Raw genomic sequence first — 50,079 nt, 5'->3', positions numbered from 1 at the left:
GACCCCTGCTCAGGGGGCGGGGCCTCCGCCGTGTGGGCTCCGAAGCTCAGGTCACTGAGCCCCGTACTTCTCGCTCATCATGTCGAAGACCTGCTTCGCGCCGCTGCCCAGCTGCGGACCGGCCAGCCAGGTGTTCTCGGCCGGGCCGATGGAGGTGTTGGAGACCAGCTCGGTCTTGCCGTCCACCACCCGGAACCAGCCGCCGCCGGAGGAGCCGCCGGTCATGGTGCAGCCGATGCGGTACATCGTCGGCTGCGCCGGGTCCAGCGAAAGACGGCCGGGCTTGTCAATGCACTTGTGCATGGTGAGGCCGTTGAACGGGGGCGCGGCCGGGTAGCCCCAGGCGCCCATGGAGCCCACGCTCGTCGCCGACGGAGTCGAGAAGTCGACATCCAGCGCGTTGCCGACGGTCTCCTCCAGGGACTTGCTGCCCTGCTGGGGCTTCACGTGCATCACGGCGTAGTCGTACGGAGCCCCGGCGCCGCCCGACGCGGCGCCCTGGTCGATCCACTCGCCGGACGTCGACACCCAGTCCGCCCACCACTGGCCGTACGGAGCGATCTCCTGCGGCGCCGCGTTGCTCAGCTCGGCCTCGGACTTGCCCAGGTCGTTGTACGAGGGCACGAAGGTGATGTTCCGGTACCAGCCGCCCTTGGAGCCGGCGTGCACGCAGTGACCCGCGGTCCACACGAGGTTCGACTTGCCGGGGTTGCGCGGGTCCTTCACCACCGTGCCGGAGCAGACCATCGAGCCCTCGGGGGAGTCGAAGAAGATCTTCCCGACCGGGGCCGCGTTCTCGTGGTACGGGGTCTTCTCCGGCTTGGCCCGGACCGGGCTCGGCTCGGGGTCGGTCGCGCCCTGGTCGGCGGCCGCGTCCTTCGCCGCGATCGTCTTGTTCGGGTCCTTGGCCTTGCGCATGCGCTCGGGCTTCCAGAGGCCGTCGATGACCGGGTTGACGAAGTCCTTGGCCTCGCGGAGCCAGTCGTCCTTGTTCCAGTTCTTCCAGGCGCCGTTCTTCCACTTGTCCGGGTCGATGCCGTGCTCCTTGAGCCGGTCGGCGAGATCGCCCGGCAGGCCGGAACCCGAGTCGGAGCCCTTGTCCGCGCCCTGTGACGTGGTGGCGTCCGGCTTGTCGCTCGCGTTGTCGTCGCTCGGCCCGCAGGCCGTGGCGGTGAGCGCCAGGGCCGCCGCGAGTCCGGTGGCGGCGAGCGCGGCGCGACGGCCGCTGCCGCGCCCGAAGGGCGCACGAATGGAACGCATGGAGCTGTAACCCCCGTAGGAACGTGTATTTGCCATGTGCGTGTCAGGTGCGGGCGTGGCGTCCGCCACCCCGGCCGACGTGACATCCCACTATGCCTGTGGAGTTGAGGACGAACAGGGGCGGGGTCGTGAAGGTTTCGACGACCTCGCCTTCGCGTGTGCACCTATGGCATGCGCACGCGTGACCGGTTGTGTCCGCCCCGCACGCGGAGCGGACACAACCCGTCGCGAGCTATCGACCCGCGAACTTCTTGCTCACCGCGTCGTAGATGCCCTTGGCCTCGTCACCCAGGCGCGGGCCCGCGAGCCACCCAGCCGTCACCGGGCCGATCGAAGTGTTGGACACCAGCGCCGGCTTGCCGTCCTGGCCCGCGGCGACCCAGCCGCCACCGGACGAACCACCGGTCATGGTGCAGCCGATGCGGTACATCGTCGGGTCGGGCTTGCTGAGCGAGAGCCGGCCCGGCTTGTCCGCGCACTGGAACTGCTTCTGGCCGTCGAACGGCGCCGCCGCCGGGTAGCCGGTCGCCGTCATGTCCTTGATCTCCGGCACGGCGGGGGCGTTGAAGTCCACCGGGAGCGCCGCGCCGACCGTCTCCTCGAGGGACTTGGCCTTGCTGCCCTTCTCCGGCGTCACATGGATCACCGCGAAGTCGTACGGAGCGCCCTTGCCGCCGGTCGGGCCGCCCTGCTCGATCCACTGGTCCGAGGTCTGGGCCCAGTCGCCCCACCAGACGCCGTACGGAGCGACCTGCTCCTTCGGCGCGCCCTCCAGCTCCGCGGTGGGCTTGCCGCTGTCGTTGTACGACGGCACGAAGGCGATGTTCCGGTACCAGCCGCCCTTGGCGCCCGCGTGCACGCAGTGGCCCGCGGTCCACACCATGTTGGACTTGCCCGGGTTCTTCGGGTCCTTGACGACCGTCGCCGAGCAGACCATCGAGCCCTCGGGGCCGTCGAAGAAGAGCTTGCCCGCCGCCGGAACCTGGCCGTGGTACGGCGTCTTCACGGCCGCGGCCTCGACGGGCTCCGGAGTCGGGTCCGTCACGCCCTGGTCACCGGAGATGTCGTTGTCGTCGACACCGCGGTCCGGGTTCTTGTCCGCGTCCCGCATGCGGTCCGGGTCCCACAGGCCCTCGATGATCGGGTTGACGAAGTCGCCCGCCTCGCGCAGCCAGTCGTCCTTGTCCCAGTTCCGCCAGGCGCCGTCCTTCCACTTGTCGATGTCGATGCCGTGCTCCTTGAGCCGGTCCTCGATGTCGCCCGGAAGCTTGAACTTGCCGTCGTTGTCGCCGCCCGGCTGTCCGGCGGACGAGTCGTCCTTGCTGTCGTCGCCGGGGCCACAGGCCGTCGCGGTGAGAACGAGCGCCGCGCCGAGCGCGACAGCGGCCGCCACGGGGGAGGTTCTGCCGCGCGCGCTCCGCCGTCGACGAGCGGTGAAAAGCGGGCGTATGGGTCGCATGGTGAGAATCCCCCTGGGCCTCGAATCGTTCCAAAGTGCCGGACATCGCGCTGTCGTGCGCCTCTCGTACGGCGCCGCAGCTGTCGGTGCTCAGGGGTGCTGAACACCTTGGTGCAGACCACCTTGGTGCAGATGAACGGCACCCCACACTATGCCGGTGCCGTGGGGGACGGCCCACGGAACGGCAACGGTTCCGTCACGGCAAGGATCTTCGGCCGACCCGTGATCCCCCGCTCTCGCCGTCGTTGGTACGTACGGGGGACACGCGGCTCGCGTTCAGCCCCCGCGCCAACTCGCCCGTCGCGCCCGGTCGGATGCGGCGGGGCCCTGCCAAGTCCCAGCGGGAGGACCGACAGCCGTGGCCGTGACCGAGCCTGCCCCCGCGGTGGTGTCCGCGGCGCACGAAGGGATCCTGCGCCGCCAGTCGGCGCGCGAGTCGGCCGCGCGCACCTATGCGCGCGCCCTGCCGATCGTGCCGGTCCGCGCGCGCGGGATGACGATCGAGGGCGCCGACGGGCAGCGCTACCTCGACTGCCTGTCCGGCGCCGGCACCCTCGCGCTCGGGCACAACCACCCCGTCGTGCTCGAAGCCATCCGTGCGGTCCTCGACTCCGGAGCGCCGCTGCACGTCCTCGACCTGGCCACTCCGGTCAAGGATGCCTTCACCACCGAGCTCTTCCGCACGCTGCCGCCGAGCTTCGCCGACCACGCGCGCGTCCAGTTCTGCGGCCCCGCGGGCACGGACGCGGTGGAGGCCGCGCTGAAGCTGGTGCGCACCGCCACCGGGCGCCAAGGGCTGCTCGCCTTCACGGGCGCGTATCACGGCATGACCGCGGGGGCGCTCGAAGCATCCGGCGGCGCACGGGATGTACGGGTGGCGCGCCTGCCCTATCCGCAGGACTACCGCTGCCCCTTCGGTGTCGGCGGCACGCGCGGAGCCGAACTCTCGGCCCGCTGGACCGAGTCCCTCCTCGACGACGAGAAGTCCGGTGTGCCCATGCCCGCCGGGATGATCCTCGAGCCGGTGCAGGGGGAGGGCGGCGTGTTCCCCGCCCCCGACGCCTGGCTGTGCCGGATGCGCGACATCACCGCGTCCCGGGGCATCCCGCTCATCGCGGACGAGGTGCAGACCGGGGTCGGGCGCACCGGTGCCTTCTGGGCCGTCGAGCACAGCGGCATCGTGCCCGACGTCCTCGTCCTGTCCAAGGCCATCGGCGGCAGCCTCCCGCTCGCGGTCGTGGTGTACCGCGACGACCTCGACGTCTGGCCGCCCGGCGCCCATGCCGGCACCTTCCGCGGCAACCAGCTCGCCATGGCCGCGGGCGCGGCCACTCTCTCGTACGTACGCGAGAACCGCCTCGCCGACCGTGCCGCCACCCTCGGCACCCGCATGCTCACCGGGCTGCGCTCCCTGGCCTCCGCCCACCCCTGCGTGGGCGAGGTCCGAGGCCGCGGCCTGATGCTCGGCATCGAACTGGTCGACCCGGAGGGCGGGCAAAGGGTGGCAAGGGGTGATGAGTTGGGGCATCGGGCTGATTCTTCTCGATACGCATCCCTGGCGTCGGCGTCCGCGTCTGCGTCGGACTCGGCGTCGGACTCGGCCCAGGTCCCGGCTTCGGCGTCGGACTGGCCGCCCCATGCCGCCCCGGACGTCGCGGCGTACGACACCCCCACCACCCCGGCACGCACGGTGCCCGCCACCCGCTCCGCCGAGCCCAGCGGAGCCTCCCATTCCGGGGTCGCCGGATGCTCCGGCGACCCCGCGCCCGGCCCACACCCGGACGCGCACCAGAGCCCACGCCAGCACCCGCACGACCTGCCGGACACCCGCCCGCACCCACCTGCGCCCGACCTCGCCGCCGCCGTTCAGCGCGAGTGCCTGCGCCGCGGACTCATCGTCGAACTCGGCGGACGGCACTCCAGCGTCGTACGGCTCCTTCCTCCGCTCACGATCACCGACGAACAGGCGACCGCGGTCCTCGACCGCCTCGCCGACGCCCTCACCGCGGCCACCCGCTCCCACCACCGATAGCCCCCTTCCGTCCACCATCCCGTCCACCACGTCCCTCGACCGATGACCTCCACGGGCACGCACTGTCCCGGCGGCACCGCAACACCGCACTCCGCACTCGTCCCGCCCGCCATCGGCCCCTGCCCGTCGCCCTACGGAGCCCGAACACCCCTCAAGGAAGCACTCTTGAACTCCACCCCCGCATCCGACGGTCGTCCCGAACCACACCCGTCAGGCGCCTGCGGCACGCAGTCCCCGCCGGCTGCGGAGTCCGACACCGTCCCCCGGCAGAAGGGCAGGAGCCAGGAAGGCGAGCGTCCGCGCCCCAGCAGCGCCGACCTCCTCGACCACCCTGACCCGCACACCGCCGCGCAGGTCGCCGCTGTCGAGAACCTGCTGCGCTGCTGGGTACGGGAGAACGACATCGCCCCACCCGACCACGGCGCCCTCCGCATCCCCCTCGACGCCAGTGCCACCGCCCTCCTTGTCCCCGTCGACTACTGGTCCCCGACCGGCTGGCACCGCTTCGGCCTCCCCTACCTGGAGGACGGCCCACGGACCGCCCCTCCGACGGACGCCGTCACCATCGCTGCCCTCCTGAGCCGCGAGACGGCCCGCGCCGCGGCACCCGACTCGCCCCGACCGGCCCGCGCCACCGCCGACGACCCGCACGAGACGGCTGCCCGCGCCGCCGACGCCACCGCCGATGCCCCTGACGAGCCCGAGACGCCCGCCCCGGCCGCCGCACGGCCCGCCGCGCCACATGCCCCGGAGTCGGCCACGCCCGAGCCGGAGGCGACCGAGCCGGTCCCGTCGACCACACCCACGACCACACCGACGGCAACGGCACCCGAAGCGACGGCCCCCAAGGACACGGCCCCCAGCGACACACCCTCCAGCGACACACCCCCCAGGGACACGACTCTCACCGACGCGACTCTCTCCGACACGCACTCCAGGGAAACCACCCCCGAAGAAGCGCCACCTGAGGAGTCAGCCGCCCCCCAGGACCCCACCGACGGCGCCGACCTCGTCGCCCGCGTCGCCGACTCCGTACGCCGCACCGCCGACTTCATCACCGACCGCAGGAACAACCCGGAAGACGTCCCCGACCTCTTCCTGGCCGCCGAACAGTCCCTGCTCCTGGGCCACCCCCTGCACCCGACGCCCAAGAGCCGAGAAGGGCTCTCCGACACCGAGTCGCGCCTCTACTCACCGGAACTGCGCGGCGCCTTCCCCCTGCACTGGCTCGCCGTCGACGCCTCCGCCCTGGCCACCGACTCGGCCTGGACCGAGCGCGGCCGCCCCGTCTCGGCCGAGCAGCTCACCTCGCGCCTGGCAGGACCCGACCTGGCGACGCCGGACGGCCACGCCCTGCTGCCCGTGCATCCATGGCAGATGCGCGAGCTCCGGCACCGCCCCGAGGCCGCTGCCCTCCTGGACGCCGGGCTGCTCAAGGACCTCGGTCCTCACGGCGCACCCTGGTGCCCCACCTCCTCCGTGCGCACCCTCTACCGCTCCGGCGCCCCAGCCATGCTGAAGCTGTCGCTCGGCCTGCGCATCACCAACTCCCGTCGAGAGAACCTCCACAAGGAACTCCACCGCGGCGTCGAGGTCCACCGGCTGCTGCGCAGCGGCCTCGCCGAGCAGTGGCAGGCCGCCCACCCCGGGTTCGACGTGATCCGGGACCCGGCCTGGCTCGCCGTCACCGGAGCCGACGGCGCTCCCGTCACCGGGCTCGACGTCATGATCCGGCACAACCCGTTCAGCCCCGCCGACGACGCCACCTGCATCGCCGGTCTGATCTCGCCCAGGCCGGCTGCCCAGCCCGTCGGGCAGGACCGTCCGCCGATGCGCTCACGGCTCGCCGGGATCATCACCCGCCTCGCCGGCCGCACGGGCCGCCCTCGCGGAGCCGTCGCCGCGGAGTGGTTCCTGCGGTACCTCGAAAGCGTCGTACGCCCCGTGCTCTGGCTCGACAGCGAGGCAGGCGTCGCCCTGGAAGCGCACCAGCAGAACACCGTGCTGCTGCTCGACCCCGACGGCTGGCCGAAGGGCGGCCGCTACCGCGACAACCAGGGCTACTACTTCCGCGAGTCCCGCCGCGCCGAACTCGACAAGAGACTCCCCGGCATCGGGCAGCACAGCGACACCTTCGTCTCCGACCCGGTGACCGACGAGCGCTTCGCCTACTACCTCGGCATCAACAACGTCCTCGGCCTCATCGGAGCCTTCGGCGCCCAACGCCTCGCCGACGAAAGGCTGTTGCTGGCCGCGTTCCGCCGATTCCTCGCCGATGTCGCGTCGGGGCCCGGCCGACTGCGCACGCCCCTGCCCTCCCGGCTGCTCGACTCACCGGTGCTGCGCTGCAAGGCCAACCTGCTGACCCGCCTGCACGGCCTCGACGAACTCGTCGGTCCGGTCGACACCCAGTCCGTCTACGTCACCATCGCCAACCCCCTCCGCGCCTGAACTCCCGCCGATTCCCCTGTCCCTGACCCTCTGTCCCTGACCCTCTGTCCCTGACCCCCTTTCCGAGGCCCATGCCCCACCCCTGCTGAACCCGTCCCCTGCCGAGAGGAACGACGCCGTGCCTCCCACCGACGCAAGCACCGACGCGAGCACCGCCGCCGGAACCGAGCCCACCATCGCAGGTGCCACGGACTGTGAAGACACCCTGGACCTGCGACTTCCCGACGAGCTCATCGCGCTGATCGCCGAGAGCGGCGGGCACCCGGATCCCGCGGCGGCCGTCGGCGGAAGCGACGGCGCGGGCACGGCGGCGGACGGCACGACGGACGTGGCGCGGGGGGACCTGCTCGACCACGTGGCCGCCTGGGACCCGGCCGTGACCGAGGCGGGCGTGTTCCGGCTCGTCCCCGTCCGCCTCGAACGCGACCTGCAGCTCATCAGCCGGTGGATGAACGACCCCGCCGTGGCCGCGTTCTGGGAGCTGGCGGGGCCCCCATCCGTGACCGAGGCCCACCTGCGCCCTCAACTCGACGGAGACGGCCGCAGCGTCCCCTGCCTCGGCGTCCTCGACGGCATGCCCATGAGCTACTGGGAGATCTACCGCGCCGACCTCGACCCACTGGCCCGCCATTACCCGGCGCGCCCGCACGACACCGGACTTCACCTCCTCATCGGCGGTGTCGCCGACCGCGGCCGAGGACTCGGCACCACCTTGCTGAGAGCCGTCGCCGATCTGGTACTCGACCACCGCCCCACCTGCGCACGCGTCGTAGCTGAACCAGACCTGCGCAACACCCCCTCCGTCTCCGCATTTCTCAGCGCGGGCTTCCGCTTCGCCGCTGAGGTGGACCTCCCCGACAAACGAGCGGCGCTCATGGTCCACGACCGGGCCCTGCGCGCCCTCCTCTGACCTGCTCGCCCGACCACTCACTGGCCACTCATCTCTGTTACACCGCTCGACCCGATCCGGTTCCCTCCCCGAGGAGTCCCCGTGCCGAATCCCGCAGATCCGCAGCATCACCACGACCCGCAGAGCCGCCACAACCCGCAGAACCATCACGACACCCAGCCTCGCCACGACACCCCGCCTCGCCACGACACACAGCCACGCAGCCAAGCGCCGACACTGGCCGCACCGCCGACGCGGAACACACCGCAGCCCCGCAACGACGTGGAGAAACATCGCGACGCCAAGGCATTCCACGACCAGCTGAGCCCGCACGGCCCGGCCGCGCTCTGCAACCCGCCCGAGCTGACCGGGGAGCGCTGGGAGCAGGCAGGTCGACGGCTACTCGCCAAGATCGTCGGCGAGTTCGCGTACGAAGAGATCATCCAGCCCGTCCCGGAGGAGCGGACAGGGCAGGAGGACGGCGGCGCGGCCGACTATCGCCTCCTCCTCGACGCCCCTGCCGAGGGCGACGGGCCCCGCCCCTGCCTCACCTTCCGCGCACGCCGTGGCGCGTACGACGGCTGGCGCGTGGACCCGGCCAGCCTCACCCTCGCCGAAGGCGCCAGCGCCGCACGGCCGCTGACCGACCCCCTGTGGTTCCTGGCGGCCGCGCGCCGCACCCTGGGCCTCGACGGCGCCACGCTCGGGCACCTCATCCGCGAGCTGACCGTCACTCTCAGCGCCGACACGCGCCTGGACCACGGTGCCCTCACCACCGCCGAGCTCGCCGACCTCGGGTACGCGGAACTCGAAGGACACCAGACGGGCCACCCCTGGCTCGTCCTCAACAAAGGCCGCATCGGCTTCTCCGCGAGCGACGCGCAGTGCTGGGCGCCCGAGGCCCGCACCAGCACGGCCATCCCCTGGATCGCCGTCCACACGAGCCTGGCCACCTACCGCGGCGTGACCGGTCTGGACAGTGCCGACCGGCTGTACGCCCGCGAACTCGCCCCCGCCGTCCGGGAGTCCTATGCCGCCGTACTCCGCGCGCGGGGCGTCGATCCGCAGGAGTACCTGTATCTGCCCGTGCACCCCTGGCAGTGGGACGACGTCGTGCTGCCGCTGTTCGCCCCCTCCGTGGCCGCCGGAAAGATCGTTCCGTTGCCCTCCGACGGTGACTTGCGCCTGCCCCAGCAGTCCATCCGTACGTTCCTGAACACCACGCGTCCGGACCGGCACACCGTCAAGCTGCCGCTGTCGGTCCTGAACACCCTGGTGTGGCGCGGCCTGCCCACCGAGCGCACGCTCACGGCCCCGGCCGTCACCTCCTGGGTGCACGCTCTGCGCGACGGGGACCCCTTCCTGCGCGACGAGTGTCGGGTGATCCTCCTAGGAGAGGTCGCATCCGTGGCCGTCGAGCACCCCGTGTACGACTCCTTGCCGGAAGTGCCCTACCAGTACAAGGAGTTGCTCGGCTCCATCTGGCGCGAGCCGATCACCCGCTATCTCGCCCCCGGGGAGCGCGCCCGCACGCTCGCGTGCCTCCTGCACACCGACCCGGAGGGGCGTGCTTTCGTCGCGGAGCTCGTCGGGCGCTCAGGCCTCACACCCACCACATGGCTGAGCCATTTGTTCGCGGCGCTGCTGCCGCCCCTCCTGCAGTTCCTCTACCGGTACGGCACCGTCTTCTCGCCCCACGGGGAGAACGCCATCGTCGTCTTCGACGACAAGGACGTGCCGACGCGGCTCGCGATGAAGGACTTCGTCGACGACGTCAACGTCAGCGCCGAGCCCGTGCCGGAGCACGGCTCCATGCCCGACGAGGTACGCGACATCCTGCTCACCGAGCCGCCGGCCTTCCTCACGCAGTTCATCCACGCGGGGCTCTTCGTCGGAGTCTTCCGCTACCTGGCGCCTCTGTGCGAGGAGCAGCTCGGCGTCCCCGAGTCCGCATTCTGGTCCCTGGTGCGTGCCGAGATCCTGCGCCACCAGGCCCGGGCCCCGGAGCTCACGGAGCGGTACGAGATGTTCGACCTGCTCACACCGCGTATCGACCGGCTGTGTCTCAACCGCAACAGGCTCCACCTCGACGGCTACCGCGACCGCGCGGAGCGCCCGCACGCCGCCGTCCACGGGACCGTGCCCAACCCCCTCCACGAGCATTGATCGCGGCGTTGTCAGTGGGGCACCGTAGGGTGGTCGGGCTATGACGAAGCCCTCTCTTCCCGAGCTCCTGCACGCCGCCGTCACCGCCGTCGGCGGCACGGAGCGCCCTGGCCAGGTGACCATGGCCGAGACCGTCGCCGAGGCGATCGACGACGGTTCCCACCTGCTGGTCCAGGCCGGCACCGGCACGGGTAAATCCCTCGGCTATCTGGTGCCCGCGCTGGCGCACGGGGAGCGTGTCGTCGTGGCGACGGCCACCCTCGCGCTCCAGCGGCAGCTGGTGGAGCGAGACCTGCCGCGCACGGTGGACTCGCTGCACCCGCTGCTGCGCCGCCGCCCCGAGTTCGCCATGCTCAAGGGCCGGTCGAACTATCTGTGTCTGCACCGCCTCCACGAAGGCGTGCCGCAGGACGAGGAAGAGGGCCTCTTCGACCAGTTCGAGGCGGCCGCGCCGACCAGCAAGCTCGGCCGGGACCTGCTGCGCCTGCGGGACTGGGCGGACGAGACGGAGACCGGTGACCGCGACGACCTCACCCCCGGGGTCTCCGACCGCGCCTGGGCCCAGGTGTCCGTCTCCTCCAGGGAGTGCCTGGGCGCCACCAGGTGCGCGTACGGCCAGGAGTGCTTCGCCGAGGCGGCCCGCGAGCGCGCCAAGCTCTCCGAGGTCGTGGTCACCAACCACGCACTGCTCGCGATCGACGCCATCGAAGGCGCGCCGGTGCTCCCGCAGCACGAGGTGCTGATCGTGGACGAGGCCCACGAGCTGGTCTCCCGCGTCACCGGCGTCGCCACGGGGGAGCTCACTCCGGGCCAGGTCAACCGCGCGGTGCGCCGCGCGGCGAAGCTGGTCAACGAGAAGGCGGCGGATCAGCTCCAGACCGCCGCTGAGGGCTTCGAGCGGCTGATGGAGCTGGCCCTGCCCGGCCGCCTGGAGGAGATCCCCGAGGACCTCGGCTACGCGCTGATGGCCCTCCGTGACGCAGCCCGCACGGTCATCTCGGCGCTCGGTTCCACGCGCGACAAGTCGGTCCAGGACGAGGACGCGGTCCGCAAGCAGGCCCTGGCGTCCGTGGAGACCATCCACGACGTGGCGGAGCGCATCACGAACGGCTCCGAGTACGACGTCGTCTGGTACGAGCGCCACGACCGCTTCGGCGCCTCCCTTCGGGTGGCTCCCATGTCCGTCTCGGGGCTGCTGCGCGAGAAGCTCTTCACGGACCGCTCCGTGATCCTCACGTCCGCCACGCTCAAGCTGGGCGGCGATTTCAACGGCGTGGGGGCCTCGCTCGGCCTCGCCCCGGAGGGCACCAAGTCCGAGGACACCCCGGCCTGGAAGGGGATCGACGTCGGTTCCCCCTTCGACTACCGCAAGCAGGGGATCTTGTACGTCGCGCAGCACCTGGCCCGCCCGGCGCGCGAGGGTACGCGCGGCGACATGCTGGACGAGCTCGCCGAGCTGATCGAGGCGGCGGGCGGGCGCACGCTCGGCCTCTTCTCCTCGATGCGGGCGGCGCAGTCCGCGGCCGAGGAGCTGCGGGGCCGGCTGGACATGCCGATCCTGCTGCAGGGCGAGGAGACCCTGGGCGAGTTGATCAAGGGTTTCGCGGCCGACCCGAAGACCTGTCTGTTCGGCACGCTGTCGCTGTGGCAGGGCGTCGATGTGCCGGGCGCCAGCTGCCAGCTGGTGATCATGGACAAGATTCCGTTCCCGCGCCCCGACGACCCGCTGATGAGCGCCCGCCAGAAGGCCGTGGACGACGCGGGCGGCAACGGCTTCATGGCGGTCGCGGCGACGCACGCGGCGCTCCTGATGGCGCAGGGCGCGGGCCGTCTCGTGCGCGCGTCGGGCGACCGCGGTGTGGTGGCCATCCTCGACCCGCGCCTGGCCACCGCGCGGTACGGCAGCTATCTGCGGGCGTCTCTGCCGGACTTCTGGTACACGACGGACCGCAACCAGGTGCGCCGCTCGCTGGCCGCGATCGATGCGGCGGCGCAGCAGAAGGGCGAGTAACGGCGGCGGGAGGGAGAGGGGCTGGCCGCGGCGCTCAGGCGGCACGCGGCCGACCTCAGCAGGCGTGCGCATGTGCGTACGTATCCATCACTCGGTACGCACGTGATCGGGCGGCACCCACGTGAACAGGGCAGGGCCCCGGAACCGGCGCAGTGGGTCCCGGGGCCCGGTCAGGGGCGCAGGCTCACACGCGCCGCAGTACGGCTACCACCTTGCCGAGGATGGTCGCCTCGTCCCCGGGGATCGGCTGGTACGCGGCGTTGTGCGGCAGCAGCCAGACGTGACCGTCCTCGCGCTTGAAGCGCTTGACCGTGGCCTCTCCGTCGAGCATGGCGGCGACGATGTCGCCGTTCTCCGCGACGGGCTGGCGGCGGACCGTGACCCAGTCGCCGTCGCAGATCGCCGCTTCGATCATGGAGTCGCCGACGACCTTCAGGACGAACAGCTCACCGTCGCCGACGAGCTGCCGGGGGAGGGGGAACACGTCCTCGACCGACTCCTCGGCGAGGATCGGGCCGCCTGCCGCGATACGGCCGACGAGCGGGACGTACGAAGCGGCGGGCTTGCCGGTGGTGTCCGTGGCCTGGGTGCTCGGCTGGTCCGAGCCGCGCACCTCGTACGCGCGCGGGCGGTGGGGGTCGCGACGCAGGAAGCCCTTGCGCTCGAGGGCCATGAGCTGGTGGGCCACCGACGACGTGCTGGAGAGGCCGACCGCCTGTCCGATCTCCCGCATCGACGGCGGGTAGCCACGCCGCTGCACCGAGTCCCTGATGACTTCGATCACTCGGCGCTGGCGATCGGTGAGCCCGGAGCTGTCGGCGCGGATTCCTGGAGGTCGGCCCGGCAGGGAGCGCGTGGGCTTGAGCCCCTCCTGGTTCGTGGCTGCGTCATTCATGGCATGCACCGGCTCGAATCGGCTCTGGGAGCGGTCCTGGGCAGTGATGGTGGCGCTGTCTGCGGTGGTGGTCACGTCGGTCGGCCCCTCTCGAAATGTTCTCCCTAGTTAGCCAACGGTAGTTGCTTTCGAAAGGTTGCGCCAAACACACGTTCGAGTGAAAAATCGCAGATTGCCTGACGTGATCATGTGTCTGGGTGTATGGCTAACGCGCGGACCGAAAGGCAATTCGGTTCATTACGGTACGCTTCACCGCCGGGGTCGTAACCCTGCCGGGTGAGGCTCTCATAGTGCCACTCCAAGCCCCGTCAACCCCGCACCGGCCCCACCGCGGTGGTGTCCGCGTAGGCGCACGCTGCCCGCGCGAGGATGCTCGTCGTCCGCGCGAGGGCTCGGGCGACGCGGCGCGCGAAGGGTGCGGGCGCCGTGCGCCAGGGGCGCCGGGCCCCGTGCGCGCGCGGCGTACCGGCGCGACACGCGAGGCGTCGAAATTTACGGCAAACCCCAGATCTAGTGGTTGGATTGCAACCGCAGCCCAGAAGTTGTGGTCCCTGGTCTTTCGGGGCCGCGGGCATCGCCTATGCTTGGGGCTGCTTCGAGGGCCTCAAGGGCCCGCTGAGGCCTTTGAGTCGTGCCGTGAAGGAGGGTTGGGAGTTCCATGCACTGCCCCTTCTGCAGGCACCCCGACAGCCGCGTAGTCGACAGCCGCACCACCGATGACGGCACGTCGATCCGCAGGCGCCGTCAGTGCCCGGACTGCTCCCGCCGTTTCACGACGGTGGAGACGTGCTCGCTGATGGTGGTCAAGCGCAGTGGCGTGACCGAGCCCTTCAGCAGGACGAAGGTCATCAACGGCGTCCGTAAGGCGTGCCAAGGCCGGCCGGTGACGGAGGACGCGCTGGCCCAGCTCGGCCAGCGGGTCGAAGAGGCGGTGCGAGCCACCGGAAGCGCCGAGCTGACCACCCACGACGTGGGGCTTGCCATACTCGGCCCGCTGCAGGAGCTCGACCTCGTCGCCTATCTGCGCTTCGCGTCCGTGTACCGGGCGTTCGACTCGCTGGAGGACTTCGAGGCCGCGATCGAAGAGCTGCGGGGCCAGCGGGACCAACGGCGCGACGACGCGCCGGACAGCTCCGTTACGGAGCGTGCCGCGACCGGCCGCGGGCCCGGTGGGACTGTCGAAGTCCCGCAGCCTGCCACCGCCGCCGACTGACCGTCCCACCGACGGTTCGGCGGCGAACCAGACCTGTTGTGGGACGGCCCCTGTAGGGGTGCCCGCAACACAAGACACACACCGTGCTGCGGGAAGAACGTGGCACTTCAGGGCGTTTTAGCCTGATACAGGGAGGCGGCATGACCGAGACGACGAGCGGCCCGGCACGAGGTTCCCGCGCCAAGGGATCCAAGGGCGCCAAGGGCCTGCGTATCGAACGCATCCACACGACCCCCGGCGTGCATCCGTACGACGAGGTGACCTGGGAGCGCCGCGACGTCGTCATGACCAACTGGCGCGACGGCTCGGTCAACTTCGAGCAGCGCGGCGTGGAGTTCCCCGACTTCTGGTCGGTGAACGCGGTCAACATCGTCACGAGCAAGTACTTCCGAGGCGCGGTCGGCACCCCGCAGCGCGAGGTGAGCCTGAAGCAGCTCATCGACCGCATCGTGAAGACGTACCGGAAGGCCGGCGAGGACTACAAGTACTTCGCCTCGCCCGCGGACGCCGAGATCTTCGAGCACGAGCTGGCGTACGCCCTCCTGCACCAGATCTTCAGCTTCAACTCGCCGGTGTGGTTCAACGTCGGCACGCCCCAGCCGCAGCAGGTCTCCGCCTGCTTCATCCTGGCCGTCGACGACTCCATGGAGTCGATCCTCGACTGGTACAAGGAAGAGGGCATGATCTTCAAGGGCGGCTCCGGTGCCGGCCTGAACCTCTCCCGCATCCGTTCCTCGAAGGAACTCCTCTCCTCCGGAGGCAACGCCTCGGGCCCGGTCTCCTTCATGCGGGGCGCCGACGCCTCCGCAGGAACGATCAAGTCGGGCGGTGCCACGCGCCGCGCGGCGAAGATGGTCGTCCTCGATGTGGACCACCCGGACATCGAGGACTTCATCGAGACCAAGGTCAAGGAAGAGGAGAAGATCCGCGCCCTGCGTGACGCGGGCTTCGACATGGACCTGGGCGGCGACGACATCACGTCCGTCCAGTACCAGAACGCCAACAACTCGGTCCGCGTGAACGGCGAGTTCATGCGGGCGGTCGAGACCGGCGGCAAGTTCGGCCTGCGTGCCCGCATGACCGGTGAGGTCATCGAGGAGGTCGACGCCAAGGCGCTGTTCCGCAAGATGGCCGAGGCCGCCTGGGCCTGCGCCGACCCCGGCATCCAGTACGACGACACCATCAACCGCTGGCACACCTGCCCCGAGTCCGGCCGGATCACCGCGTCGAACCCGTGCAGCGAGTACATGCACCTGGACAACACGTCCTGCAACCTCGCCTCGCTGAACCTGATGAAGTTCCTCAAGGACGACGGCAAAGGCAACCAGTCCTTCGAGGCCGAGCGCTTCGCCAAGGTCGTCGAGCTGGTCATCACCGCGATGGACATCTCCATCTGCTTCGCGGACTTCCCGACCCAGAAGATCGGCGAGAACACCCGCGCCTTCCGCCAGCTCGGCATCGGCTACGCCAACCTCGGCGCCCTCCTGATGGCCACCGGCCACGCCTACGACTCCGACGGCGGCCGCGCCCTCGCCGGCGCCATCACGTCGCTGATGACCGGCACCTCGTACAAGCGCTCCGCCGAGCTCGCCGCGGTCGTCGGCGCCTACGACGGCTACGCCCGCAACGCCGAGCCGCACCAGCGCGTCATGAAGCAGCACGCCGACGCCAACGCCGTGGCCGTCCGCATGGACGACCTGGACACCCCGATCTGGGCCGCCGCCACGGAGGCCTGGCAGGACGTGATCCGGCTCGGCGAGAAGAACGGTTTCCGTAACTCGCAGGCGTCGGTCATCGCGCCGACCGGCACCATCGGTCTCGCGATGTCCTGCGACACCACCGGCCTGGAGCCGGACCTGGCCCTGGTCAAGTTCAAGAAGCTCGTCGGCGGCGGCTCGATGCAGATCGTCAACGGCACCGTGCCGCAGGCCCTGCGTCGCCTGGGCTACCAGGAGGAGCAGATCGAGGCGATCGTCGCCCACATCGCCGAGAACGGCAATGTGATCGACGCCCCGGGTCTGAAGACCGAGCACTACGAGGTCTTCGACTGCGCCATGGGCGAGCGCTCCATCTCCGCGATGGGCCACGTCCGCATGATGGCCGCCATCCAGCCCTGGATCTCCGGCGCGCTCTCCAAGACGGTCAACCTGCCGGAGACCGCGACCGTCGAGGACGTCGAAGAGGTCTACTTCGAGGCCTGGAAGATGGGCGTCAAGGCGCTCGCGATCTACCGCGACAACTGCAAGGTCGGCCAGCCGCTCTCCGCCAAGAAGAAGGAGGACGAGAAGGCCGAGGTGACCGAGAAGGCCGAGGCGACGATCCGCGAGGCCGTCGAGAAGGTCGTCGAGTACCGCCCGGTCCGCAAGCGTCTGCCCAAGGGTCGCCCCGGCATCACCACCTCCTTCACGGTGGGCGGCGCCGAGGGCTACATGACGGCCAACTCCTACCCGGACGACGGCCTCGGCGAGGTCTTCCTGAAGATGTCCAAGCAGGGCTCCACCCTCGCGGGCATGATGGACGCCTTCTCCATCGCCGTCTCCGTCGGCCTGCAGTACGGCGTGCCCCTGGAGACGTACGTCTCGAAGTTCACGAACATGCGCTTCGAGCCGGCCGGCATGACCGATGACCCGGACGTGCGGATGGCGCAGTCGATCGTCGACTACATCTTCCGCCGCCTGGCCCTGGACTTCCTGCCCTTCGAGACCCGCTCCGCGCTCGGCATCCACTCCGCCGAGGAGCGCCAGCGTCACCTGGAGACCGGTTCGTACGAGCCGGCCGACGAGGACGTCGACGTCGAGGGCCTGGCCCAGTCCGCTCCGCGCCAGACGGAGACCCTGAAGGCGGTCGCCACCCCCAAGGCGCCGGTCGAGGCACCCGCCCCGCAGCAGGCGCACACCAGCGCCGAGCTCGTCGAGATGCAGCTGGGCATCCAGGCGGACGCGCCGCTGTGCTTCTCCTGCGGTACGAAGATGCAGCGCGCCGGCTCGTGCTACATCTGCGAGGGCTGCGGCTCCACCAGCGGTTGCAGCTGATCGCTTGACGCCGTGAGGTGAGGGGCGGCGGGCCTGGACGGCCCGCCGCCCCTCATCGCGTTCTCAGCGGACGCCGCGCGTTCTCAGCTTCTCAGCGGACGCCACCCATGGCGGAGGTGAAGGACGCCAGGTCCGTGTCGAAGCCGTGGAGCAGCTCCCGGAACGACCAGGGGCCGCCGGGCTGGTCCCGGGCGAACTCGGCGACCACGGAGGCCGTGCAGCCAGCCACTTCCGTGAAGTCGTGCTCCGTGAGGTCCGTGTACCCCTCGCGGATCCGGACCGAGGCATTCACTATGTCCCCGAAGACCCTGCCCTCCGGAGGCTGCTGGATGGCCACGCCGACCACCACGCGCACGTACCTCTCGGCAAGCCGCTCCAGCTCCAGGACCATGACCTCGTCGTAGCCGAAACCCTGGCCGGTCCTGCTGTCCCTGCTGAGCGTGATCGTGCCGTCCGGGGAGCGGCTGTCGAAGTGCACGAGGTAGGCCGGGCTGCCGTGGGGGTCGTCGGAGGTGTACGTCGCGGCGACGATGTCCAGGTCGTGGTGCGGCGTGCCGACGGGGCTCGGGTCCCATCTCAGGCCGACCTCGACCTTCCCGAGCCCCTTGCTGATGCTGCTCACCGAACTCCCCCTCACCGTTGGCCGGTTACCACCGCTGATTGCCAGTGCTACGGACACGCTAAGGCCTGCCACTGACATCGGTGTCGCGAACCCCGCAGTTTGCACACGGTGCGACAGCGGCGATCATTGTGCCCATGACATGGCACGGGGAGGAACTGGACGTCGAGGCCTACTTGACCCGGATCGGCTACGGGGGAGAGGCGAAGCCGGATCTGGCGACACTGCGGGCGCTGCACCGGGCGCACGTGACGTCGATCCCGTTCGAAAACCTGGAGATCATGGTCGGCCGCCCGGTCCTGCTGGACCTGGCCGCTCTGCAGGACAAGATGGTGCGCCGTCCGCGCGGGGGTTACTGCTACGAACAGAACCTCCTGTTCGCCGCCGCCCTGGAGCGGATCGGGTTCTCCGTGACGGGCCTCGGCGCCCGCGTCAGAGCGGGGGCGTCCTCCACGCGCGCGGTGACCCACATGCTCCTCAGCGTCGAGGCGGACGGTGAACGGTGGCACTGTGACGTCGGGTTCGGAGGCGACGGGCTGCTCGAGCCGCTGCCGTTGCGTGACGGTGTCGACGTGCGCCAAGGAGAGTGGCGGTTCGGCCTTGGACGCGAGGGGGGCGGCACCTGGGTGCTGCGGACCGAGCGCTCCGACGGCTGGTTCGACCTGTACGCGTACACGCTGGCGGAGTGTCTGCCCGTCGACTACGTAGTGATGAACCACTACACCTCGACCCACCCCAGGTCCGGCTTCGTCCGGCGCCCCGTGGTGCAGCAGGCCACTCCTGACGTACGACGCAGGCTGATCGGCGCACAACTGACCGTCACGCGCCCCGACGGCTCGGCGGACGAACGGGACGTACCCGTAAGCGAGTTGCGTGACGTGCTTGCGCGGGAGTTCGGGGTCGAGCTCGATGACGCGGACCTCGCGGAGCTGATCCGGGTGCACTACCCGGGAGCGTGAACCTGGCCACGCGCCGCGCCGTACGATGGCGCGGTGCTGGTCAAGTGGATTCGCTGCACCGTGGTGGACCGCCGGGGTTTCGAGCGGGCGCAGCGAAAGTGGGCGGGGCTTCTGGGGGAGCCGGGATTCCGGGGGCAGGGCGGAGGGTGGAGCCGTGGTCGGCCCGATGTGGCCCACGTCTTCGCGTTCTGGGAGAGCCGCGCTTTCTACGACTCCTTCATGGCACGCTCGCACGACCGGCTGGCCGCGGCACAGACGGGGACGTACAAGGACATCGACATCAAGCTCTTCGAGCACCGTTTCGACGTGAAGACGGGCTTCGAGCCGCGCTTCACGGACACCGATGTGGTGCGCGTGGCGCACTGCCGGGTGCACGAGGAGCGAGTGGAGCACTTCGCACTGATGCAGGAGAAGGTCTGGAATCCGGCCATGGCCGGCTCTCCGGGGATGGTGCGGGGGCTCTTCGGAGAGGCCCCTGGCCACGAGTTCCTGATCCTTTCGATGTGGCAGTCGGCCGCCGAACACGGGAAGTACCGCGTGGAGCGCGTGGAACGGCTGTCGCTCCGGGCACAGACCGAGGCGGACATCGCGGCGCTCACGGGGGACGTCGTGCAGTTGGAGCCGTCGTGGACCGTGTGAGGCCCGTGGCGCCAGCAGTGTGAGGGCAGGGGGCGGCCGTGGGTGTTGAGCCCCTGGGGACGCGCTGTCAACAGGTCCACTCGGTGAAGTGGTCCGCACGCTGCCTGGTGTGCGTGGGACTGGACGCGCGGCTCACGCGGGATGCGGACTCTCACACGGGATGCGGAATCAGCGCCTGGTGAACGCGCCCGCACGAGTGGCGGCCAGCGCCGCTGCCGCCGACTGGTCCGCGAGCGCGGTGTCGATCGGCTCCCGGGTGATGAACGCGCGCAGCATCAGGGGGGCGGAAACGGCCCGGACCACCGCCGCCGCATCGACGTCCGCGTCCGCCTCGCCGCGTTCCACCGCCCGCGTGACGACGGACTCGCAGCGCGCGAAGCGCTCGGCGTAGAAAGCGCGCAGGGCGTCGGCCGCGCGCGGGGACTGGAATGCGGCGGCGATGAAGGCGGTCGGTGCGGCGGCCTTCGCGGGGTCCGCGAACGCGTCGACGGCCTCACGGGCCAGTTCGCGCAGGTCACCCTCCAGGGTGCCGGTGTCCGGCGGGGTCCAGCTGTCCTCGCCCGCCAGGTCAAGGGCGTCGGCCACCAGCCCTTCCAGGCCGCCCCAGCGCCGGTAGAGGGTGGTCTTGTGGACGCCCGAGTGCTCGGCCACGTACTCGACGGTCAGGCCGGGGTAGCCGTGGTCGCTCAGGCCGCTCAGGACGGCGTCGCGCACGGCCGCGCGGGTGCGGGCGGTGCGGCCGCCGGGGCGGCGGGTGCCGGGTGGGGAGGGTGCGGAGGTCTTGGCGGGCTCCGTGGGGTTGCTGGGCTTGGTGGGTGTGGCGGGCTCAGTGGGATTGGTGCGATTGGTGGGTGTGGCAGGTCCAGTGGGTGTGGTGGGCGTGGCAGGCCTGTTGAGCGGCTCGGTCGCCGCGTTCGTGGCTTGGTTCTCCGCTGCCTGGTCTCTCATCCCTGGGCCTCTGCTTCTTCCTTCTGTGGTCGTGACGGCCGCCCTTCTGCGACCGCGACGGCCGTGCGGCCGTGACAGCCACACTCAATCACAACTTCTGTTGCGTTAACGAGAGGGCTGTGCCAGACTCGACGTAACGCGACAAGTGTTGCGTTAGCTTGTCGGTGGCTGAATCAGGCGTGTACGAAAGCGGGGGTGCCCATGCCTACTCAGATCTCGGTGCGCGGTGTGACCAAGGCTCGTGGTGACCGGCTGCTGTTCGACGGGATCTCCTTCACGGTCCGCCCGGGCGAACGCGTGGGCGTCGTGGGCGAGAACGGGGCGGGGAAGTCCACGCTCCTCCGCTTGCTGACAGGGGCCGAACAGCCCGATGGCGGCGACGTGCGGTCGGTCGCAGAGGGAGGCGCCGGATTCCTCGCGCAGACGCCCCAGCTGTCCGCGGACCGCAGCGTCGGCGACGCGATCGACGGGGCCCTGGCCGAACTGCGTTCCATGGAGCGGCGCTTGCGCGACCTTGAGGGTGGCCTTGCGGACGCGCCCGGGACAGTCCTGGAGGAGTACGGCGATCTGCTCACGGCCTTCGAGCTCCGCGGCGGCTACGAAGCCGACGCGCGGGTCGACAAGGCCATGCATGGACTCGGGCTCGCGCACATAGACCGCGATCGTGAGCTGGGCGGACTGTCCGGCGGCGAGCAGGCGCGCCTCGGCCTTGCCTGCCTGATCGCCGCCTCTCCCGAGGTGATGTTCCTCGACGAGCCGACCAACCATCTCGACGAGGCCGCGCTCGACTGGCTGGAGACCGCCCTGCTCGCGCATCAGGGCACCGTTGTCGCGGTTTCCCACGACCGGACGTTCCTGGAGCGTGTCGCCACCGCGATCCTCGAAGTCGACGAAGCCCGCCGCACAGTCGTGCGCTACGGAGACGGCTATCAGGGCCTGCTCGCCGAGCGTGCGGCGGCCCGGCAGCGCTGGGAGCAGGCCCACGCGGAATGGTGCGAGGAGACGCGCCGCCTGGAGGAGTCCACGGCGACCACAGCGCACGCCGTGGCTGGAGGCCGTGCCATCAAGGACAACAACAAAATGGCGTACGACCGCGCCGGAGGCCGCGTCCAGGCCTCCGTCGCAGGCCGTGTCCGCAACGCTCAGGAGCGGCTGCGCCGCCTGCGCGAACACCCGGTGCCCAAGCCGCCCGAGCCGCTGCGCTTCGCCGCCCGCCCGGCGACCGGAGCGGTCAAGGGAGACCTGGTCGCGCTGAGGAACGTGCGGGTCGGCGACCGGCTCCACGTGGCGGAGCTCACCGTCACGGCCGGCGAGCGACTGCTCATCCACGGCGGCAACGGCGCCGGCAAGTCCACGCTGCTGCGCACCATGGCGGGCGTGATCGCACCGGACGAGGGCTCGGTCGTCCGCCGGGGCCGTATCGGCTACTTGGCTCAGGAGATCCCCGTGCGCCGCCCCACCGAGCGCGTCCTCGAGGTCTTCGGCAGCGGCTTGCCGCTCACCGAGGAGGAGCAGGCCGAACTACTGCTCTCGTACGGACTCTTCCGCCCGCGGGACCTCCATGTCCCCGTCGGATCGCTCTCCGCCGGACAGCGCCGGAGACTCGCTCTCGCCCGGCTGCTCGCGAGGCCCGCGGACCTGCTCCTGCTCGACGAGCCGGCCAACCATCTCGCCCTGACCCTGGTCGAGGAGCTGGAAGAGGCTCTCGACCAGTGGCCCGGCGCTCTCGTGGTCGTCTCCCACGACAGGCTTCTGCGGAGCCGCTTCACCGGGCGAATACGCCGGATGGAGTCCGGACGGCTACCCGGCTGAGCCGGTCGTACGAGAGCCGATCTAGGGTCGACCCATGGCACGACCCCGGCGCATCGTCCTCGTCCGGCACGGCGAGTCGGTCGGCAACGCCGACGACACCGTGTACGAGCGCGAGCCCGACCATGCGCTCGCCCTCACTGAGACGGGGTGGCGCCAGGCAGAGGAGACCGGGAAGCGGCTGCGGGAGGTGTTCGGCCGGGAGCGGATCAGCGTGTACGTCTCGCCGTACCGCCGCACCCACGAGACCTTCCGCGCGCTGCACCTCGACCCTCAGCTGGTGCGGGTACGGGAGGAGCCGCGGCTGCGCGAGCAGGACTGGGGGAACTGGCAGGACCGGGACGACGTCAGGCTGCAGAAGGCGTACCGCGACGCCTATGGGCACTTCTTCTACCGCTTCGCGCAGGGCGAGTCGGGCGCCGATGTCTACGACCGGGTCGGCTCCTTCCTGGAGAGCCTGTACCGCAGCTTCGAGGCTCCCGACCATCCGCCGAACGTGCTGCTGGTCACCCACGGGCTGACCATGCGCCTGTTCTGCATGCGGTGGTTCCACTGGTCGGTGGCCGAGTTCGAGTCGCTGTCCAATCCGGGCAACGGCGAGACGCGGACGCTGCGACTCGGCGAGAACGGCAAGTACACACTCGACCGACCGTTCGAGCGCTGGCGGGAGCCGGAGCCGTACGGAATCACCGGATAGAGTGACAGGGCGATGACCGCTGACCTCTCTCCCGACCGGCGCCTGGACCGCGCGCTGGCCAGCCTGCGCGGCCTGGTGGTGGGAGACGCGCTGGGCTCCCAGTTCTTCACGCCCGCGCACTACCCGCTGCTCAAGCGTCGTGAGCTGCCCGCCGGACCCTGGCCCTGGACCGACGACACCGAGATGGCGTGCTCCGTGCTGGCTGTCCTCGCCCGGCACGGCAGGATCGACCAGGACGCGCTGGCCCTCTCCTTCGCCGAGCACCAGAACGTCGACCGCGGGTACGGCCCCGCCGTGGACCGGCTGCTCGGGCAGATCAGAAACGGCGGAGACTGGCGCGAGCTGGCGTCCGCCCTGTTTAAGGGGCAGGGATCCTGGGGCAACGGCGCGTCCATGCGGATCGCGCCGCTCGGCGCCTGGTACGCCGACGACCCGGAGCAGGCGACCCATCAGGCGGAGATCTCCGCCTACACCACACACCAGCACCGGGAGGCCGTCGTAGGGGCCATGGCGGTCGCCGCCGCGGCTGCACTGGCCGCCGACCCCGCAGGGCCGCCGACCTCCAAGGCGCTGCTCGACGGAGTCATCGCCCTGGTGCCCCGCAGCGCAGTCGGGGCAGGGCTGCGGCGAGCTCGGGACATGCTCGACTACGGCGACGCCGGGACGGTCGCCGCCGTGCTGGGATGCGGGCGCCGCACGACCGCGCACGACACCGTGCCCTTCGCCCTGTGGTCGGCCGCTCGCGCGCTCGGCGACTATGAGCGGGCCTTCTGGGCCACCGCGGCGGTGGGCGGCGACATGGACACGACTTGCGCGATCGTCGGGGGAGTCGTCGCCGCGGCAGGTGGGGCGCCGCCTGCCGTGTGGCTGGAGCGCACCGAGCCGCTGCCCGACTGGGTGCCGACGACGGTGGCCTGACCTCGACCGACGTCAGGTGGCTCCGTGCGTACCGAGCTGACCTCGCGGACCGCTCGGCAGGCACACGCTTCCCTCTGTCAGCCCCCAGCCGGACCCGCCGCGCTCGCCGTACCGGAGAGCGCATCCAGGTCGCTCTTGCGCACCCGGATCACCAGCAAGGCGGTGACCAGGGCGAGCACGGCCATGCCGACCCCCGGGATGAAGGCTGTGGCGATGCCCTCGGACAGCACCTCATGCCCCCACGGCGGTGGCAGCTCGTGGGACTTGGCGAATGCGGCCTTCTGCTCCGGTGAGGCGTGCGCCATGAAGTCCGGTATCTGCTCCTTGGCCTCGTCCCTGCTCGCCGTACCGAAGACCGTGGTCAGGATCGACAGACCGAGCGAACCGCCCACCTGCTGCGTCGCGTTGAGCAGGCCCGAGGCGGCGCCCGCCTCGTGCACGGCGACGCCGGACACCGCCGTCAGGGTCAGCGTCACGAAGTTCAGGCCCATGCCGAAGCCGAAAAGCAGCATCGGGCCGAGCACCCCGCTGACGTACGAGCTGTCCGGAGTGATGAACGTCTGCCAGCCGAGCCCGAGGGCGACGATCGCCGAACCCGTCACCATGAAGGGCTTGGGGCCGAGCACCGGCAGCATCCGCTGCGAGAGACCCGCGCCGAGCACGATCGCGGCGGTGACGGGCAGGAAGGCCAGACCCGCCTCGATGGGGGAGTAGTCCAGGACGTTCTGGACGAAGAGCACGAGGAAGAAGAAGATGCCGAACATCGCCGCGGCCAGACTCAGCATGATCACGTACGTGCCGGAGCGGTTGCGGTCGGCGAACATCTTGAGCGGGGTGATCGGCTCCTTGGCTCGGCTCTCGACGAGCACGAAGGCGAGCAGCAGCACGACCGCCGCGCCGAACGAGCCCAGCGTGAGGCTGTCGCGCCAGCCGTCCTCGGATGCCCTGATGAATCCGTAGACCAAGGAGGCCATGCCCGCGGTCGACGTCAGGGCGCCCACGAAGTCGAACCGTCCGGGATGGCGCTCGGACTCGCTGATGTAGAGGGGTGTCAGGAAGGCGATCAGCACACCGATGGGGACGTTCACGAACAGCACCCAGCGCCAGTCCAGCCACTCCGTGAGCATGCCGCCCGCCAGGAGGCCGATGGCGCCGCCGCCCGCGGATACGGCAGCGAAGACGCCGAACGCGCGGTTCCGCTCCGGCCCTTCGGGGAATGTCGTCGTGATCAGCGCGAGCGACGTGGGCGACGCGATCGCGCCACCGACGCCCTGAAGGGCGCGCGCCGCCAGCAACTGCCAGGGCTCCTGGGCGAAACCACCGAGGAGGGAGGCGAGCGTGAAGAGCAGGATGCCGGCCATGAAGACCCGGCGGCGGCCCAGGATGTCACCCGCGCGCCCGCCGAGGAGCAGCAGGCCGCCGAAAGTGAGCGTGTACGCACTGACGACCCAAGTGAGATCCGTCGTCGAGAACTTGAGCGCATCCTGAATGTGCGGAAGCGCGATGTTCACAATCGTCGCATCCAGGACCACCATGAGTTGGCAGGCGGCGATGATGGTGAGGGCCAGGCCGCGATGTCCTTCGCGACGGGCCGCACCAGGTTTTTGATCTTGCCTTAACTGAGAGGTTGTCACTATGGATCCCCTACAAGTGCGTTAGTGAACGCATCCGTTCACTGGCGCTCCCTACGGTAGTGATCCTCAACAGTGAACGCAAGCGTTCTCTGGCGCTGCCTTGATCGCTCAACGGAGAGATAGAGATGGCTACTTCGCGTTGGACGGCCGCTTCCGCTCAGGTGGTCGCCTCGCGTCGCCGAGGCCCTGTACTGGAACGCGCGATTCTCGAGTCCGCCCTGGAACAGCTCAGCACGGTCGGCTGGAACGGGCTGACGATGGAGGGCGTGGCCGCGGGCGCGCAGACCGGCAAGGCCGCGGTGTACCGTCGCTGGCCCTCCAAGGAGGACCTCGTCATCGACGCCTTGGGGGCAGGCCTGCCCAAGCTCGACGAGGTGCCCGACTGCGGAAATGTCCGCGAGGACCTGTTGCAGTTGTGCCGCCAGATGCGCGCGGCGATGACGTCCCGCCCCGGCTACGCCCTGATGGCGGTGCTTCACGAGTGCGACACGGCAACCGCCGAGCGCTTCCATGGAGTGATCGTCGAGGGTGTCATCGAGCCGAGTGTGGAACTGATCAGACAGGTGATGAGGCGAGGGATCGAGCGTGGAGAGGTGCGTTCCGGAGCGACGGACGCGTTCGTCTGCGATGTGATTCCCGCGATGATGATGTACCGCACCAAGGTGTGCGGGAGCGAATGGACCGATGAGGAATTCATCGGCCTGATCGATCAGGTCATGGTTCCGCTGCTGCGCCGGTGAACCGCGTGAAACCGCGTCCGTGAGCCGCGTGACGCAGTCCCCGAGCCGTATGGGCCGTCCGTGAGTGGTGCGGAATGGCGGCGTCCGTATGCGGCGCGACAGGGCGGCGCGGTGCGTCTGCCCGGGGCTCGGCGAACCGAGGCGTCGCGAGCTGGGCGAACCGGGGTGTCGCGAGTGGTCATCGGCGGCGTACGCTGTCTGGCGCCATGCCGTACGAAGCACCCACCCACACCGTCGAGCGCTCCCTGCGCGCCACCACCGGAGCGAAGATCGTCGCCGGTGTCGACGAAGTCGGTCGCGGGGCGTGGGCGGGGCCGGTCACCGTCTGTGCGGCGGTCACGGGACTCCGCAGGCCCCCCGCAGGGCTCACCGATTCCAAGCTCATCAGCCCCAAGCGGCGGCTCGAACTCGCCGAGGAGCTGGAGGGCTGGGTCACGGCACACGCTCTGGGGCACGCCTCGCCCGAGGAGATCGACGACCTGGGGATGACGGCCGCCCTGCGGCTCGCCGCGGTGCGTGCCCTGGAGGGTCTGCCGGTCCGTCCGGAAGCGATCATTCTCGACGGGAAGCACGACTATCTCGGGGCTCCGTGGCGGGTGCGTACGGTGATCAAGGGGGATCAGTCCTGCGTGGCCGTCGCGGCGGCATCGGTGATCGCCAAGGTTCAGCGCGACAAAATGATGGCCGAACTGGGCATCGAACATGCAGACTTCGGTTTTGCGGCCAACGCCGGTTATCCGTCACCGGTGCACAAGGCCGCGCTGGCGGAACGGGGACCCACCCCGTACCACCGGCTTTCGTGGGCGTATCTTGATGCGCTGCCCCAGTGGCGGCACCTCAAGAAGGCCCGCAGCTGGGCGGAGGGAAACGTTCCGGAAATCGAGGGCCAGCTCGGCTTTGAGTTCTGATGTTTTCCGCAGTTCCGGTCGCACTCATGTGCCACCCGCCGACGCGTGTCGCATCGGCGTTTGATAGATAACTACGCATGCCTCTCATTCCCGAGGAGCCTCAGATTCACGAGAGTGCCCAGGGTCCCCGCGCCACTCCGGCCACCGGCCGTACCGCGCCGACCCCCCGCCCCGTACCCGGTCCGCGTCCCGCGGCTCCGCCGCGGCCCGGCCGCCCGGGTCCCGCACGGCCGATGCCGCCCGCGCAGCGCGCGACGCGGGAATCGGCTGCCAAGCCCGGGCCGCAGGCCCAGGCCGCCAAGCCGGGGCCGTCCGCCCCGGCCGCTCCCGAAGCCACTGCCAACGGTGCTGCCTCGGTTCCGCAGATCCAGCTGATCCCGGCTTCCGCCGAGGGCGCCCTGGACGCCGCCGAGGAAGCCGTCGACCTGCTGCTCGACTCGGGCCGCGCCCCCGGCGACGTCCTGGTGATCACCACGGGCGAACCGCACCCGTGGGCCACGCACGAGCTGTCCTTCGGCGAGGACGCCTACTGGGCCCAGCACGACGCCGGTGACGACGTCTTCTACGCCGACGCCGCTGCCCTGGCACGTGCCGCGACCCGCCCCGTGGTCGTCGTGGCCGTGAACGGCGGAGGCGACGAGGCCGCTGTCACGGCCCTGCCGACGGCGCTCAACCGCGCCGGGACCCTGCTGATCGTCTGTGGTGACCCGCAGCGCATCAACGCCATGCTGGGCGCGAGCGTCTGACGCTCCCGCCCGGCGGGCGTGCCGGCCTCGCCCGGTGGCACGTCACCGCCCGTCCGGCGTCCACGCCACGGGCAGTGCAGTGCCCCGGCTGCGGAACCGCGACCGTGCAATGCCACGGCTGCGGGGCCGCGACGCCGCGTACGCATCGCCGTGCCCGGCAGTGACCGCAGCGCGGTGCTGCGCACTGCGTGACGCATGAGGCTGATGTGGCGTACGCGACGCCGATCGTGGTCGGCCCGCGTCGCCGGGGCGCTGTGGGACTCTGCGTGACCCTGCGGGGCTGCGCGGGGTTTCGGCTCAGCCGGTGGGCGCGTGCTGACACGGAGCCGTCGCCGAGCCCTGGAACCGGACGTCACGGAGCGGCGGTCGCGGTACGTGAGGAGCGCCGCGCTCGGCCTGGGCCGGGCCCGCACCACCCATGACGGCTCCCCTGCCGTACCGGGCTCCGCGTCGTGTGCCGTACGTGGCTCCGCGTCGTGAGCGGAGGCCGTCCGAAGTGTGGGCAACCGCAGCCGAGCCGCAGCGCGGGGGATCCGGACAGGCTCTGCACCTCACCGCGCGGCCACGCGACGTAACATCTCCGACGCCGCACCCCCCACCCGCGGCTGGCGTGGCTCCTCGCCGGCAGTGTCCTCCGGCCGCGACACGGCGCCCGGCTGGCGGCCGCCGCGGCCTTCGCCGAGCACCTGCCAGCCGTCCCGTGTCAGCGTGATGTACGCGCCGCAGCGCAGCCCGTGCAGGGTGCAGGCGTCCCGCAGCCCCCACATCCACGCACCGTCCTCCTGGGTCCAACGCGCGTCCCCCTCACGGCAGTAGAGCAGCACCGCCGTGCGCACCGGCGTGCGGCGCCGCAGATCGTGAGGGATGACCCGACGGAGCTGGGCGAGCAGAGCGTTGCGGAACACCCACCCGTCCGCCGCGCTCGCCCGCCGGGCAAACGACGCGGACGCCCTGACACGTTCCTCCGGATCGAGCACGGCCACGACCGCGGTGGCCGGGGTCGGCCGGTGCCGGTCGTGCAGACCGCTCACGACCTCGCGTGGGTTCCGGAGCAGCGGGATCTCGGCTGCCGACCACTCCGACAACTCGAGCATCCGGGTCAGTTGGTGGTGGGAATCGGGCATCGCGGCAGCGGCGAGGGACTCCGACGTCGATGCCGCAGCGGACGGAGCGAATCCGAAGGTCACGGTCCTCCCTTCGGCTACACGCCCCTACTGAGGGCGGGGTCGGACTGGGGGAGCGCACCGCGGCACAGCCCTACCGGACCACGGGGAGCCGCGCGGGAGCGCTTCCAATTCTTCCCGTCGTACTGGCTTGCGGCAACGAGCAATTGAGGCCGCTGACCGGTATCCGGTGATACGTCTCGCATATCCCTGCCCAGACGGACCCTCGTCAATGCCTACGTCACCCTTGCACGGCGAGGACCAGCGGCAACACCCCCTTGGCGCCGGCTCGGCGGAGCATGCGCGCGGCCACCGCGAGCGTCCAGCCGGTCTCCGTGAAGTCGTCCACCAACAAGACGGGGCCATCGGCCTCCTGGAGCGCCGCGGCCAGCGTGGGAGTCACGGTCAGCGCCCCGTCCAGGGCGCGCAGGCGCTGAGCGCTGTTGCTCCGGGGCACGCGTGTCTCCGCGGCCTCGGCGGCGTACTCGAGTGAGCCGAGCAGGGGGAGGCGGCCGATTTCCGCGATCCGTGTGCCCAAGGACTGGATCAGCTGCGGCTTCGATCGCGAGGCCATGGTCACCACGCCCACGGGACGGGGCCCCGCTTCGGCGGTACCCGAAGCCCAGCCGCCCGGGCCCTTCGCCCAGTCGGCCAGCACTTCCACGACGGCCTTGGTGACATCGTCGGGCACCGGGCCGTCCGGTGCTTGGGGCGTGAGCATCGGACGGAGCCGGTTGCCCCAGCCGATGTCCGAGAGGCGACCCAGGGCTCGTCCCGGCGTGGCCTGCTCTCCGGCGGGAATGCGGCCCTTGAGGGTCATGCCCACGGCCGCGAGACCAGTCGGCCACATCTTCCTGGGCTCGACGTCCACCCCGGGCCGGGCGAGCTCGCCGCGCGCCGTCTCCAGCGCCGTCGGCGACACCGCGGCGTCGAAGCGGCCGCCCGCGCAGTTGTCGCAGCGCCCGCACGGCGCGGCCTCCTCGTCGTCGAGCTGGCGGCGGAGGAACTCCATGCGGCAGGACGTGGTGGTGGCGTAGTCCCGCATGGCCTGCTGTTCCGCCTGTCGCTGCTTGGCGACCCACTGATAGCGCTCGGTGTCGTACACCCAGGGCATACCCGTGGCGATCCAGCCGCCCTGGACGCGCCGGACCGCGCCGTCGACGTCGAGGACCTTGAGCATCGTTTCGAGGCGTGACCTGCGCAGCTCGACGAGCGGCTCCAGGGCGGGGAGCGAGAGGGGGCGGTCCGCCTGCGCCAGGACGTCCAGCGTGCGGCGCACCTGCTCCTCGGGCGGAAAGGCGAGCGAGGCGAAGTAGTCCCAGATCGCTGCGTCCTCCTTGCCGGGCAGGAGCAGGACCTCCGCGTGAGCGACTCCGCGGCCGGCGCGACCCACCTGCTGGTAGTAGGCGATCGGAGAGGAGGGCGAGCCGAGGTGGACCACGAATCCCAGGTCGGGCTTGTCGAAGCCCATGCCCAGAGCGGAGGTGGCGACCAGGGCCTTCACGCGGTTGGCGAGCAGGTCCTCCTCGGCCTGCTGACGGTCCGCGTTCTCCGTCTTCCCGGTGTACGACGTCACGGTGTGCCCGCGCTGTCGTAGGTAGGCGGTGACTTCCTCGGCGGCGGCGACCGTGAGGGTGTAGATGATCCCGGAGCCCGGCAGGTTGTCGAGGTGGTCCGCCAGCCAGGCCAACCGATGCGCCGCGTTGGGAAGTTCGAGCACGCCGAGGCTGAGGCTTTCCCGGTCCAGCGGCCCTCTCAGGACCAGGGCGTCCGATCCGCCACCGGTGCCGAGCTGGTCGGCGACGTCCGCCGTCACGCGCGCGTTGGCCGTCGCCGTCGTGGCCAGGACCGGGACGCCCGGCGGGAGGTCGGCCAGCATCGTGCGCAATCTGCGGTAGTCGGGCCGGAAGTCGTGGCCCCAGTCGGAGATGCAGTGCGCCTCGTCGACCACGAGGAGGCCCGTCGCCGCGGCGAGCTTGGGCAGGACCTGATCGCGGAAGTCCGGGTTGTTGAGCCGCTCCGGACTCACGAGCAGCACGTCCACCTCGCCTGCGGCCACCTCGGCCTGGATGGTGTCCCACTCCTCCGTATTGGACGAGTTGATCGTGCGGGCGCGGATGCCGGCTCGGGCCGCCGACTCCACTTGATTGCGCATGAGCGCGAGGAGCGGAGAGACGATCACGGTCGGGCCGCTGCCTCGCTCCCGCAGCAACGCCGTCGCGACGAAGTACACCGCGGACTTGCCCCAGCCTGTGCGCTGCACGACCAGGGCGCGGCGCTTCTCGGCGACGAGCGCCTCGATCGCGCGCCACTGGTCCTCACGCAGGCGTGGGCCGTCCGGCGAGGGTGTCCCACCGGCCGCGGGGGAGGGGCCGCCGACAAGGCGGGCGAGAACGGCGTCGGCCGCCGTGCGCAGATCTTCGTTGCTCATGGCTCCATGCAACCCGATGGGTCGGACATCCGGCGAACGAGCCCGCCAGACTGTGGATAACTCTTGGCGTGCCCCTGCTCATGGTTATCCACAGGGCAAACCGGAATTGCTTCGTCCGGTGCAGAGTCGACGCATGACGAATCACAGCGAACCAGCCGACGCGGCCCACGAGCCCGTCGTCACCCTCCGCACGCCCGCCGAACTGGCCGACGCTTTGCCGTACTTGCTCGGATTCACGCCCGAGGACAGCATCGTCCTCATCGCTCTGCACGGCACGCGCGGCCGCTTCGGCGGACGCGTACGCATCGGCATTCCGGAGCGCACGGGCGACTGGCAGTCCGTCGCGGAGCAACTGGCGCAGTGCCTCGTGGGCGGCAGCGAGAAGCGCGAGGCCAGGCCCGAAGGTGTCGTCGCCTTCCTCTGTCAGGAGCCGGGAGGGTCCGCGGGGGACACCTCCGGGCGGCAGGTGATGGCGCGTCTCAGGCCGCTGGCCCAGGCGCTGCGGACGGCCTGCGGCAACCTCGACGTCCCGGTGCTCGAGGTCGTGTGCATCTCGGACCACCGCTACTGGACCTACTGCTGTCCGAACCAGCGCTGCTGCCCGCCGGAAGGCGTCCCGCTGCTCCCGGCGGGCACCTCGGTCCTGGCCGCCGCCACCGCGTACGCGGGCTACCAGGTGGGCCCCGCTCAGGGGCAGATCAGGGCGCGGCTCACGCCATGGCGGACCGCCGCCGCGGCGGAGCAGGAGCGCGCACTCCATGCCGCGGGCTGCGCACTCGTGCCCAGGATCCTGACAGAGGACGGCCATGGCGAGGTCGCCGCCGAGACTCTCGACCTGGCGCAACAGGTGATGGCACGCTTCGCCGCGGCGCCGCCGCTCCCCGACAGGCTGGATGCCGACATCCAGGACGACGAACTGATCAGGCACGACGAGGCCGCAGCCTTGATCCTCGGCCTTCAGGACCGCACGACGCGCGACCGGGCGGCGGAGTGGATGGAGGGCGACGAGGCGGTTCTGGCGCTCCGGCTCTGGCGCGCCCTGGCCCGGCGCTGTGTCGGGGCGTTCAGGGAGCACGCCGCCGCACCCCTGACGCTCGCGGGATGGGTGGCCTGGTCGCTCGGCGACCTCGCGGAGGGCCAGGAGGCGCTGACGATGGCGCTGATCGCCGACCCGCACTACGCCTTCGCTCTGCTGCTGCACCCCGCCTGCAGTGCGGACACGGACCCCGAGCCGATTCGCCGCATCCTGCGCGGCGAGCGGACGCAGCGGGACGCGATGGGCGCGCGGGGGCGAGGCCGAGACGGCGACGCTCAGGAAGGGGCGGAGGAACACGGCGGCTCGCAGGCGCAGGGCGGTCGCGAGACGTGGGAGGGCACGCAGGAAGGCTCAGGGGGTACGGGTGCCGGAACCGGCATGGAAGTCGCAGCCGGAACCGAAGTAGAGGTTGAAGTCGGCGTCGGAGCCGGCACCACGCCGCGCGCGCGTCCTCGACCTCCCCGCTCGGCCGGCCGCGGTTCGCGGGCCACCGATGGCGCCGGTACGGGCCCCGGCTCACGGGCCGCCGACAGGGCGGGCACGGGGCCGCAGAACCGGCGGCGCACCATCCGACGCGGCGCGAGGAACAGCCGGTGACCACGCATGCCGGGCACCGGCCGGTTCGGCCGGTCCTGGCTCGTGCGGCGACGGTCGCCGCGGAGGTGCGCCGCCGGATGGGCGGCTTCCTGGAGCGGATGCGTGACTTGGGGCGGTCCGGCGCCGTTCACCTGAGTGGCGGTATCCGCGTCCGGGTCGGGCCGCCGTTCCGCGACCGAGTCTCCGTAGCGCAGACACCGCAGAAGAGGCTGCCCCATGTCCGTTCCCGCCTCGTCTCCCGTCTCCCGCAGGTCCGAGCGAGCCGACAGCACGGAGCCAGACGGCATCCGTCCGCCCGCGTCGGCCTCCAGACGCCCACCCGGCGGTCAGCCCCCGGTGCCCCGGGCGCACCGCCCCGCAGCCTTGCCGCCGGTCCACGCCTCCTTGGTCTGCGTGGCCCTTCCCGCCCTGGCGGTCTCCACGGACCAGGGGCAGCTGAACGGCCACGGACTCGAAGGGTTCTATCGGGGCGGCCGTCGCATGCTCTCCCGGTGCCAGGTGCGGGTTGCCGGGCGGGAGCCCGTCGCCGTGCAGGCACGGATGCTCTCGGCAGACAGCGCACGCTTCGTGGCGACACTCCTTCCCTCAGCGGAGGGGGGACCGGACCCGGATGTCACTGTCGAGCGGACCCGCCACGCCGACGGCACGGAACGGATCACGCTGCACAGTGCGGCAAGCCGCCCTCTGAGGCTGCCCGTCGAAGTGTCCCTGGGGACGGACCTGGCGGAGCTCGGTGCGGTTGCGTCCGGCAGAGCGGGTCCCGAACTGCCCGCCAGCGTCCACGACTCCGGCATGCGGTGGTCCTCCGGAGGCGGCCACTGCGTGGTCACAGCCGTCCCGGCGCCCAAGGACGCGCTGGCCTCGGCGGGGCTGCTGCGCTGGGAAGTGCATCTGCCTCCGGGGGGCAGCCAGAGCGTGGAGCTGCGCGTGCGCCCCGACGGGGGCGGGCCCGTACGGGCGGTGGCGCATGGGGTGGCCAGCCCGCTCTCCTCGGCTCGCGCGACCGGCGACGACCCCGCGATCCAGCGCTTGCTCGACACGTCGGTGGCGGATCTGAGGGCGTTGCTGTTGCGCGATCCCGCGCACCCCGCCGACATGTACGTAGCCGCGGGCGCACCCTGGCGCTGTGGTCTCGCCCCTGCCGAGGCGCTCACCACCGCCCGGATGGTGCTGCCGCTCGGTACCCGGCTCGCCGTCGGCACACTGCGTACGCTCGCCCGAGGCCAGCTCACGGAACCCGGGACACGGGCGGGCATGATCCCGGGACCGATGAGGGACGCCGGTCCCCATCTGCCCCCCGGCTGCACAGGAGTCGAAGCCACCCTGCTGTTCCCCGCGCTCCTCGCCGAGGCGTGGCGCTGGGGGACGCCGGAGAAGGACGTCGAGGAGTTGCTGCCCGCCGCCGAGCGGTGTCTGCGCTGGCTCCTCGGCGCCGCCGGGGACGGCGCGTTCGTGTCGGACCCCTGCCCCGACCGTTCCTCCCATGGGCCCGCGCGCTGCGAGATTCAGGCTCATGCGCACCGGGCGGCGCTGCTCGGCGCCGACCTGCTCGACGCCCACGGGTGCGTCGGCGGCACGGACCTGCGGGAGTGGGCGGATCGGTTGCGTCCCCGGTTCCGCGAGGAGTTCTGGGTGGCGGACCGGGCGGGTGGCAGGCCGGCTGCGGCTCGCCTGGCCGACGGCCGCCCCGTGCCGTTCCTCACCGGGGGCGCGGCCCACCTTCTGGACACCGGACTGCTCGGATCCGGCGAGCTCGCCCCCGGGCTGCTCGACAAGGTGCAGACGGAGCAGCTCGCCAGACTGCTCGGCGGGCCCGCCATGGACTCGGGCTGGGGGCTGCGCAGCCTGGGTGCGAAGGAGGCGGCGTACAACCCCTTCGGACACCGTGGCGGAGCGGTCCGCGTGCATGAGACGGCCGTCGCCGTCTCAGGCCTGGTGGCGGCGGGCTATGAGAAGGAAGCCGCTTCGCTGCTGCGCGGGGTGCTGGCCGCGGCCGCCGCCTTCGGGTGCAGGCTGCCGGAGATGTACGGGGGCGAGCAGCGCCTGGAAGGGAGTGCTCCGTTGCCCCACCCGGCGGCCTGCCGACCCGCGGCCATCAGCGCGGCAGCGGGCGTGCAGCTTCTGTCGGTGCTCGCGGGCATCCGCCCCGACGCACCGGCGGGCACGGTGACGTTGCGACCGGTCCGCAGCGCACCGCTGGGAGAGGTCGGCCTGACGGCGTTGCGTGTAGCGGGCGCGCCGTTCTCGGTACGAGTGAGCAGGCTCGGACTCGCCATGGTCGAGGAGGCAGCCGACGGGCTGCAGTTGGGGGTGTGATGTTGCTGAGCGGTCATGCGGGGGACGCGGCGGGCCGGACCGAGGACTCCCGGGGAACGGGGCCGGAAGCGGATGACGTAGGAGGTGTTTATCGTCAGGCAGACGACTATGATCGCGGCATGTCGCCCTACGACCCGTCGGCCTTCCCGCCCTTTGCTGTCACCGTCGATCTGGTCGTGCTGACCGTGCGCCGCCACGCTCTGTGCGCGCTGGCCGTACGCCGTGGTGAGCCGCCGTTCCAGGGGCGTTGGGCACTGCCCGGCGGGTTCGTGCGGCCCGATGAGGACCTGTCGGCGGCCGCGGCGCGGGAGCTGGGGGAGGAGACGGGGCTCTGCGCCCACGACCCGGACAGTCCGGTTCAGGCCAATGGTGCCCACCTAGAGCAGCTGGCCACGTACGGGGACCCGAAGCGGGACCCGCGGATGCGGGTGGTCAGCGTCGCACACCTCGCGCTCGCCCCCGACCTGCCCGCGCCCCGGGCGGGCGGTGATGCGAACAGCGCGCGCTGGGCTCCGGTCGAGGCTCTGCTCCATCAGGGGGGTTACGGCAGAGAAGGGGAGCAGGCGGCGCCGCTCGCGTTCGATCATGCGCAGATCCTGGCGGACGGGGTGGAGCGCGCCCGGTCGAAGATCGAGTACTCGTCGCTGGCCACGGCGTTCTGTCCGCCCGAGTTCACGGTCGGTGAGCTGCGCCGGGTCTACGAGGCCGTGTGGGGCGTGGCGCTCGATCCGCGCAACTTCCATCGCAAGGTCACCGGCACCCCGGGCTTCCTCGTGCCCACTGGGGGGACGACGACCCGCCAGGGAGGCCGTCCGGCCCAGCTCTTCCGGGCGGGCGGCGCGACGCTCCTCAACCCGCCGATGCTGCGGCCGGACGTCTGATTCGACGACCCACGATTTCCACGCCCACGGTTGCCACGCCCTACAGATCCCACGGCACAGATTCCACGGCCCACGGCTTCCGCGCCTCACCACTTCCAGGCCCCTCGTCCGGGGGCGTCTCACCTTCCTGACCGGGCGCGTGGCCGACGCGTACCCGCACCCGGTCGTCATGCCTCGCGTCCGACTCCGCGGGCGCATCGCTGGACGCCCCGGGGGCGGCCGTTGACACCCGTGACCCATGTCCTGAGCGAAAAGCCAGAAATGTCGCGTTATCTTGCTGCGGTACCCACGGGGCTGGTCCGCCCCGATCCGGTGGACCCGCCCCGGCCGCCGAGCGGTCGCACATCCCGCGAGAGAAGCGATGATCCAGGCCATCGGACTGACCAGCACCCCCCGCCAGGAGCACCCACCCGCCGTCGACGACGTGTCCTTCGAGGCGCGCACGGGCCGTGTCACCGCGCTGCTCGGCGCCTCGGGCGCGGGCAAGACGACGGCGCTCAGACTGATGCTCGAACTTCAACAGGGCCGTGGAGTCACCTACTTCAGGGGCCGCCCGTTGCATCGCATCGCTCATCCCTCCCGCGAGGTGGGCGTCCTGCTCGGTGATGTACCGGGGCACCCGGCCCGCACGGTCCGCGGTCACCTGCGGATGCTGTGTGCCGCCGTCGGGGTGCCGGTGGCGCGTGCCGACGACGTACTTGAGGTCGTGGGGCTCGTCAGCCTCCGGGATCAGCGTCTCGGCGTCCTCTCTCGCGGTATGGACCGTCGCCTCGGCCTCGCTTGCGCCCTGCTCGCCGACCCGCACGCACTCGTCCTGGACGGGCCCACCGAGGGGCTTTCGGCGCGTGAGAGCGGCTGGCTGCACGGCGTCCTGCGGGCGCACGCGGCTCAGGGCGGCACTGTCCTGTTCTCCACGGACGACCCGAAGGAGGCCGCAAGCGTCGCCGACAGGGTGGTCACGCTGGCGGCAGGGAGGCTCGTCGCCGATCAGGACGTGGTGGAGTTCGCCCGTACGCGGCTCAGGCCACGGGTCGCCGTGCGCAGTCCGTACGCGGCGCGGCTCGCCGCGCTGTTGGCCAAGGAGGCCCGTTCGCGCCGTCAGTCCGTCGAGGTGGCGAAGGAGGGCGGCAGCAGGCTCTCGGTGTACGGAAGCACCTGCGCCGACGTGGGGGAGACCGCGTTCCGGCACGGCATCCTCGTCCATCAACTCGCCGATGAAGTCGGGGACGCGGGGCCCCCGGCGGTTGTGGAACGCGCATCGGCGCCCGTGCGGGAAGGTGCATCGGATTCCGAGCCGGAAGCCACGACCGAACTCCCGTGTCCCAGCGGACAGGATGAGGCGCCCGCCACCGCGCCCATCGCCACCACTGCCCCGCAAGCACCGACATCCCCGCGAACATCCACATCCCCACAAACGCCCGCACCCTCGCAGGCACCCGCACTCCCGCTGTCCCCGTTGCCACCTCCCATCACTGTCCGCGCAGTCCCCCGCCCCCTGCGCCCGCTCCGCTATGAGCTGCGCCGCGCCGCGGGCGTCGGCGCCGGATACCTCACGGCAGCCGCCGTCATCGCCGTGTCCGCGCTCCTGTGCGTCTTCCTCGCCCGGACGGGCCACACCCCGCAGCCGCGCCTGCTCGCCGCCTGGCCCGACGAACTCCCCTTGCCGCCCGCGGCCCTTGGCGCGGGGCTGCTCGGCGCGCTCGCCTTCGGTGAGGAGTTCCGCCACCCCGCCCTGGCCACGGATCGCGGCACCGTGCCCCGCCGCATCGGCCTCCTCGCCGCGAAGCTCGTCGTCGCCGCGGTCACCGCGCTGCTGCTGGCCCTGCTGACGGTGGGATGTGACGCCGCACTGCTTCATCTTGTATACGGAGAAGAGCTCACGGAAGTTCCCGCCGACTGGCTGTCCCTGAGCGTGAGTTGGATGTCGCTCATGGCCGCTTGCGCTTGGGCCGGAGTGCTCGCCGCGGGCGTCTTCCGGTCCACGACCGCCGGTCTCGCCGCCGTGGTCGCGGTGCCGGTCCTCGTCGTACCTCTCGTACAGAAGGTCTTGGAAGGGCCGTCCGTGCGATCGGCGGCCGGTCTTCCCGTACGGTTGCGCGAGCTTGCGCTGGTGGAATGGCCGTTCGGAGTGGAGCGCTATCTGGCGGCCGGGCTCCGGATGGTGGCCCAACCCGTCGGCAGCGCACTGATGTTGTCGCTGACCGCCCTGCTCTGCGCGTACCTGCTCACAGCCCTACGCGGCAGGGTCCGCTGAAGCCGCCTGACGCTGTGATTGTGGGCGCCGCTCCCGTACGGCATCCCGCGCGGTCTCCCGTACGGCCCCTGCAGAGTCCTTGTATGGCCTTTCGGTGCCCTCTCTGATGAGCATCCTGTGCGCAACTCTCCCCGGGGCGGCCACTTCTTTCCGATAAGGCGTCAATTGCAGCGAGGTAAGCGATCACCCTTTCGTGTGCTTTTCACCAAAGACCTCAAGGGACTTGGGGACCGGGCCGACAACTGATCCGTGAGTACCCTTGCGCACACCATGATGACCACCGCCCGTTCCGCAGACGCCGGCCTCGCCGGTCCGGCGGGCGAACTCGACCGCTACCCCTACGCCGAGGCGCCCGACCGCGTGGTCGCACCCGCGTGGGACAGCGCCGACCAGGACCTGGGCCGCATGGGCCGGCGGGCAGCCGGCAGCCGCGGCCGTGGACTGCACGGCCAACTGGTCCAGCAGCTGGGCCAGATGATCGTCTCCGGGGACCTGGGCGCCGACCGGCCCCTGGTCCCGGAGGAGATCGGCCAGCGGTTCGAGGTCTCCCGCACCGTCGTCCGTGAATCGCTCCGCGTCCTGGAGGCCAAGGGCCTCGTCAGCGCCCGGCCCAACGTCGGCACGCGCGTGCGTCCGGTCAGCGACTGGAACCTGCTCGACCCGGACATCATCGAGTGGCGGGCCTTCGGACCGCAGCGCGACGACCAGCGCCGCGAGCTCAGCGAGCTGCGCTGGACGATCGAGCCGCTCGCCGCCCGCCTCGCTGCCGGACACGGCCGCGAGGAGGTGCAGCAGCGCCTCAGCGACATGGTCGAGATCATGGGGCACGCGATGGGTCAGGGCGACTCGATCACGTTCTCCCGCGCCGACGCCGAGTTCCACGCGCTGCTCATCCAGGTCGCGGGCAACCGCATGCTGGAGCACCTGTCCGGGATCGTCTCGGCCGCGCTCCAGGTCTCCGGCGGTCCGGTCACCGGCTGTGACCGGCCCACCGAGGCGTCCCTGGCGCACCACTCCCGGATCGTCGAGGCCCTCGCCTCGGGTGACGGAGCCGGCGCCGAGGCCGCGATGCGGCAGCTGCTCACCGTCCACCCGGAGGTGGAGCGCGTAGTGCCCGCTCCCCGCGAGCACTGACCGCGCACCCGCGTCGGCACGACCGCTGTGCCCGCCGCGCAGCATCGTTTCGCTGCCCTGTATCCCGATGACGTTTCCGTGGACGCCTCCCGTGTCGCCGGACTCCCGTGGCCCCTCCGGGCCGGGCGGGCCCGGCGACACGGGCGTAGCGGCCCGGTGACGACGAGGGCGGGACTGGAGGGTGGGGACTGCTGGCGACGGCGTGGCCCCGGTCGTGACGTGGCCCTCCGGTCGGCGGCGCGACTCAACGGTGCGACCGGCGTGTCCGGCGGCGGGGCGTACGCACCGGACGGCAGGGAATATGCGTCTGGTGACGTTGCGGCGTACGTACTCGGGTGGTGGGCGATCGACGTTCCGGCCGACCGGTGGCTCGATCCTGGTTGCTTCTGACCGTGTCTGGACGTTTTTGGACACTTACGGGGTGTGACTCGGGCCACGTAGATTGGGCGTAACGCTCCTACGAACAGCGCGATGACCTAAGAGGTGATAGCCGAGGAGGGAATACAGCCGTCGTTCCAGACGCTGTGCAGCTCCACGGTCCCGCCCGCGCCGTCGGCCCAATTCCCAGCCGTCGGTCGTCGGCTCCGATCCAGGGTGGACGGGGCCGGAAGCCGTTTTCCAACGTTCCGAGAGGTTGTTCGTGTCGGCCAGCACATCCCGTACGCTCCCGCCGGAGATTGCCGAATCCGTCTCTGTGATGGCGCTCATCGAGCGGGGAAAGGCTGATGGGCAGATCGCCGGCGACGACGTGCGTCGTGCCTTCGAAGCTGACCAGATCCCGGCCACTCAGTGGAAGAACGTTCTGCGCAGCCTCAACCAGATCCTCGAGGAAGAGGGTGTGACGCTGATGGTCAGTGCCGCGGAGCCGAAGCGCCCCCGCAAGAGCGTCGCAGCGAAGAGTCCGGCCAAGCGCACCGCGACCAAGACGGTCGCGGCCAAGACCACCACGGCGAAGCAGGCCACCGCCACGGCCGCCCCTACGAGGTCGGCCGCCGAGGCCGCCGAGGACGGCACGGCCGCCAAGAAGGTCGCCGCCAAGAAGACGACGGCCAAGAAGGCCGCCACGAAGAAGACCGCCGTCAAGAAGACGACGGCCAAGAAGACCGCGGGTAAGAAGGACGCCGAGCTCCTCGAGGACGAGGCCACCGAGGAGACGCCCGCCGTCGGCAAGCCCGGCGAGGGCGAGCCCGCGGAGGAGGGCGCCCAGGGCTTCGTGCTCTCCGACGAGGACGAGGACGACGCGCCCGCCCAGCAGGTCGCCGCGGCCGGCGCCACCGCCGACCCGGTCAAGGACTACCTGAAGCAGATCGGCAAGGTCCCCCTGCTCAACGCTGAGCAGGAGGTCGAGCTCGCCAAGCGCATCGAGGCGGGCCTGTTCGCCGAGGACAAGCTGGCCAACGCCGACAAGCTCGCCCCCAAGCTCAAGCGCGAGCTGGAGATCATCGCCGAGGACGGGCGCCGCGCCAAGAACCACCTCCTGGAGGCCAACCTCCGCCTGGTGGTCTCCCTGGCGAAGCGGTACACGGGTCGCGGCATGCTCTTCCTGGACCTCATCCAGGAGGGCAACCTCGGTCTGATCCGCGCGGTCGAGAAGTTCGACTACACCAAGGGCTACAAGTTCTCCACGTACGCCACCTGGTGGATCCGTCAGGCCATCACCCGCGCCATGGCCGACCAGGCCCGCACCATCCGCATCCCGGTGCACATGGTCGAGGTCATCAACAAGCTCGCGCGTGTGCAGCGCCAGATGCTCCAGGACCTGGGCCGCGAGCCCACTCCGGAGGAGCTGGCCAAGGAGCTCGACATGACCCCGGAGAAGGTCATCGAGGTCCAGAAGTACGGTCGCGAGCCCATCTCCCTGCACACGCCCCTGGGTGAGGACGGCGACAGCGAGTTCGGTGACCTCATCGAGGACTCCGAGGCTGTCGTCCCGGCCGACGCGGTCAGCTTCACGCTCCTCCAGGAGCAGCTGCACTCCGTGCTCGACACCCTGTCCGAGCGCGAGGCGGGCGTCGTCTCGATGCGCTTCGGTCTCACCGACGGTCAGCCGAAGACCCTCGACGAGATCGGCAAGGTGTACGGGGTGACGCGTGAGCGCATCCGTCAGATCGAGTCGAAGACGATGTCGAAGCTGCGGCACCCGTCGCGCTCGCAGGTCCTGCGCGACTACCTCGACTAGGTCGTCACTACATAGACGCCCGTAACCTGCGAAGACGTAGGTTACGGGCGTTTTGTTTCCCTAGCGCAGCGCTCCTAGTACAGATAGTGAGCATGGATGAACTCGAATCTTTGCTCGAATCCTGGATCTTGAGTCTGCGGGCTGAGCGCAAGAGCAATCAGACGGTCAAGACGTACGGCGACGGGGTGCGCGCCTTCCTGCGGTACTGTGCCCGTGAGGGTGTCGCGCCCGCTCTCGACAGGCCGACCGTCAACGCCTTCACGGCCGCCCTGCTGGACGGCGGGGCCGAAGCGGCGACCGCGCGCAGCCGTCAGCTCGCCGTGCGTCGCTTCTCCTCATGGCTGGCCGAAGAGGGAGAGATCGACTCCGACCAACTCGCCACCCTGAAGCCTCCGCAGCTCGACACCAAGATCGTTCCCGAGCTGGATGCCGACCAGCTTCGCGCGCTGATCAAGGCGTGCAAGGGCGGCGCCTTCCGCGACCGTCGTGACGAAGCGATCATCCGTTTCATGGCCGAGACCGGGGCCCGCGCGGGTGAGGTCGTCGACATGCTGATCGATGACATCGACCTGAAGCGCGGAGTGGCCGTCGTCCGGCGCGGCAAGGGCGGCCGTGGCCGCACGGTGCCCGTCGGGCCGCAGACCGCCCGCAGCGTCGACCGGTACCTGAGGGCCCGCCGTACGCACCGCCTCGCGGCTCTGCCCGGCCTGTGGCTCGGGGAGCGCAACCGTGGCTTCAGCTACTACGCGTTGCACAAGACCTTGGCCTACCGCGCAGAACTGGCCGCGATCGAAGACTTCCATCCCCATGTCCTCAGGCACACGGCGGCCGGGCGGTGGCTGGCGGCGGGCGGCAGTGAGGGCGGCTTGATGGCCGTCGCCGGGTGGTCGCGGCGGGACATGATCGACAGGTACACCCGCGCGACGTCGGAGCGCAGGGCCGCCGATGAGGCCCGTAGCCTGAACCTGGGGGACCTGTGAGCGCGGTCGTGCTCTGGACGGCGTGGTGTCCCCGGTGCAGCGCTGAGGGGCGGTCCGAGTCGGGCCGCCTTGGGGTCCTGGAGCGCACGAGCAAGGGCTCGCTGCGCTGGGTAGTCGAGGACCGCCGCCGGGGACGGCATCGCCTCGGGGGCCGCAAGTTCCGTCACGGCGTGTACCTGGAGCACTGGACGCGCAGCGCCGTCGACATCCCCGTCAGGCTGCCCGCGCTCTGTGAGTGGCACGGTCATGGATGGGTCTATTCGAACGACGCACTCGAACGCTGTGCTATCGTCCGATTTGAGACTTCCGCCACGTCTTAGTACGGAATCCGTAAGGGCATACGGGCAGCTTGGAGGCTGCCTTGTCCATGGACCCTCTGACTCAACGGACGGGCCTCACCCCCGAGGAGCGCCGCCTTCGCGGTGCCATCGCAGCCAACGCCATGTGGTCCAAGATCGAGGACCGCACGGCCCACACCGCCGCCGCGCGCCGGGCCTTCATGGATCACTTCGAAGCCGAGGTCGACCCCGACGGCGTCCTGAGCCCGCAGGAACGCGCCATACGGGCCGAGAGCGCCCGCCGCGCCCACTTCCAGCGCCTGGCCTTGGCGTCGGCCAAGGCCCGCCGTGCCCGCCGCGCGAAGGGCGGTGCGAGCGATGCAGCCTGAGCACGACGCGGCCCCCGGGGCGGGTATCCCGAGGGCCAATATCAACTGCCACGGCAAGGCGTCGAATGTGTCCAGCGTACGCTGCGACTCCGACAGCGGGGGCCCCTGCGATTTCTGCGGAGGAGCCAAGTCGTCGCACCAGTATGGGTGCGAGAGCTTCGCGCCCAGCATCAACGGACTCGCGAACATCCGCGTGCCGATGATCGGCGACTGGTTCGCCTGCCGTCTGTGCCATGGCTTCATCGAGAAAGACGCGTGGGCGCATCTGCACCGCCGCGTCATGGCCGCCCACCGGAAGCGCTACACGCGCTTGTACGGGCCTCCCACGGCCGCAGAAGTCGCAGCGATGGCCGAGCAATTGCTCGTCGTCTGGTATGGCTTCAGGGCGCACCGCACCGGTCCGGCCGTGCGGATCGGGGGTGCGTCGTGAGCATCTTCACCACTACCGGCGGGGCGGTACCGCCGCAAGACATCGATGACTGGGGTCGCGGTCCGACGTGCCCGCACTGCGGCCGTGGTGAATTCGAGCCGGAAGAGACCCTGCTCGAATTCGATGCCGCCTGGCACTGCGGCTTGTGCAACCTTTTCCGAGTCCCGGCGCCCGGCTCCGACTCGGAGCAGAAGCGGGACGAGATACTCGAATTGATCCGGCGCACCACCCCCGAGGAAGAGTCCGCCTGGTACCTCTGGCGCTTCGAGCAGATCACCGGGGCGCGGAATGAGTGACCCATGGCGCCCGGCACCCAACACGTACGACGCGCAAGTTGTCGACGCGGTACAGCGTCGCCTTGGCGAGATCGGCCCGCACGTTGCGCATGGCCTGCTTTTCGAGCCGACGGACACCACGGCCCAGGAAGACCGCGAGACCGCTGCCGAGAAGGTGGAGGCCCTTTGCCAAGAAGAGGCGGACCGGAAGGCGTTCCGGCGCCTCAAGGGCATTGAGAATGCCGAGCGGCGCATCAGAGAGGAGAAGAACGCCCTCACCTTCGACAAGCTGAACGCGCGTTCCTTCGTCCTCGGAGACTTCCTGGCCGTGCCGGACGAAGGCCCGAAGTACGCCATCGACTCCCTGCTGCCGACCGACGGGAACGCGACCCTGGTCGCGCCGAAGAAGGTCGGGAAGACAACGTTCCTCGGCAACGTGCTGCGTTCCTTCGCGGACGGCGAGCCCTTCCTGAGCCGGCTCGCCACGGCCCCCGCGTCCGTGGCGCTCTGGAATTACGAGATGAGCGACCGCCAGCAAAAGACATGGCTTCGCGATGTCGGCGTCCGGAACACGAGCAGTGCGCACGTCCTCGGACTTCGCGGCATTGCGCTGTCGCTCCGCTTCGAGGCGTACGAGGAATGGGCCGTGCAATGGCTCGCCTCGCGCGGCATTCAGGCGTGGATCATCGACCCCGCGCACCGCGCCATGACGGGCTTCGTCTCCAAGACGGACCCCAACGAAGCCGTCCAGGCGTTCACGGAGACGCTGGACCGCATCAAGGAGCGGTCTGGGGTGCGCAACATCGTCATGGCCGTCCATACCGGGCTCAACGGTGAGCACGCCCGGGGCGCGTCGCGTTGGGGCGACTGGCCCGATGCGATCTGGACGTACGCGAAGGATGAGCACGGCGTCCGATCCCTCAAGGCCGAGGGGCGTGACGTGCTGGTCGACGAGACGCCCCTTGTGTACGACCGCGAGACACGGCGACTGTCCATGCCGGGCGCGGGCTTCGCGCAGCCGTCCGCCTACAAGGTCAGCGACACGGACCGACTCTGCACGTGGCTGAAGAGCAACCCCGGCGAGCACCCGTCCAAGCGGCTCACGGCCGAAGTACTCAGGATCAGGCCCGAGGCCGCCGCGCTCGCCTTCGAGGTGGGTGAGCTGGACAGGCGGCTCACGATCCGACCAGGCGCGCGCAACTCTCACGTCGCGTGGCTCACGGAGGACTGGCAGCAGCACGAGCGCGAGATGGAGGTGGAGCGGGAGCGGCGCGAGCGCGAGGCGAAGGAGGGCGTCCAGGAGGAGTTGGAAGCCTCCCACGACGACCAGCGGTGAGCAGTGCTACAGCGAGCGCTTCCCAGTGCTTCCGTATCACTCGGGAAGCGCTCGCAGTAGCACTGTCGCCGCAGGCCAGACCGCTTCCCAATGCTTCGGAATCACTTATAGGTCCCAATACCTATAGGGGAAGCGGTCACTGGGAAGCGGTCGCTGACAGGCCGCTGGACGGATGGATAGAGGCGTTCCATCCCATGCAGGCCGCTGGTCGACCAGCGAAGCAAGGCGCCCCCATCCAGGCCGCTGGGCGCCCTCGTACGGCCCGCCCGGCGCCGCCCCGGCACCGGGCACCGCCGACACCGTCAACGCCCGCCAGGGCGCCACACATCCAAGATTGCTGAACCTCGTCAAATGTCGAAGTTGCCGGAAGGAATGACCATGGAGGACCCGACCCACGACGACCCGCTCGGACTCGCGCTCTCGATCTTGAGCGCCGAGGATCGCGCCCACTTCGACGAGATCGCGTCCGCGCTCGTCGAGGCTGCCGACGCGGCGGCCGGAACGCCCGGCTTCGAGGTGCGCGACCCGGCCGCCGCGTACCGGCAGTTGGCCGCGTACTACCGCGCGCGGGGCGACGTCGTGTGGTGCGCCTTGTCGGCCGCGTCCGCGCGCATCACTGCCCTGGACAACGCCGACTGATGGTGTGTCAGCCGGAGTAGAATCGGACCATCTTCGAGAGGGGCGGGTCTTGCCCCACCTGGCCGAGCCACGTCGGGTCGCTCCCTCTCGCCGGGCTGGTCACCACCTCGGGTTCATGGCCGTATATCGGCTCTTCCTTCGTCTGTTTCATCTGAAACAGACGCTATTCCGAGGTGAATGATGGACATTCTCGAAGCCATTGACCTGATCGGCGAGTTGACCACCAAGCGTGACCGGATCCTCAAGGAACTCAAGGGGATTACGGACAAGCCTCAGGCCGAGTTCACGCCTGGACTGAAGATCCGCGCCGGAAACCTGACGGTGGCCGCTGCCCGTATCGAGGAGCAGATAGCCGAGGCGCGTAAGGCCAGTGACGGCATCGACCCCGCTGCGGTGGAATCCGGAGACGGTACCCGCCCCCTCTGCGGCAGCGGGTATCGGAGCGGCGGGTTGAAGGACTCCGTCATGCGGATCCTCGATGCCGACATCAAGCGGCAGCTTCTCCCCGAGTACGCGGCCGAGCGGGTCGAGAAGCTGATGACGGGTGGCGATGAGCGGCACCAGACACTTTCCCAGCGCTGGGCAGCCGCGACCGGTAACCCCGAATACCTGGGCGCGTTCATGAAGCAGATGACCGATCCTGCTAAGGGGCATCTGCTCTGGACGGATCGCGAAGCGCAGGCGTACCGGAACGTGGTGGAGGTGAAGACTGCGCTCGGCCTCGGTACGGGGGGTGGAGGTGAGATGGTGCCCCTCACCCTGGATCCGGCGATCATGCTCACGAATGACGGATCCAACAATCCGCTGCGCCAGATTTCCCGTGTCGTCCAGACGGCGAGCAATTCGTGGAAGGGGGTTACGTCGGCAGGGGCTAGCGCTGAATGGAAGGCCGAACATGCCCAGGCTGCGGACGGAACTCCAGCCCTGGGCGGTCCGGAAATTCCGGTACATCTGGGGGACGTGGATGTCATCTACTCCTACGAAGTCGGAATGGACGCCCTGAACTTCGCGCGGGGTATGCAGGAAGTAATGATGGACGCGGCGGGCAATCTTGCGGCCACCGCCTACACGACGGGCACCGGTACCGGGCAGCCGAAGGGAATCATCACCGCGCTCGCGGGCACGGCCAGCGAGATCAACGGCGGCGGCACCGAAGCGCTGATTGCGGCGGACCCCTTCACGCTCCAGAACGCCCTGCCTGCCCGCTTCTCAGCTAATGCTCAGTGGTGCGCGCATATCGCCACCATAAACACGCTGCGGCAGTTCGAGACCACGAACGGTGCGCTCAAGTTCCCCGAACTGGCGGGTAATCCGCCTCAGCTCTTGAACAAGGCAATGAACGAGCTGAGCAACATGGATGGCTCGGTGAATGCCGCAGCCACGGCCAACAATTACCTCTTGCTTTACGGCGATTTCCGTAACTTCGTCATTGTCGATCGCATTGGATCGACCATTGAGATCTTGCCCGGTTATGGCGCCAATCAGCGTCCGACGGCGCAGCGTCACGCCTTCTTGACCTTCCGAAGCGGATCGGACGTGGTCGTGCCGCAGGGATTCCGACTCTTGGATGTGCCCACGGCCGCATAGACATCCGACATCAACACGCGGCCCCGAGGTGCCTTCCGGCTCTTCTCCTCGGGGCCGCGAGCCTTTGCTGCAAAGACGGCCTGCCGGGCATCGGTGCGATCTTTCGAGGCACCTTCGCGCTGCAAAGTCGATCATCTCAGAGCGGCTGAGTGTTTTTGCAGCTCATGGACGTTATCGGCGATCAATGAATGGGGGTGGGGGTTGACTGCAAAGAAAGTGATCAGTGACCCGCTAACGCTCTTATCGCCCTGTTTTCTCTCTGTTGAGAATTTGCGCAAACAGTCCTCGCGTTTGACCAGGCCGCGCCTTGATCGGAGGTGTCGGTGGCTGTGTGATCAGAGATCGATCACTTGTCGGCGGTGTGGGCGTCGAGTTCGATTCCCGTGTGCAAATCCTGAGTGAGGCGGTTCCCTGATCGCGCGGTTGCCGTCCTAGTCTGGTCAGTCGAACTCCCTTAGTGCTGTGACCGGTTGGCGACCCTTTTCCCTATGAGATGTACGGATCAGACGAGCCCAAACCGTGATCGATCCGAATGCGGAGCGCCGGATGGATCGGATAGTCCTCCAGGTCGGCGGGATCAACCCAGCGGACTTCTTGAGCCTCGGTTGGCTCAGGTGCGATCGTTCCGCCCTTCAAGCGGGCGCGCAGGCAGATGTTGATCGGCTGACGTACCTCGTCGACCTTGTCGCCGTGCATGTAGACGATCACGTGATCCGGTGTCGAGAACACTCCCACCAAACCAACGACTTCAACGTCAAGGCCGGTCTCTTCCCGACACTCCCTAACCCCGGCTTGGCCGACTGTCTCGCCCTTCTTTACGGCGCCCGTAGGGATAGTCCATAAGTCGTTATCCACGCGCTTGAGTAGTAGAACGTGACCCCGCTGATCGCGCACAAACACCGAGGCTGATGTCTTGCGACTGGTCGGTCTCGGCGCCTTTGGGTCTTGCCAGTAGTCGATCCTGCGAGCGCGCTTGCTCATCCTGACTCCATCAACGCATCAGCGGGGCGAGCTGAGGCCCACACGCGCTCGTACGACTCCGTGTACGTGCCGAAGTACGTGCCGTCGATGCGGCGTAGGTGCAGGACTGGAGTGAACGCGGCGAGCAGCCCGTACGCGTGGACGTTGACCAACATCTCGTCGTCGAAACGGTAGATCGAGTTGTAGAGCGGGGTGTCGTGAAGACGTATCTCGACTGAGTTCGGCATGCGCTGCGTGTAGTAGGCGAGCACGGCGGCCACGCGTCCGGCTACTCCCCCTCCGACGCGATGTTCAGTGTCGCGGGCTGCGAGTTGGCCCCCGGCAGGGTCCCCTAGGAGCAGCCGCACCCGCGCCCCTTGCTCCGCCTTGGCGGCCAGGGTGCCCAACCAGCCTGGATGCTCCTCCGTGAGGAACAGTCCTGCGAAGGCCAAGAGATCCACGTCTCGTTCGGCGCTGCGCAGTAGCTCCATCCATAGGTGGCTGGGGACGTCGCTGCGGCGGGGGTAGGTAGCCACAACTTCCGCGCCCGCCAGGGAAGCTCTGCTGACGGTATCGGGCCACAGATAGCTCTCGTCTTCGTGAAGAATCGCAGCCACTCGATACCGAGTTCTGGGGTAGGGGATCTTGCCGCCGATCCAGCGCTCCACCGTCTTGGTGGACACCTCTGCGGCGTCGGCCAGCGATGGGATGTCGAGTCCGGCTTGATGCATGGCACGACGGAGGCGTTCGTTCACCATCTCGACAGCATGACAGGGCGGGACATCTGACGGCAGGTCGATGTCCAGGAGATGTCCCTAGATGTCGCGCAGTGTCGATGTGCTGTCTGTGGCTGGTCGAAAGCATCGACAGATACAGACCCCGGCGAGTGCGCGAACACTCCCGGGGCGTGGCCAACGCTGCGAAGGAGCGTCAACGGTGACCGAATCTACGCACGACTACGCGCCCGAGGGAAGCGCGCACGGCGACGACAAGGAGCACCCCCTAGTTGTCGATACGAAGCGGATGCGCCTCGGGCGCGTGATGGGCCACGAGGGTCCATACCTTCAGCTCCGGCCGCCCGGAGGCGGGCGTGAGTGGGACGCTGACCCCCAGAAGGTGCGGCCCGCAGAAGACGACGACGTGCTGCGTCTTCACCTTGCCGAAGTGCGCGGCGGAGTCGCGCGGGGGC

39 protein-coding genes are annotated in these 50,079 nt (G+C 70.0%); 28 read left to right on the top strand and 11 right to left on the bottom strand.

The annotated features are described in order from the left end of the window. Window positions 1–51: 51 nt before the first annotated feature. Both ACFWZ5_RS22205 and ACFWZ5_RS22200 read right to left on the bottom strand, forming a co-directional pair. Entirely contained in the window at window positions 52–1,260 is a 1,209-nt protein-coding gene (locus tag ACFWZ5_RS22205; protein ID WP_384891214.1) for a trypsin-like serine peptidase, read from the bottom strand. Between the two features lie 232 nt (window positions 1,261–1,492). Continuing rightward, complete coding sequence (locus tag ACFWZ5_RS22200; protein ID WP_384800813.1) at window positions 1,493–2,719, bottom strand: trypsin-like serine peptidase; 1,227 nt, start codon at window positions 2,717–2,719, stop codon at window positions 1,493–1,495. A 358-nt stretch (window positions 2,720–3,077) separates the two neighbouring features. On the opposite strand from ACFWZ5_RS22200, the gene ACFWZ5_RS22195 reads away from it, so the two are divergent. The 5 genes from ACFWZ5_RS22195 to ACFWZ5_RS22175 all read left to right on the top strand — a co-directional run bounded on the left by ACFWZ5_RS22195 (window position 3,078) and on the right by ACFWZ5_RS22175 (window position 12,268). Beyond that, the gene (locus ACFWZ5_RS22195) at window positions 3,078–4,751 is read left to right on the top strand and encodes a diaminobutyrate--2-oxoglutarate transaminase family protein (RefSeq protein ID WP_384800810.1); all 1,674 of its coding nucleotides are present in this window, start codon (window positions 3,078–3,080) and stop codon (window positions 4,749–4,751) included. A 165-nt stretch (window positions 4,752–4,916) separates the two neighbouring features. Beyond that, a complete protein-coding gene (locus ACFWZ5_RS22190) occupies window positions 4,917–7,202 on the top strand; it encodes an IucA/IucC family protein (protein ID WP_384800807.1) in 2,286 nt (761 codons plus the stop codon). Between the two features lie 118 nt (window positions 7,203–7,320). Further along, on the top strand, window positions 7,321–8,112 hold the full coding sequence (locus ACFWZ5_RS22185; protein WP_384800804.1) for a GNAT family N-acetyltransferase: 792 nt from the start codon (window positions 7,321–7,323) through the stop codon (window positions 8,110–8,112). Window positions 8,113–8,412: 300 nt separating this feature from the next. Next, window positions 8,413–10,257, top strand: coding sequence for an IucA/IucC family protein (locus ACFWZ5_RS22180; protein WP_384800816.1), 1,845 nt, complete (start codon window positions 8,413–8,415; stop codon window positions 10,255–10,257). A 40-nt stretch (window positions 10,258–10,297) separates the two neighbouring features. Then, window positions 10,298–12,268, top strand: coding sequence for an ATP-dependent DNA helicase (locus ACFWZ5_RS22175; RefSeq protein WP_384800801.1), 1,971 nt, complete (start codon window positions 10,298–10,300; stop codon window positions 12,266–12,268). Window positions 12,269–12,452: 184 nt separating this feature from the next. Here ACFWZ5_RS22175 and lexA read toward each other — a convergent pair whose 3' ends face one another. Then, the gene (lexA, locus tag ACFWZ5_RS22170; protein WP_384800798.1) at window positions 12,453–13,238 is read right to left on the bottom strand and encodes a transcriptional repressor LexA; all 786 of its coding nucleotides are present in this window, start codon (window positions 13,236–13,238) and stop codon (window positions 12,453–12,455) included. Window positions 13,239–13,821: 583 nt separating this feature from the next. On the opposite strand from lexA, the gene nrdR reads away from it, so the two are divergent. Next, entirely contained in the window at window positions 13,822–14,376 is a 555-nt protein-coding gene (gene nrdR / locus ACFWZ5_RS22165; protein WP_384800794.1) for a transcriptional regulator NrdR, read from the top strand. A gap of 140 nt (window positions 14,377–14,516) precedes the next feature. Further along, window positions 14,517–17,408, top strand: coding sequence for a vitamin B12-dependent ribonucleotide reductase (locus ACFWZ5_RS22160; protein ID WP_384800791.1), 2,892 nt, complete (start codon window positions 14,517–14,519; stop codon window positions 17,406–17,408). A gap of 91 nt (window positions 17,409–17,499) precedes the next feature. On the opposite strand, the gene ACFWZ5_RS22155 is transcribed toward ACFWZ5_RS22160, so the two are convergent. Next, a complete protein-coding gene (locus ACFWZ5_RS22155; protein WP_384795671.1) occupies window positions 17,500–18,030 on the bottom strand; it encodes a TerD family protein in 531 nt (176 codons plus the stop codon). A gap of 134 nt (window positions 18,031–18,164) precedes the next feature. Between ACFWZ5_RS22155 and ACFWZ5_RS22150 the strand changes: the two genes are divergently transcribed. Beyond that, window positions 18,165–18,986: an arylamine N-acetyltransferase gene (locus tag ACFWZ5_RS22150; RefSeq protein ID WP_384795672.1), complete on the top strand. Its 822-nt coding sequence runs from the start codon at window positions 18,165–18,167 to the stop codon at window positions 18,984–18,986. A 33-nt stretch (window positions 18,987–19,019) separates the two neighbouring features. Next, window positions 19,020–19,625, top strand: coding sequence for a YdbC family protein (locus ACFWZ5_RS22145; protein WP_384795674.1), 606 nt, complete (start codon window positions 19,020–19,022; stop codon window positions 19,623–19,625). A gap of 168 nt (window positions 19,626–19,793) precedes the next feature. Here the strand turns inward: ACFWZ5_RS22145 and ACFWZ5_RS22140 are convergent, their stop codons facing one another. After that, complete coding sequence (locus ACFWZ5_RS22140; protein ID WP_384795676.1) at window positions 19,794–20,573, bottom strand: TetR/AcrR family transcriptional regulator; 780 nt, start codon at window positions 20,571–20,573, stop codon at window positions 19,794–19,796. A 201-nt stretch (window positions 20,574–20,774) separates the two neighbouring features. On the opposite strand from ACFWZ5_RS22140, the gene abc-f reads away from it, so the two are divergent. The 3 genes from abc-f to ACFWZ5_RS22125 are packed head-to-tail and all read left to right on the top strand — an operon-like array spanning window position 20,775 to window position 23,997. Next, a complete protein-coding gene (abc-f, locus tag ACFWZ5_RS22135) occupies window positions 20,775–22,385 on the top strand; it encodes a ribosomal protection-like ABC-F family protein (RefSeq protein ID WP_384795678.1) in 1,611 nt (536 codons plus the stop codon). Window positions 22,386–22,419: 34 nt separating this feature from the next. Next, the gene (locus tag ACFWZ5_RS22130) at window positions 22,420–23,079 is read left to right on the top strand and encodes a histidine phosphatase family protein (protein WP_384795680.1); all 660 of its coding nucleotides are present in this window, start codon (window positions 22,420–22,422) and stop codon (window positions 23,077–23,079) included. Window positions 23,080–23,091: 12 nt separating this feature from the next. Further along, window positions 23,092–23,997, top strand: a complete 906-nt coding sequence (locus tag ACFWZ5_RS22125) for an ADP-ribosylglycohydrolase family protein (RefSeq protein ID WP_384795683.1) — start codon at window positions 23,092–23,094, stop codon at window positions 23,995–23,997. A gap of 77 nt (window positions 23,998–24,074) precedes the next feature. On the opposite strand, the gene ACFWZ5_RS22120 is transcribed toward ACFWZ5_RS22125, so the two are convergent. After that, complete coding sequence (locus tag ACFWZ5_RS22120; RefSeq protein WP_384795685.1) at window positions 24,075–25,631, bottom strand: MFS transporter; 1,557 nt, start codon at window positions 25,629–25,631, stop codon at window positions 24,075–24,077. 125 nt (window positions 25,632–25,756) lie between these two features. Here ACFWZ5_RS22120 and ACFWZ5_RS22115 point away from each other — a divergent pair, with 125 nt between their 5' ends. The 3 genes from ACFWZ5_RS22115 (at window position 25,757) to ACFWZ5_RS22105 (ending at window position 28,025) form a co-directional block, all read left to right on the top strand. Continuing rightward, complete coding sequence (locus tag ACFWZ5_RS22115) at window positions 25,757–26,371, top strand: TetR/AcrR family transcriptional regulator (RefSeq protein ID WP_384795687.1); 615 nt, start codon at window positions 25,757–25,759, stop codon at window positions 26,369–26,371. A 206-nt stretch (window positions 26,372–26,577) separates the two neighbouring features. Further along, on the top strand, window positions 26,578–27,279 hold the full coding sequence (locus tag ACFWZ5_RS22110; RefSeq protein ID WP_384795689.1) for a ribonuclease HII: 702 nt from the start codon (window positions 26,578–26,580) through the stop codon (window positions 27,277–27,279). Window positions 27,280–27,356: 77 nt separating this feature from the next. Further along, window positions 27,357–28,025 (top strand): hypothetical protein, encoded by a 669-nt coding sequence (locus tag ACFWZ5_RS22105; RefSeq protein ID WP_384795691.1) that lies wholly within the window; start codon window positions 27,357–27,359, stop codon window positions 28,023–28,025. Between the two features lie 551 nt (window positions 28,026–28,576). On the opposite strand, the gene ACFWZ5_RS22100 is transcribed toward ACFWZ5_RS22105, so the two are convergent. Both ACFWZ5_RS22100 and ACFWZ5_RS22095 read right to left on the bottom strand, forming a co-directional pair. Next, window positions 28,577–29,212 carry a hypothetical protein gene (locus ACFWZ5_RS22100; protein ID WP_384795693.1) on the bottom strand — a complete coding sequence of 212 codons (636 nt, stop codon included), beginning with the start codon at window positions 29,210–29,212 and terminating at the stop codon, window positions 28,577–28,579. Between the two features lie 217 nt (window positions 29,213–29,429). Continuing rightward, on the bottom strand, window positions 29,430–31,619 hold the full coding sequence (locus ACFWZ5_RS22095) for a RecQ family ATP-dependent DNA helicase (protein ID WP_384795695.1): 2,190 nt from the start codon (window positions 31,617–31,619) through the stop codon (window positions 29,430–29,432). Window positions 31,620–31,752: 133 nt separating this feature from the next. On the opposite strand from ACFWZ5_RS22095, the gene ACFWZ5_RS22090 reads away from it, so the two are divergent. The 13 genes from ACFWZ5_RS22090 to ACFWZ5_RS22030 all read left to right on the top strand — a co-directional run bounded on the left by ACFWZ5_RS22090 (window position 31,753) and on the right by ACFWZ5_RS22030 (window position 47,930). Next, on the top strand, window positions 31,753–33,252 hold the full coding sequence (locus ACFWZ5_RS22090) for a DUF4192 domain-containing protein (protein ID WP_384795697.1): 1,500 nt from the start codon (window positions 31,753–31,755) through the stop codon (window positions 33,250–33,252). 393 nt (window positions 33,253–33,645) lie between these two features. Further along, window positions 33,646–35,568, top strand: a complete 1,923-nt coding sequence (locus tag ACFWZ5_RS22085) for a glycogen debranching N-terminal domain-containing protein (RefSeq protein ID WP_384795699.1) — start codon at window positions 33,646–33,648, stop codon at window positions 35,566–35,568. A 119-nt stretch (window positions 35,569–35,687) separates the two neighbouring features. Next, complete coding sequence (locus ACFWZ5_RS22080) at window positions 35,688–36,449, top strand: NUDIX domain-containing protein (RefSeq protein ID WP_384795701.1); 762 nt, start codon at window positions 35,688–35,690, stop codon at window positions 36,447–36,449. A gap of 361 nt (window positions 36,450–36,810) precedes the next feature. Continuing rightward, window positions 36,811–38,703 (top strand): ATP-binding cassette domain-containing protein, encoded by a 1,893-nt coding sequence (locus ACFWZ5_RS22075; protein WP_384795703.1) that lies wholly within the window; start codon window positions 36,811–36,813, stop codon window positions 38,701–38,703. Between the two features lie 249 nt (window positions 38,704–38,952). Next, a complete protein-coding gene (locus ACFWZ5_RS22070; RefSeq protein ID WP_384795705.1) occupies window positions 38,953–39,837 on the top strand; it encodes a FadR/GntR family transcriptional regulator in 885 nt (294 codons plus the stop codon). A gap of 640 nt (window positions 39,838–40,477) precedes the next feature. After that, the gene (locus ACFWZ5_RS22065) at window positions 40,478–42,016 is read left to right on the top strand and encodes an RNA polymerase sigma factor (protein ID WP_384795707.1); all 1,539 of its coding nucleotides are present in this window, start codon (window positions 40,478–40,480) and stop codon (window positions 42,014–42,016) included. A gap of 92 nt (window positions 42,017–42,108) precedes the next feature. Next, window positions 42,109–42,996, top strand: a complete 888-nt coding sequence (locus ACFWZ5_RS22060) for a tyrosine-type recombinase/integrase (protein ID WP_384795709.1) — start codon at window positions 42,109–42,111, stop codon at window positions 42,994–42,996. Window positions 42,997–43,363: 367 nt separating this feature from the next. Then, window positions 43,364–43,663 carry a hypothetical protein gene (locus ACFWZ5_RS22055; protein ID WP_384795711.1) on the top strand — a complete coding sequence of 100 codons (300 nt, stop codon included), beginning with the start codon at window positions 43,364–43,366 and terminating at the stop codon, window positions 43,661–43,663. Further along, on the top strand, window positions 43,653–44,093 hold the full coding sequence (locus ACFWZ5_RS22050) for a hypothetical protein (RefSeq protein ID WP_384795713.1): 441 nt from the start codon (window positions 43,653–43,655) through the stop codon (window positions 44,091–44,093). The genes ACFWZ5_RS22055 and ACFWZ5_RS22050 overlap by 11 nt, the downstream gene beginning before the upstream one ends. Then, complete coding sequence (locus ACFWZ5_RS22045; RefSeq protein ID WP_384795715.1) at window positions 44,090–44,389, top strand: hypothetical protein; 300 nt, start codon at window positions 44,090–44,092, stop codon at window positions 44,387–44,389. The genes ACFWZ5_RS22050 and ACFWZ5_RS22045 overlap by 4 nt, the downstream gene beginning before the upstream one ends. After that, on the top strand, window positions 44,382–45,704 hold the full coding sequence (locus tag ACFWZ5_RS22040; RefSeq protein WP_384795717.1) for an AAA family ATPase: 1,323 nt from the start codon (window positions 44,382–44,384) through the stop codon (window positions 45,702–45,704). Before ACFWZ5_RS22045 ends, ACFWZ5_RS22040 begins: the two co-directional genes overlap by 8 nt. A 378-nt stretch (window positions 45,705–46,082) precedes the next feature. Beyond that, window positions 46,083–46,343 (top strand): hypothetical protein, encoded by a 261-nt coding sequence (locus ACFWZ5_RS22035; protein WP_384795719.1) that lies wholly within the window; start codon window positions 46,083–46,085, stop codon window positions 46,341–46,343. Between the two features lie 177 nt (window positions 46,344–46,520). Next, a complete protein-coding gene (locus ACFWZ5_RS22030) occupies window positions 46,521–47,930 on the top strand; it encodes a phage major capsid protein (protein WP_384795721.1) in 1,410 nt (469 codons plus the stop codon). A gap of 486 nt (window positions 47,931–48,416) precedes the next feature. Here ACFWZ5_RS22030 and ACFWZ5_RS22025 read toward each other — a convergent pair whose 3' ends face one another. The 3 genes from ACFWZ5_RS22025 to ACFWZ5_RS22015 form a co-directional block, all read right to left on the bottom strand. Then, the gene (locus ACFWZ5_RS22025; RefSeq protein ID WP_384795723.1) at window positions 48,417–48,911 is read right to left on the bottom strand and encodes an NUDIX domain-containing protein; all 495 of its coding nucleotides are present in this window, start codon (window positions 48,909–48,911) and stop codon (window positions 48,417–48,419) included. Beyond that, on the bottom strand, window positions 48,908–49,648 hold the full coding sequence (locus tag ACFWZ5_RS22020; protein WP_384795725.1) for an XRE family transcriptional regulator: 741 nt from the start codon (window positions 49,646–49,648) through the stop codon (window positions 48,908–48,910). The genes ACFWZ5_RS22025 and ACFWZ5_RS22020 overlap by 4 nt, the downstream gene beginning before the upstream one ends. A 244-nt stretch (window positions 49,649–49,892) precedes the next feature. Beyond that, on the bottom strand, window positions 49,893–50,079 hold a 187-nt coding region (locus ACFWZ5_RS22015), incomplete at its 5' end, for a hypothetical protein (protein ID WP_384891217.1).

It is taken from the genome of Streptomyces sp. NPDC059003, assembly GCF_042740445.1.
Lineage (GTDB): Bacteria > Actinomycetota > Actinomycetes > Streptomycetales > Streptomycetaceae > Streptomyces.
The sequence above is the reverse complement of the archived record's forward strand: the minus strand, read 5'-3'. Positions and strand labels throughout refer to the sequence as shown.

Bases quoted from the DNA above. Each gene is read 5' to 3' on its own strand.
- ACFWZ5_RS22140 (WP_384795676.1), bottom strand. From the start codon at position 20,573: ATGAGAGACCAGGCAGCGGAGAACCAAGCCACGAACGCGGCGACCGAG.
- ACFWZ5_RS22035 (WP_384795719.1), top strand. From the start codon at position 46,083: ATGGAGGACCCGACCCACGACGACCCGCTCGGACTCGCGCTCTCGATC.
- ACFWZ5_RS22020 (WP_384795725.1), bottom strand. From the start codon at position 49,648: ATGGTGAACGAACGCCTCCGTCGTGCCATGCATCAAGCCGGACTCGAC.
- ACFWZ5_RS22055 (WP_384795711.1), top strand. From the start codon at position 43,364: ATGGACCCTCTGACTCAACGGACGGGCCTCACCCCCGAGGAGCGCCGC.
- ACFWZ5_RS22130 (WP_384795680.1), top strand. From the start codon at position 22,420: ATGGCACGACCCCGGCGCATCGTCCTCGTCCGGCACGGCGAGTCGGTC.
- ACFWZ5_RS22125 (WP_384795683.1), top strand. From the start codon at position 23,092: ATGACCGCTGACCTCTCTCCCGACCGGCGCCTGGACCGCGCGCTGGCC.
- ACFWZ5_RS22115 (WP_384795687.1), top strand. From the start codon at position 25,757: ATGGCTACTTCGCGTTGGACGGCCGCTTCCGCTCAGGTGGTCGCCTCG.
- nrdR (WP_384800794.1), top strand. From the start codon at position 13,822: ATGCACTGCCCCTTCTGCAGGCACCCCGACAGCCGCGTAGTCGACAGC.
- ACFWZ5_RS22030 (WP_384795721.1), top strand. From the start codon at position 46,521: ATGATGGACATTCTCGAAGCCATTGACCTGATCGGCGAGTTGACCACC.
- ACFWZ5_RS22040 (WP_384795717.1), top strand. From the start codon at position 44,382: ATGAGTGACCCATGGCGCCCGGCACCCAACACGTACGACGCGCAAGTT.
- ACFWZ5_RS22200 (WP_384800813.1), bottom strand. From the start codon at position 2,719: ATGCGACCCATACGCCCGCTTTTCACCGCTCGTCGACGGCGGAGCGCG.
- ACFWZ5_RS22105 (WP_384795691.1), top strand. From the start codon at position 27,357: ATGCCTCTCATTCCCGAGGAGCCTCAGATTCACGAGAGTGCCCAGGGT.
- ACFWZ5_RS22025 (WP_384795723.1), bottom strand. From the start codon at position 48,911: ATGAGCAAGCGCGCTCGCAGGATCGACTACTGGCAAGACCCAAAGGCG.
- ACFWZ5_RS22080 (WP_384795701.1), top strand. From the start codon at position 35,688: ATGTCGCCCTACGACCCGTCGGCCTTCCCGCCCTTTGCTGTCACCGTC.
- ACFWZ5_RS22205 (WP_384891214.1), bottom strand. From the start codon at position 1,260: ATGCGTTCCATTCGTGCGCCCTTCGGGCGCGGCAGCGGCCGTCGCGCC.
- ACFWZ5_RS22050 (WP_384795713.1), top strand. From the start codon at position 43,653: ATGCAGCCTGAGCACGACGCGGCCCCCGGGGCGGGTATCCCGAGGGCC.
- ACFWZ5_RS22150 (WP_384795672.1), top strand. From the start codon at position 18,165: ATGACATGGCACGGGGAGGAACTGGACGTCGAGGCCTACTTGACCCGG.
- abc-f (WP_384795678.1), top strand. From the start codon at position 20,775: ATGCCTACTCAGATCTCGGTGCGCGGTGTGACCAAGGCTCGTGGTGAC.
- ACFWZ5_RS22090 (WP_384795697.1), top strand. From the start codon at position 31,753: ATGACGAATCACAGCGAACCAGCCGACGCGGCCCACGAGCCCGTCGTC.
- ACFWZ5_RS22160 (WP_384800791.1), top strand. From the start codon at position 14,517: ATGACCGAGACGACGAGCGGCCCGGCACGAGGTTCCCGCGCCAAGGGA.
- ACFWZ5_RS22175 (WP_384800801.1), top strand. From the start codon at position 10,298: ATGACGAAGCCCTCTCTTCCCGAGCTCCTGCACGCCGCCGTCACCGCC.
- ACFWZ5_RS22110 (WP_384795689.1), top strand. From the start codon at position 26,578: ATGCCGTACGAAGCACCCACCCACACCGTCGAGCGCTCCCTGCGCGCC.
- ACFWZ5_RS22060 (WP_384795709.1), top strand. From the start codon at position 42,109: ATGGATGAACTCGAATCTTTGCTCGAATCCTGGATCTTGAGTCTGCGG.
- ACFWZ5_RS22095 (WP_384795695.1), bottom strand. From the start codon at position 31,619: ATGAGCAACGAAGATCTGCGCACGGCGGCCGACGCCGTTCTCGCCCGC.
- ACFWZ5_RS22075 (WP_384795703.1), top strand. From the start codon at position 36,811: ATGATCCAGGCCATCGGACTGACCAGCACCCCCCGCCAGGAGCACCCA.